This window comes from Mesorhizobium sp. P2_D1 (genome assembly GCF_056404455.1).
The window spans coordinates 1-55,185 of sequence record NZ_JBFUDZ010000027.1 but is presented as its reverse complement, the minus strand read 5'-3'; the positions used below and the strand labels follow the sequence as shown (position 1 = coordinate 55,185).

Here is a 55,185-nt window from a genome sequence, read left to right as displayed (position 1 = left end):
GCCTCTTCCAGCACCAGGCGGAAGACAGCATAGGCGCCGCCCAGAGCCTTGAAGCTACCGAGGCCGAGGCGAAAGCCTTCATCCTTCACATGCAACGAACCGAGACCGAGTTCAGTCGCCAGCGCCGGCAGCGCATGCAGCGGCGTTGTCCGGTGATTGTCGCGATGGGCGAGAAAACGCTCGACCGTGTCGGCCCCGGCGACCCCAAGCGTTTCGGCATCAGCCGCGTCGAGCGGCTGGCGGTGCAAGACATTGTGGTTGGGCAAGAACACTGGCGGCCTCCTTGGCAGTTCAGCGAGAACATATTGCAGGACCGGCGCAAAGTGCGCTGTAATACGACCCTCGAAATGCAAGTTTGTTTCGTCAGGGATGTCTCCATTGCCTGCATCGCCGCCCTCACTCGACAGTTTCGATCTCGCCATCCTCGGCATTCTGCAACGGGACAACACGACTCCGCAGCGGGTGATTGGCGAGGCCGTCAATCTTTCGGCGCCGGCAGTGCAACGCCGCATCAAGCGCATGGAACAGACGGGCGTCATTGCCGGCAATGTTGCCCTGGTCGAGCCGGCGGCGGTCGGCCAGCCCATCACCATCTTCGTCGAGGTGGAGCTCGAGAGCGAACGCACCGAACTCATCGATGCGGCCAAGCGGCAGTTCTCGGGCGCGCCGGAAGTCCAGCAATGCTACTACGTCACCGGCGAGGCCGATTTCATCCTGGTCATCACCGTCGCCGACATGGGCGCCTATGAGGCGCTCACGCGAAAACTGTTCTTCGACAGCAACAATGTGCGGAAGTTCCGCACCTTCGTCGCCATGGACCGCGTCAAGGTCGGGCTGACGGTGCCCTTGCCCGGTTGAGAATTTGCTGGCAGCCAGACCCGGCTGCCATGCTTTTGACATTCTCCGGACGCGAATTTGTTTGGCGGAGGCGCGCTTGGACGACACCACCCCAGTTGCAATCATCGGTGCCGGGCCAGCGGGTCTGGCTGTTGCGGCGTGCCTGCGGCAGGCCGGGGTCGACTTCGTTCTTCTCGAAAAAGAGGCGCAGGCAGCACCCGCGTGGCGAAGCCACTATGAGCGCGTCCACCTGCACACGACCAAACGCTTTTCCTCGCTGCCATTCGTGCCCTTTCCCAAGGACTACCCGCGCTATGTGCCGCGCGATCTCTTCGCCGAATATCTCGATGCCTACGCGCAACGCTTCGAACTACGGCCCCGCTTTGGACAGACAGTGAGGATGATTACCCGGCAAGGCAGAGGCTGGCATGTCGAGGCGACATCCGTCGCCCTGCATGCCTCCCACGTGGTGATCGCGTCGGGCTACAACGCCGAGCCGCTGATGCCCGGATTTGCCGGCGCCGAGGCTTTCAGGGGTCAGAGGCTGCATAGCGCCGACTACCGCAACGCCACGCCTTTTGCCGGCCAGTCGGTGCTGATCGTCGGTATGGGCAACACCGGCGCCGAGATCGCGCTCGATCTGGTGGAAGGCGGTGCGCGGCCGACGATTTCGGTGCGCGGCGGCGTTCATATCGTGCCGCGCGAGTTGCTTGGCGTGCCTATCCAGATGGTCGGCATGGCGGCTCGCCTGATGCCGCAACGCATCAGTGATGCCTTGTTCCCCGTCATCCTCGATCTGGCACTGGGCAGGCTGGAGAAATACGGGCTCAAGCGACCGAGCCAAGGGATGTTGCAGCAGATCGCCGTGGCGTCGCGCATTCCGGTGATCGATGTCGGCACGGTCGGCAAGATCCGCGAAGGCGCGATCAAGGTCGCACCCGACATTGCCGAGATCACCGAGCAAGGTGCCCATTTTGCCGACGGCAAGCATGGCGAGTTCGATTCGATCATCTTCGCCACCGGCTTCCGGCCGGGCTACGCCAGGTTGCTGCAGCCTGGCATCCAGCCGGGCCGCAGCGGCGTCAATGGGAGGGCTTCGGAACTCGGCCTCTATCTCATCGGCTTTCACAATCCGGTCACCGGATTGCTGCGCGAAATCTCGATCGAGGCAGGGCAGATCGCCGACGACATCCGGCTGCGGCGAGACCGAAAGAAGGCGGCCGAAGTCCTGCCGGTATGATTTGGCACGAGAGGAGGAGATCTCTCTTCAGCTTCAGCCTGCCGCTCGCAGCCACACCTTGTTGTCGTGGAAGGCAGCGCCGCCATAGGGTGCCGGCGCATCGGCGCCGGTCAGAACGTTGATGCCTTCGCCGCGCTCATGCGCGCTGTTTGGCCAGATGCCCTCGGCGATGACGACGCCACGCTTGATGCCATCGAACAGTCTTGCGTGCAGCACCACTTCGCCGCGCTGGTTGCCGACCTCGACGCGGTCGCCGTCGGCAAGCCCATGGGCCGCCGCATCGTCGGGATGCAGAAGCAGTTCCGGCCGCACTTCCTTGGCCTTCGACACCGGCGTTTCCGAAAATGTCGAGTTGAGGAAATTGCGCGCCGGCGATGTCGCCAGCCGGAACGGATGCGCCTCATCGGCGACCTCGATCAGGTCGACATGGTCGGGGAATTCCGGCAGCCGCTCCACCGGGCCGAACAGACCCATGCTCTTCGGCGGCCGGTTGGGCGCCGCCTGCCCGGTCCAGTCGGCGCGGAAGCGGAATTTTCCATCCGCATGGCCGAACCCCTTGATGAAATGCGCGGTGTCGAAATCCGGCTGCAGGTCAACCCACTTGTCTTCCTTCAAGCTGTCGAAGCTACCCAGCCCGCGCTTGCCCAGGATGATGTCGATATGCTGCTGTTCTGTCAGGCCGAAGCCTGGACGATCGGCGACGCCGAGGCGCTCAGCCAGTTCCTCGATGACGAAATGGTTGGTGCGTGGCCCTTCCGGCGGGTCGATCAGCTTGGGGCCGAGCGTGATGTGCTGGTTGCCGCCGCCCTTGTAGACGTCGTCATGCTCGAGGAACATTGTCGCCGGCAACACGACATCGGCGAGCTTTGCCGTGTCGGTCATGAACTGCTCGTGCACGCAGGTGAACAGGTCGTCGCGCAGAAAACCCTGCTTCACCAGCCGCTGCTCGGGCGCGACATTAACAGGGTTGGTGTTCTGGATCAGCATCGCCGTCACCGGCGGGCCGCCATAGAGCGCGTCCTTTGCCCCGGTCAGCACCGGGCCGATGCGCGAATGGTCGAGATAGCGGACCGAGGGATCGCGCATCTTCGTACCTTCCAGCACCTCCTGGTTGAGCTTGAAGATGCCGGAATTGGAATGGAAGGCGCCACCGCCCTCATATTGCCAGCAGCCGGTGACGGCGGCGATGGAGGCGGCGGCGTGCATGTTGACCGAGCCGTTGCGCTGGCGCGAAAACCCGTAACCGAGACGGAAATAGGTCTTCTTGGTCGTGCCGACGAGGCGGGCGAAAGCCTCGATCTCGGCGACCGTCAGAGCGGTGATGCTGGCCGCCCATTCCGGCGTGCGCGTCCGCAGATGCTCTTCCAGCCCCTTTGGGTCATCGGTGTATTTTTCGAGATAGGCGCGGTCGGCCATGCCTTCCCTGAACAGCACGTGCATGACCGCGCAGGCCAGTGCTCCGTCGGTGCCGGGCTTCAGCACCAGGCCGAGGTCGGCCTGCCTCATCGTCGCGTTCTCATAGACGTCGATGACGACGATCCTGGCGCCGCGCTCCTTGCGCGCCTTGATGGCGTGGGTCATGACGTTGACCTGCGTGACCACGGCATTGGTGCCCCAGATCACCACGCAATCGGATTTCGCCATCTCGCGCGGATCGGGTCCGCGCAAGGCTCCGGCCCCCATCATCCAGCCGGTCCAGGCCAGATTGGTGCAGATCGAACCGAAAAAGCCGGAATACTTCTTGGCGTGGCGCAGCCGGTCGATGCCGTCGCGCTGCACCAGCCCCATCGTGCCGGCATAGTAATAGGGCCAGACGGTCTCCGAGCCGTATGTCTTCTCGGCCGCGATGAACTTTTCGGCGACGAGGTCGAGCGCGGCCTCCCAGCTGGCGTCTTTCCAGGCGCCGTCGCCCTTGGCGCCGACCCGCACCAGCGGCTTCAGCAGACGGTCGGGATGATGGACGCGGTCGGCATAGCGCGCGACCTTGGCGCAGATGACGCCTGCCGTATAGCTGTTGGCCTTGGCGCCATGGACGCGGCCGATGCGGTTGCCGTCAAGCAGCTCAACCTCGAGCGCGCAGGTCGATGGGCAATCATGCGGACAGGCCGAATGGCCGATGCGAAGCTTGGCGTGCTGGTTCATGGGGGTTGTCTAGCGGCTATCGGATGCGGCGTGTAGGGCCAGATGAGGCCCTTACCTTCTCCCCCCTACTCCGCCGTGCCTTCCTCGTATTCGGCCGACATGGTCAGCCATTTTTCCTCGTGGCCGGCCAGCGTTTGGGCCAGCTGCGAGCGCTCCTTGGCCAGCCGGGTCGCCGTCGAGGGATCCTTCTCGTAGACGGCCGGATTGGACAGTTCGTCCTCGATGCCGTCGATGCGCTTGCGGATGCGGTCCATCAGCGCTTCGGTGGCGCGGATTTCCTTGGCCAGCGGCTCGAAGGCGGCGCGACGCGCTGCTGCATCGCGGCGGCGGTCGGCCTTTGACGCCTTGTCCGCCTCGCGCTTGCCGCGGCGGTCGCCGGAGACACCGGTGACCAGCGTCTTGTAGTCCTCGAGATCGCCGTCATACGGGTTGACCGCGCCGTCCTTGACCAGCCACAGCCGGTCGGCGGTCGCCTCGAGCAGATGGCGATCGTGCGAGATCAGGATCACGGCGCCCGGAAATTCGTTCAGCGCATGGATCAGCGATTCGCGGCTGTCGATGTCGAGATGGTTGGTCGGTTCGTCGAGGATGAACAGGTTCGGTCCCTCGAAGGCCGACAGGCCCATCAGAAGTCGAGCCTTCTCGCCGCCGGACAGATCCTTGGCGGCGGTGTTCATCTTCTCGGTGGTGAGACCGAACTGGGCGACACGGCCGCGCACCTTGGATTCCGGCGCCTCCGGCATCAGCCGGCGGACATGCTCATAAGCGTTCTCCTCAGGCCGGAGATCGTCAAGCTGATGCTGGGCGAAGATGGCCACCTTCAGGCCGGGCGCCACCGTCATGGTGCCGGTCTCCTGCTTCAGCCGACCGGACAGCAATTTGGCGAAGGTCGACTTGCCGTTGCCGTTGGCGCCGAGCAGCGCGATGCGGTCGTCGGCGTCGATGCGCAGCGTCATCTTCCTGAGGATCGGCTGCCCCTCGGTGTAGCCGACATTGACGTTGTTCAGCGCCACGATCGGCGAGGCCACCGTCTTCACCGGCTCGGGAAAGGAGAACGGCCGCACCGAATCGTTGACGATCGCGGCGATCGGCTTCATCTTCTCCAGCGCCTTGATGCGCGACTGCGCCTGTCTCGCCTTGGAAGCCTTGGCACGGAAGCGTTCGACGAAGGATTCCATATGCTTGCGGGCGGCTTCCTGCTTGACCCGGCCCTTCTCCTGCAGTTCCTTCTGCTCGGTATACTGACGTTCGAACTGATCGTAGCCGCCACGCCAGAAGGTCAGCTTCTTCTGGTCGAGATGAACGATAGAATTGACGGCGCGGTTGAGCAGGTCGCGATCATGCGAGATCAGAAGAACGGTGTGCGGATACTTCGACACATAGTTTTCCAGCCACAGCGTGCCTTCGAGGTCGAGATAGTTGGTCGGCTCGTCGAGCAGCAAAAGGTCGGGCTCGGCAAACAGTACGGCCGCAAGCGCCACGCGCATGCGCCAACCGCCCGAAAATGACGAGGCCGGGCGGCGCTGCGCAGCATCGTCGAAGCCGAGACCGGCAAGAATGGTGGCCGCGCGCGACTCGGCCGAGTGCGCGTCGATGTCGGCCAGCCGCATGTGGATGTCGGCGATACGGTGCGGATCGGTGGCGGTCTTTTCCTCTTCAAGGAGTGCCGTCCGCTCCAGATCGGCCTTGAGCACGATCTCGATCAGCGGGTCCTCGGTGCCGGGCGCTTCCTGCGCCACCTGGCCGATGCGCGTGTTTTTGGGCAGGCTGATCGAGCCCGTCTCGGAGGCGAGATCGCCGGTGATGGCCTTGAACAGCGTCGTCTTGCCGGTGCCGTTGCGACCGACAAGACCGGCCTTGGTGCCGGCCGGCAAGGTCAGCGAGGCGTGGTCGAGAAGCAGGCGTCCGGCCATGCGGAGCGAAAGGTCGTTGATGATCAGCATGGCCGCGCTTTTGCACCGGACATCAACGCTTCGCAAGACCTTGCGGACCAGTTGGCCGCACAAGGCCTGAAAACGACGCCCGCAAAGGCGTCGTCAAGGCAGCCGATCAGCCCACCTACCTGGCCAGGAAGCGCTCAGGACGTCGCCTTGCGCTTCGTCGCCTTGGCTGCGACGGCCGGCGCTGCTGCCGGCTTGCGGCCAAGTCCTGTCGACTTTGCCAGCGCCGACCGTGTCGCCGAATAGTTTGGCGCAACCATCGGATAGTCCGGCGGCAAGCTCCATTTGGCCCGGTAGTCGTCCGGGCTCAGGCCATAATCGGTCCTGAGGTGTCGCTTGAGCGACTTGAACTTCTTTCCGTCCTCAAGACAGATGATGTAGTCGGGAAACACCGACTTCTTCGGGTTCACGGCCGGAACCAGGCTTGGGCTTTCCGCGACAGGTGCACCAGCCAGCTTGCGCACCGAAGCGCTGACGCTGGCAATCAACTCAGGCAGACCGGAAGCCGGAAGCGGATTGTTGCCTATGTACGCCGAGACAATATCGGCCGTCAGTTCGATAACGGTCTTATCATCGATATTTGACAATTCTATCACCCTATTTCCGACAAAGTCATCCACCCCAGTGAAGACTTGTGTCTTTGTATCTTTTTAACCGCGCCCCCCAACGGACCGCCAAGTCTCAACAAGGAATCAAGACTCGCAAAAATACTTTTCATGGGAAATCGACGTCGCGCAAATTAGAAAATCTAATACTTGGGACTAGCAGACTTAGCAGCATGACCGTCGGCCAATATCTCTAGAATACGCTTCCAACGGGCGCAACGGCTGAAGTCCTTTTGCTCTATAGCCTTTTCGGCCTTCATGGCGGCATAAAGCGGTGCCTCGGCGCCAAATTCCTTGATCAGCCAATGCGCTTCCTGCCTGGCCAGACGTTCGTTTTCGTCAAACATGGTTCTCGGCCTCCGAACGTTCCACGCCGACCGCGACGCAACTGCCGATGACGAGGACGGCTCCGACAATGGCCGTCATCGTCAGCCTTTCGCCCGACAGCGTCAGCAGCAGCGTCGAGGCGATCGGCGTGAGATAGGCGACGACCGCGACCTTGCCGCTGCCTTCGAGCTTCAAGGCGCGTGACCAGAAGTAGTAGCCCAACCCCATCGGACCGGCGCCGAGATAGAGGCCGAGAGCCAGGTCCGTGCCGACGGGCCAGGCGAAACCGTCGCGAGCGCACCACAAGAACGTCAAGGCGACACCGATCAGCGACGAGGGCAGCAACAGGCGATCAGGCGAGGTGGCGACCCGTCCCACCATGACCGAATAGAAGGCCATGCACAGTGCGGAACCGAATGCGGCGACATAGCCGACGAGATCGCCCTGGAGCCAGGATTGGTTACGCCCTCCCGAAATCACCAGTGCAACGCCGACGAAGCCCACCACCGCGGCGAGGCCCAGCAGCACCGGGCGCCGCGGATTCTGCAGAGCGATGACCGCAGCAGCGACCATCAACGGCCAGGTGTAGGCCACCARATTGGCCTCGATCACCGGCATCGAAGCGAAAGCGATGTATTGCAGCACCATGGTGCCGACCAGACCGATGAAGCCGACCGCGAGAGAGACGACCGCTGGCCCGGCCGAGACCGGCGCGGGCCTTTCCCGGCTCATCAACCGGATGGCGGCGAAGACAAGCGCAGCTCCTGTAAATTGCAGGAACTGCACCTGCGACACCGGATGGCTGGCCAGCAGGGATTTGCCGACCAACGCATTGGTCGACCACAACGCCACCGCGCCCGCAGCAAAGACCAGCGCGGATGCCGAGCCGGATCCATGCCGAAGCAACCGGCGTGGGGCTCTATCTCTGCGTTCGACCATGATCCTGTCCGAAAGCCGGTTCCCACTTTTCGGGATCAAGGCTCATTACCATGATTCCCTGGCTCCGCCCGGAATCGGCGCCTCGGACGACGCCGGAACGGGATGCTCTTGCTCGAACCGGCGATAGGCCGGCAACTGGTTGGTCCAGACGTCTTCGGCCAGCTCGTTGACCCATTCGCGGTCATGGTCGTTGTCGGCGGCGAGATAGAACATGCGGTTATCGTCGACATAGGGCTTGGCCACCGAGCGCTGGTTGAGCACCAGCGTGACGCGCTCGCCGAACCGGATCGGCGCGGTGCGATGCAGGACACCGAGAAACTGCCCAAGCGTGGCGTAGTTCATCTTGTGATCGATGCGCATGACACGGTTGCGCGGAATCTCGCGGCCGGATTCGAGGATGGCGCGGCCGGTTTCGGAGTCGTCGCAGTAGATTTCGAGGTGGCCGCCGACCAGCGGATTGCTGATCGACAGCGGAATGAGCTCGGTGACCGGAACGCCATCGCAATGCCATTCAACCGCGCCGTCCTTGGGATTCATGAAGGTCACCGTCGAGCCGACGATCGACAGCGGATAGGGCTCAAGCTTGGTGCCCATCATGTCGGACAGCCGTTCCAGGCGCAGCTTGTCATGCAGCAACTCCTTGATCTCGGGGATGAAACGGTCGGCGCCGGTGATGAAGGTCAAGTCAAGGTGCTTGTGCACGGCATGGCTGGCCTTGAGCTTCAGAGCAGCTTCTTCAATTGCTGCAAGCAGGGCCGGGTCATAGCCGTGCAGATATTGCGCGACGCCGAAACTCGACACCTTCCAGGCGGTTTCGTGACCGATGATGGCTTCGCGGCTCATCGCATAACGCAGTTCGGGGATGGTATGGGCGTTCATTGTACTTCTCCGGGGCGGGGGCAACACTTGGGAAACAGTCGATTAGATCACCCACCCCTGTAAAATTAGGAATGCTGGTGCTAGTGTAAGCCCAGCTTAAGGTCGAAACCGTGCGTCTGCTCAGTCAGGTCAACCTCAATTCGCTGAAAATCGTGGAGAGTGCTGCGAGGCACGGGAATTTCACGCGCGCCGGCGAAGAACAGTTTATCACCGCTTCAGCGGTCAGCCAGCGCGTCAAAAGCCTTGAGGATCAACTGCGTTTCAAGATTTTCCAGCGCGGCGGCAATGCTGTGTCATTGACGCCGGAGGGCGAGACTTATGTCTCGCGCGTTCGCGAGGCGCTGGAGCGGATCGTCGCCGCCAGCATGGAGGCGACCGGGCAATCGCAGGAGCATGTGTTGAAGATATCGGTGCTGCCGACCTTTGCGGCACGCTGGCTGTTTCCGCGCCTGCCGCTGTTCCAGCGGCAATATCCCGATATTGTCATGCGGGTCTCGACATCCTACGCGACGCATGAATTCACGACTTCCGAGTTCGATCTCGAAATCCGCTATGGCGACGGCCACTTTCACGGGCTGCAGTCGGATCTGCTGTTCCGGGAAGACCTGACGCCGGTGTGCAGCAGGAAACTCTTCCACGAAATCCTGGGCGACAAGCCTCCGTCGAAGGTGAGGCCGGAGGATCTGCGTCACTTCACGCTGCTGCATTCCGACACCTGCACCCAGAACTGGCAATCATGGCTCGACTTCGCCGGCGCCGGCTTCGTGCTCCGGGAGACCAAAAGCATCTATTTCGATTCCTGCATGATGTCCTACGAGGCGGCTAACGCAGGATTGGGATTTGCCGTGGCCAATCGAGCCTATATGGCCAGCGATATCCGGGCCGAAAGGCTGGTGGCCCCATTCAAGGTGCACCAGCCGACTACGGCGGGGTGGTATTTCGTCTGCCCCGACAAGACGCTGCACGCTCGCAAGGTATCGCTGTTCAAGCAGTGGATCGCGGCCGAAGCCGCACTGACGCAGAACCAATTGGACAGCGAGACCGCCGGCTGAACTTCGATCAGCCCCCAACAGGGATCAGGCGAAAGCCCTGCCCTCCTCGGTGCGCTGGAAGAGCATCAGGTCCAGACCCAGGCTTGGCCGTCCCAGGATGGTCAGGATCGTGTGTGCCTGGCCGCGGTGATGTGTCTGGTGGTTGAAGACATGATCCAGCGCCGGGGCCAGCCTCTGCGAGACCGTGCGCATATCCGAGACCGTCATATAGGTGAAGCGGCCCGCCAACGCCTTGTCGCTGAGGCCGCCGACCCAATCGATGATCCTCCTGTCCTCGGCTTCACGCGCCATCCGCAGGCCGGGCAAGGCCCGGTGCAGGACGGCATCCAGCGTCGTCGGCGCGTCGCCCTCGCCGGTGAAGCGCTTCATCCAGATGCGGTCGGCTGTCAGCAGGTGATTGAGCGTGCCCATCATCGAGCCGAAGAAGGCGCCGACATCGCGGTTGAATTCCTCTTCGTCGAGTTCGGCCGCGGCATCGTAGATGCGGTTGTTGGCCCATTGATTATAGGCCGCAAACATCATGAAATGCTGTCTCATGGCTTCCCCTCGGCTCGCATCGATGCGGGGCCTACCTAACCCGCTAGGGGTCCAACGCCAATGACCATTCTGCTCTATGACCTCGTCGGACGCGACGCCAGCCGTCCGTTCAGCCCGCATTGCTGGAAGGTGGCGATGGCGCTTGCGCACAAGGGGCTCGACATTTCGACCGCACCGACGCGCTTTCTCGAGGTGCCGGCTGTCGAGGGCGGCGTTTCGAAAACCGTTCCGGTGATCCGCGACGGCGAGACGGTCGTCGCCGATTCCTTCGCCATCGCGCTCTATCTCGACGAAGCCTATCCGGGTCGGCCGACGCTGTTTGGCGGCGAAGGCGGCAAGGCGATGGCGCGCTTCATCGAACGCTGGTCGCAGTTGACCATCCATCCCTATGTCACCACCGCGGCGATCATCGACCTTCACGCCATGCAGGACGAGGAGAACGCTGCTTATTTCCGCCAGAGCCGCGAGCAACGCCTTGGCAGGAAGCTGGAGGATGTCGTCACCGCGCGCGACGCCGGGCTGGCAACATTCCGCGCCGCATTGGAGCCGCTGCGCTCAATGCTCGGCTACCAGCCCTATATTGGCGGCGCGTCGCCGCTGTTCGCCGACTACATCGTTTTCGGCGCCCTGCAATGGGCGCGCATAGCCTCGCCCTACCAGCTGCTCGACGACAGCGACGTGGTGGCGCAATGGTTCGCCCGCTGCCTCGACCTGCACGGCGGGCTGGCACGAAAGGTGGCGGCGGCGTGACGCCGTCGCGCCTGACCTGGCGCTGGGCAGCCACGCAGGCTGTCAATCCCTTGCGGGGAAGGCCACCTGCGAGATAGCCAAGCCTACTTGGCTGCCGCTTTTTTTGGCGTGCTGGTCTTTGTGGCAGGCTTCGCCACCTTGGGGGCGGCTTTTGCCTTGGGAGCGGCTTTTGCCTTGCCGGCGCCAGCTGCCTTTTTGGCTGCCGACTTCCCCCCGGCATCCTCCTGGTCGATGTCGGCTACCGCCTGGTGCCAATGGCGATCATGCTGCCCGGCCGGTTGTCCCTCTTCCAGCCAGATCTGATGCGCGCGGTTGCGAATGCGTTCCTGACGATCGTCTGCCATGATCATGTTGTCTCCCTTCGGGCCGACTTCAGCGCGGCGCCGACACGCAACTATAGCAAGCAAAGCATCGCATTGCAGCCATCCGATCTCGCCGGCCGGTCCGCCTCATCGGCGCCGGCCTGACACAGAAACGCACAGCTGCTCCGGCCCTTCGCATCGCTGCGGGCGATCATTGCTCGGAATTGGCTTTCTGTCCGCTTCGCGGACCATCCCTCGCCCCTTTGGCCTCACCCCTTGGCAATGGGCCGGGCGGCTTGTATAGAGCCCGCCACTCTCAATTCCATTCTCATCACAAGGACGACCCATGGCGCTCGAACGCACCTTTTCCATGATCAAGCCGGACGCTACCCGGCGCAACCTCACCGGCGCCATCACCAGGATGCTGGAAGAGGCCGGCTTGCGCGTCATCGCCTCGCGCCGGGTCTGGATGAGCCGTCGTGAGGCGGAAGGCTTTTATGCCGTCCACAAGGACCGTCCGTTCTTCGGCGAGCTGGTGGAGTTCATGTCGTCGGCACCGACCATCGTGCAGGTGCTGGAAGGTGAGAACGCCATTGCCAGGAACCGCGAAGTGATGGGCGCCACCAACCCGGCCAATGCCGCCGAAGGCACCATCCGCAAGGTGCATGCGCTGTCGATCGGCGAGAACTCGGTGCACGGCTCCGATGCGCCGGAGACGGCAGCAGAAGAGATCAAGTACTGGTTCTCGGACACCGAGATCGTCGGCTGACACGACAGTCCAGACCTTGGACCCTGTAAAAAGGCCGGCGTCTCGCCGGCCTTTTTCATTGGTGCAACGATCGGCTCTCGCCGCGCCGGGGTGACGCCGGACCGGGCATCAGCTTGCGGCGCTGAAGCGCAGGATCTCACGGCCATCCTTGTCTGATATGACGAGCTTGCCGTCGCCGACGCTGTATGACGCCGCCTTGGTCAATGCATCGAACAGCGCCTTTTCCTCAGCCATCACCTCGGGCGCGCAGGCCTTGTAGGTCGAGCCGATGTCGCTGATCGCGATCGCCTGGCCTTCGACCTTGGCGGTGGCGAAATAGGTGTTGCAGGGACCGCTGCCGCCCGCCTTGCCAGCCTCGCTGATCCTGAACGTGGCTTGCGGCGCGGCGATGGCGCCAATGCCGTCGACATAGTCGACCAGCCAGATCTGACCAATGACAGAAGCCGTCTGCTCGGCGCTCGGCGTGACCATCTTCAGCATGATGGTCTGCGGCACGTCGGTCAGCGGATCGACCTGATGGCGCATATCGGAGATGAACAGGAGCTTGCCGTCGACGGTAATGCGGGCTTGCAAGGCGTAGGTCATCTGCGACCGGATGACGGAGGGATCGAATTTGATCTCGAAGCTGATCGGCACCTGGCCGGCCGGCTTCACGTTCTGCTCGCCGATGATCGTGGCGGGCGCGTCGGCGAGCGAGACATCGGCAAGCTGGACGGAGAGCACAGCACTTGGCGGCAAGGCGATGCGCTCGCGATAGATCACCTCGCCTCGCACGGTATTTTCGGCGGCAACAGACAATTCCGGCACGGCCAATATGCCGACGACCAGAGGCACGAAACCGAAGACGAAGAACTCCGCGATCCTGTCCAGCATGACCATCTCCCTCGCCCGGGCTGCCAATGCCCAAGCTGACCAACCGTGGTCAATTGGCCAAAGGATTGCGGTCAATGCATGGCTGCGACAGGATTTTATTCAGACGGTTTCCAGCGCTGTGCGGCCTTGGCGTCGGCTTCCTTGGCCTCGACCCAGCCGCCATCGGAGCCGTCAGCGCGATGCTCCTTCTTCCAGAACGGCGCGCGCGATTTCAGGTAGTCCATGAGAAAGTTTGCCGCCTCGAACGCCGCCTGGCGATGCGCCGATGCCGCCACCACCAGCACGATGTTGTCGCCGGGCGCGATCTTGCCGTGGCGGTGGATGGCGGTAAGGCCTTGCAGCGGCCAGCGCTGAACCGCTTCGACGGCGATGCGGCTGATCTCGGCCTCCGCCATGCCGGGATAATGCTCGAGTTCGAGGGCCGAGAGCGCACCCTGCTCATCGCGGCAGAGGCCGGAGAAGGTCACCACGGCGCCGATATCCGCGCGACCTTGCGTCAGTCTGGCGATCTCTGCAGCGACGTCGAAATCTTCGCGCTGGATCCGCACCGTCGGCACCACGGCGGCCGACATGGATCAGCCCCCGGTCATCGGCGGGAACAGCGCAATCTCGCGAGCCCCTGATATCTTCTCGCGGTGCTCGACATGTTCCTGATTGATGGCGACGCGGATCACGTCGGGATATTGCAGCGCGTGCTCGTAGCCCTCGCCACGCGATTTCAGCCAGCGCAGGAGGTCGGCGACCGTCTCGATGCCGGCAGGCAAGTCGACGTCTTCCTCGGGCAGGCCGATCCGCTCGCGCACCCAGGCAAAATAGATGAGCCGGGTCGTCATCTCACTCGTCCATGATGTGCTTGAGGCCGGCGCGGAAATAGTCGTAGCCGGTGTAGAGCGTGACCAGCGCGGCGATCCACAGCAGCACCAGCCCAGTCTGGGTGGTCAGCGGAAAGATCTTGTCGCCGGCCGGCCCAGCCAGCAGGAAGGCGATGGCGACCATCTGGATCGCGGTCTTCCATTTTGCCAGTTGCGTCACCGGCACCGAGACCTTGAGCGCCGCCAGATATTCGCGCAGGCCCGAGACGAGGATTTCGCGGCACAAGATGATGATCGCCGCCCACAGCGACCAGCCGGCGATGCCGGCATGGCGATCGGTATCGGCCGCCAGCAGCAACAGGCAGGTGGCGACCAGCAGTTTGTCGGCGATCGGGTCGAGCATCTTGCCGATGTTGGAGGTCTGCTGCCAGGCGCGCGCCAGATAGCCGTCCAGGTAATCCGTAACGCTTGCGAGCAGGAAGATAATCAGCGCCGACCAGCGGGCGAAGTCGCTCGACTTCAGATGTCCCTCGAGAAAAAAGCACAGCACCACCAGCGGCACCGCGACGATGCGGGCGTAGGTGAGCATGTTGGGCAGGTTGAACGCGCGCTTGGCCATATCTTTGGGGAACTCTTTCTGCGTGCCTACTCAAATCAGAAGCCAATGTAGGGGGTCAACAGGCCAAAATCGATTGACCAGCCGAAAACGACCGAATCCCTTAGCTCTCATGAAAATGGTTGTAGACCAGTTTCGCCACCTGTTCGGAAATGCCGTCGACTTTCCTTAGATCCTCGATGGCGGCACGGCTGACCGCCTTGGCGGTGCCGAAATGCATGAGCAGGGCGCGCTTGCGGCCGGGGCCGATGCCGCTGATCTCGTCGAGCGGGCTCTTGACCATCTCCTTCTTGCGGCGCGCACGGTGCGAACCGATGGCGAAACGGTGGACCTCGTCGCGCAGCCGCTGGACAAAGTAGAGGACGGGATCGCGAACCGGGAGCGAAAACGAGTCCTTGCCCCTGACGAAGAAGCGCTCGCGGCCGGCATCGCGGTCCTGGCCCTTGGCGATGCCGATGGCCACGACGCGGTCCTCGATGCCGAGATCCGAGAGGATCTTGCGCACCGTCGTCATCTGACCCTGGCCGCCGTCGATCAGGATGACGTCGGGCCAGGCCGGGAAGCTGCCGGAGATGTCGTCCTCGATATCATCGGCCGCCTCGCCTGCTGGGGCATCGTCGGCCACGACGACATCGCCGTGCTCCTTGAGCAGCCGCGAGAAACGCCGCTCCATCACCTCGCGCATCATGCCGAAATCGTCGCCCGGCGTGATCTCGGTCGAGCGGATGTTGAACTTTCGATACTGGTTCTTGACGAAGCCTTCCGGCCCGGCGACGACCATGGCGCCGACGGCATTGGTGCCCATGATGTGTGAGTTGTCGTAGACTTCGATGCGCACCGGCGGCTTCGGCAAGCCAAAGGTCTCGGCAAAACCGGCGAGCAACCGGCCTTGCGTCGAGGTTTCGGCCAGCCGGCGGCCGAGCGCCTCGCGGGCGTTCTGCAGGGCGTTGTCGGTCAGGTCCTTCTTCTCGCCGCGTTGCGGCACCGAGATTGCGACCTTGCGGCCGGCGCGGGTGGACAGCGCCTCGGCCAACAGCTCCTGGTCCTCGATGGGGCGCGACAGAAGTACGGTGCGAGGCGTCGGCTTGTCGTCATAGAATTGCGCCAGGAACGAGCCCAGCACTTCCGATCCCTCCAGCGCCGGGTCGGCCTTGGGGAAATAGGCGCGGTTGCCCCAATTCTGGCCGGTGCGGAAGAAGAACACCTGGATGCAGACCTGGCCGCCTTCCTGATGGATRGCGAAGACATCGGCTTCGTCGACGGTCGCCGGGTTGATGCCCTGGTGGCTCTGCACATGCGACAGCGCCGCCAGCCGGTCGCGATAGATGGCGGCGCGCTCGAAATCGAGGTCTTCCGAGGCCTGCTGCATGGCGGCCGAGATTTCCGTCTTCACTTTCTGGCTGCGGCCAGACAAGAAGTCCTTCGCCTCGCCGACCAACTCGGCATAGCCCTCGTGCGAAACCTCTCCGGTGCAGGGGCCGGCGCACCGCTTGATCTGGTAGAGCAGGCACGGCCGCGTCCGGTTCTCGTAAAAGGAGTTGGTGCAACTGCGCAGCAGGAAGGCGCGCTGCAGCGAATTGATGGTGCGGCCGACCGCACCGGCGGAGGCAAAGGGGCCGAAATAGTCGCCCTTGCGCGACCGCGCGCCGCGGTGCTTGTAGATGCCGGGCGAGACATGGTCGCCGGTCAGGAGAATATAGGGAAACGACTTGTCGTCGCGCATCAGCACATTGAATCGCGGCCGCAAGCGCTTGATAAGATTGGCTTCGAGCAGCAGCGCTTCGATCTCGGTGCGGGTGACGACGAACTCCATCGTCGACGTCTCGCGAACCATGCGGCCGATGCGGCTGGTGTGGAACCTGCCCTGTGCGTAGTTGGTGACGCGCTTCTTCAGGCTGCGCGCCTTGCCGACATAAAGCACGTCGCCGGCGGCGTTCATCATGCGGTAGACGCCAGGCGCGTTGGGCAGCCGCTTGACCAGCGTCTGGATCACCTCGGCGCCCACCATGCCTTCGGCGTCGCCGGCATGCGGCGTCCAGTCGATGGCGGTGAAGGCTATGTCGGGCCCGGCGGGTTCGACGATCTCCTCCACCGCCTCGTCCTCAAGGTCGAGTTCGACTTCGGGAGGCATGTCGTCGGCGCCAATGCGTGGCTTGCTTTTCTGATCTACGGGACTCATTCCGCCATGCCTGTCACATCGGGCGTCTGCCATGCAAGATGCTGGCCGCCATCGAGCGCGATCATCTGGCCGGTGACAGAGCGCGCTTCCCAGAGATAGCGGATGGTGGCCCCGAATTCCGGCAATTCCGGGCCGCGCTTGAGAATCAGACCTTCGACCTGCGCGGCAAAATCGCTGTCGTCCTGGCTGGCATTCTTCAGGGTCGGCCCCGGGCCAATGGCATTGACGCGGATACGGGGACCGAGCGCTTGCGCCATCATCTGCGTGGCCGTCCACAGCGTCGACTTGGATAGCGCATAAGAGAAATAGCGCGGTGTCGGCCGCCAGACGCGCTGATCGATGATGTTGACGATCAGGCCTTCTTGTCCCTGCGGCAACGCCCGGGCGAAGGTCTGCGCCAGCAGCGCCGGCGTCTTCACATGCACGGCAAAGTGCCGGTCCCAGGCCCGCCAGTCGAAGTCCAGAACCGAATCGTCCTCGAACAGCGACGCATTGTTGACCAGCAGGGACAGCGGCCCGAGCGCTGCTTCCGCCTGGCCTACGAGGTCACCGGCGGCGTCCATGTCGGTCAAGTCGGCGGCGACCACGGCGGCGCGGCCACCGCTCCGGTTGATCAGCCCGGCCATTGCATCCGCTTCGTCGCGCGACCGATTGCAGTGGATGGCGACGGCAAAACCATGGGCGGTGAGATCCTCGACGATCGCCCTGCCGATCCGTTTCGCCCCGCCCGTCACCAGCGCCGTGGCAATGGCTATGCTCATAGGGTGTCAATCCTCAATTTCGGCCCGAAAACACGATGCCGGCGAAATATGGCCTAGTAGGCGTTAAATGGCGTTCGCACCTTGGGCAGCATTGTGGCGAACCCACCGATTGGGTACTCCGACTCGTCCTGGACCAGGAGCCGTCCGACCGCAATATAGGACGCTGGACTCCTTGCACCAAGCGGTGTGCAGTGCAGCACGACACTGCTCCTGCCATTTCGCTGTTGCGAAGATGCAACGTCAAGTTTCAGCCTCATTCGCGCCGGGGAATGACCCAAGTTCAGGTTCGCTTCAGCCGCATTTTGACACGACATTTGGAACCGACGAACGCCAGATCCGTTTCACCCCCCGGACGGGTCGATGGCGATCGTGAGAAACAAGCCTGTGTCCTGTGGCTTAAGGAGTAAAGAACAATGCAAGCCAATCTCAAATTCGCACGGCCGCTGGCCGTGGCGCTCGGGCTCTTCGCCCTCAGCGGAACTGCCTATGCCGCCGACGTCGTCCAGGAAGAGCCACCGGCACCCGCCCCGGTTGCTGAATTGCCTGTCGCGTCCTGGGCCGGCCCCTATGCCGGTATCAATCTCGGTTATGGCTTCAGCGGTCGTACCAAGGAAAGGGATTTCGGCGTTGAAACCGATACCAAGGGTTTCGTCGGCAGTGCCTTCGGCGGCTACCAGTGGCAGCAGGAGAACTTCGTCTACGGTGCTGAAGCCGAACTCGGCTACAATGGCGTCAAGGGCGACGATAACGGCATCGACTCCAAGGCCGGCTTCGAAGGCTCGCTGCGTGCCCGTCTTGGCTATGCAGTGACCCCTGAAATCCTGCTCTACGGCACCGGCGGTCTCGCCGGCAGAAGCCTGAAGGTGGAAGATACTGTCCTTGGCACCAGCGATAGCGCTACCATGCTCGGTTGGACCGCCGGTCTTGGCACCGACATCAAGCTGACCGACAATGTCTTCGGCCGCGTCGAGTATCGCTACACCGACTTCGGCAGCAAGGACTTCGGTGGTGGCATCGGCAACGTCAAGGCCACCGACAACCGCGTCACTTTCGGCGTCGGTATGAAGTTCTAAGTCGTTCAAGCCACGACACGAAAAAGCCGGGTCTCGCGCCCGGCTTTTTTTGTATTCAATGGATCACATCACCCGGGGATGCAGCCTTTCAACTCGGGAAATTTCTCATCGAAGCGCGCTGCCCAGCGCGTCAGCCGGGCGCGGCCCTTTTCCCACTTTCCGGCAAAGCGCAGGGCGAGATAGCCAAGGCAGGCGCGCAACGCGATCTGCCCGGCGGTGATCTTCTTCGGCAGCTTTGGCGGGTTGGCGTTGAGCAGATCGAGTGCTGCCGTGATCTTCGCCCACTGCCGGTCGAGCCAGGGCTGATAGACCATTTCTTCAGGGCGCGTGCGTCGTTCATAGACCATCGACAGCGCGCAGTCGCAAATGCCGTCTGCCAACGCCTCCAGCACCTCCGCCTCGAGACGCTTGTCGGGGTTGCGCGGAAACAGTGCGTTCTTCGAAACACGGTTGAGGTGCTGGGTAATGGCGCGGCTGTCATGGATCGAGCGACCGTCGTCGAGCACCAACACCGGAATCTTGCCGAGCGGGTTGGCCTCGATCAGCACCGCCGGTTTGTCCTCGGTCTTGACCGGCACCGCATCGATGGCGATGCCGGCATAGGCCGCAGCCATTCGCACCTTGGAGCTGTAGGGAGAAGTGGAAGCGTAGAGCAGTCTGGGCATGATCGGGTTCCTGTTTGCCGGCCGGCACTTTTCACCGGGAGCGGCTGCCCGGCAATGGCCAGGCAACAAAAAACCAACTGCCAGAAAACCGGTGATGGTTTCCTGCCATGACCATCGTGACTTGGCTACAGACGGATACGCGATCCACATCGAGCAAGAAGACTACCGCAGAGCGGAACATCCGATCTGCTTCTAATCCTCCGCAACCCCGGCTTCGCGGCGGGGCATTCGTTTCATGGCCAGGTGTGAAAGAAGACCAAACCGCGCGAGCAAGCGAGGCAGCCTGTCCTGCGCCTCGCTTTGCTGCCCTGGCCCCCTTCACCGACCGCCTTGCGCACGGCCCGAAAACCAGTTGCGGTTTCCGGAATAATCGTGCGTCGATCGCAAGTGTCAAAGCGTTCTCCGCGCATCCAGCAGGACACACAGCGCTCCAACTAGACCTGGCCTACTTCTTGGCTGGCGCCTTCGCCTTTGCCGGCGCTGCCTTGGCCTTGGGGGCCGCGGCTTTCTTCACGGCGGGCTTTGTCGCTGCCGCTGCCGCTTTCTTGGCCGGTGCTGCCTTGGCGGCGGGCTTGGCCGCGGCCTTCGCGGGCGCTGCCTTCTTGGCTACGGGTTTCGCCGCCGGCTTGGCCGCCGGCTTCTTGGCCGGTGCTGCCTTGGCGGCCGGCTTTGCCGCGGCCTTCGCCGGCGCTGCCTTTTTCACTGCCGGTTTGGCCACGGCCTTGGCCGCTGCCGGCTTCTTGGCCGGTGCTGCTTTTGCCTTTGCCGGTGCTGCCTTCGGCTTGGCCGCGGGTGCTGCTTTCTTCACTGCTGCCGCGACCTTCGCCGTTGCTGCTTTCACAGGTGCTTTCTTTGCCGGTGTCTTGGATGCCGGCGCCTTAGACGACTGCTTCGCCATGTCATGCCCCTTGCGTTACGCCGACGGCCGTGAATGACCTCGACGGGCAATGCATATCTGACTCGCGGCTCTCTAGCCAGCGAAGCAATAGACTGAATTTCGCAGCTTAAATTTTGGTTACCGATGGCTCACGATCATGCTGATCATCACAAAAATCCGCTGCTGATCTTCAATCATTGCCAGCAGTTCACCGCCGACATTCTGCGCACCCCGCTAGACCGATCGCGCCGCGAAGCTCTGAAGGTCAGCGAGCGGCTTTGTGCATTGATCCTCGGCCGCGAACATCAACACCTGCTGCTTGTTTGGAGTGATCATCTCGTGCCGGCGGACGATCTACACAGATCACGAGAGCAATGCGATGACCGATCGCAGCATCACCTTGTCAAGCATGATCCCGCCACCCTTGCAAATGAATTGACAGACGACTCTGGCGCGCAGAGTATTCTGCATGAGACGAAAGATTGCTTCGATGTCGATCACACAAGAGCAGGTGGCGCGATCCGGAATCGTCGAGACGGCGCGCCATGGGAGTGGCCGCGTCGACGACAGTGTCTGGCTTGGCCGCACCGGAGCCGCTCGATGAGCGCCGACGAAATCATCCACCAGAGCACGCGACTCAGGATCATGGCCACCCTGAACACGCTGGAAAGGCGCGAGATGCTGGAGTTCACCCGGCTGAAGGCCATCGTTGGCGCCACCGACGGCAATCTTGGCGCGCATCTCGATACGCTGGCCAGGGCCGGTTATGTCGATATCGAAAAGCTGTTCGTCGGCCGCCGGCCGCAGACGCGCGTCAAGGCAACGACGAGCGGGCGGCGCGCGTTCCGCGGTCACGTCACTTTCCTGCGCAAGATCATCGACCAGGCCGAGGCGACGCAGCGCAGAAAATAGCGCCGCTATTGCGCGACCCCTCTGTATCTCTTGTTTTGACGCAATTCCCTGAGGGAAAGCGCTATGCGCTTTTCCCGGGAAAACCGTTTCACACTTTTCCTGGAATTGCTCTAACGCGTGGCGACCACGGCGAAGCCGGCGCCGATCATCACACCGCCCGCCGCGCGGTTGACCCGGCGCACGATCTTGGGCGTGCGCAGCAGGCTGCGAGCGCGGCCCGCCAGGACGACATGGCCGCCGATCACCACGACCTCGACAGCCAGGATCACCATCGTCAACACACCGAGATGACCAGCGTCGAGCGACGTGCCAACCACGTTCGGCAGCAGTGCCACGTAGAACAGCGGCATTTTCGGATTGCCGAGGTTCAGCGCGATACCCGTCGCGAAGATCGCCAGCAGCCCGCGCCGTCCAGAGATGGGTTGCAGGTCCGGCACCACGGGCACGGCGGTCCACAAGCTGATGCCCATCCAAATCAGATAGATCGCTCCGCCATAACGAAGCACCGACATGGCGATCGCCATCTTGGCGGCGATGAAAGACAGGCCGAAGACGGCGAGGACCAGGAAGATGAGGATGCCGACCACAGTGCCTGCGCCATAGGCAATACCCGATGCGGCACCGCTGGAAATCGTGCGGGCGACGATCGTCATGTTGTCCGGACCGGGACTGGCCGCGAACACGAAGAAGGCAGCCGTGAAGGCAAGGATGGTGGCAAGGTCCATGAGGACTCCCGAAAGTGATCTGTTGCTCTCGGGCGTTCAGACTAGCCGATTTGCCTGTCGGCAACATCAGGAATTATCGGGCTCCGCACGACGCGCATTTTGGTCATTGATAGCCGAGGCAGATGGCGCCGAGGGCGACGATGGCGCAGGCGCCGATCCGCCTCGGCGTCAGCATCTCGCCGAGGAACAGGCGTCCGATGAAGGCGGCGAAGACGACGCTGGTTTCGCGGATCGCGGTGATGGGAGCGGCCGGCCCGAGCGCGAAGGCCGCGACCACGACACCATAGGCCAGAAGCGCGAACAGGCCGCCCGCCAGCGCCTTCCAGGTTTCCGGCGCCCACAGGTCGACAATGAGCCGGCCACGGCAGGCAAGGAAGGTCGCCGGCAGCAATGCGCCATAGATCACGAGAACCCAGGCGGTGTAGGCGCCGGCATTTCCCGCCGCGCGGACGCCGATCGCATCGACCATCGCATAGGCGGCGATGATCGCTCCCGTTGCCAGTGCATAGAGTATCGATGTCGTGGCGGCCCGGCCTCTGCCGAGCGAAAGGCCCATGATGCCGCCGGCGACCAACGCAACACCGACGGTCTGCGGCTGGGTGAGCTGCTGGTTGGCCAGGAGGAATCCACCGAGCGCGACAAGCAGCGGCACGCTGCCGCGAACGATCGGATAGACCTGTCCCAGTTCGCCATATCGGTAGGCGGCCACCAGGAACACGCTGTAGCCGACCTGCAGGCAGGCCGAGAGCACGACATAGGGCCAGGCCGGCGCGGCCGGAAGGGTGAGGAAGATGGCGAAGGGAATGGCGAGCGCCGTACTGGAGAAACTCATGACGGTGACGGTCCACAACCTGTCGCCCCCGGTTCGCAGGAAGGCGTTCCAGGTGGCGTGCAGGATCGCGGCAAACAGCGCGAGCCCGATGACCAGCGGGCTCATCGCGGCCTGCACGAAGCGGCGATGATGTCCAGGGCCGTCTTGCGGGCGGCGCGAATGGCGGTGTCCGCCTGCCCCATCTGCGCCAGCAGCGTCGCACCTTCGATCAGCATCAGCAGGACCGCAGCCACGCTTTCGGCGCGACCGCGCGGCATCTCTTCTTCGAGGATTGACTGCATGCGCTTCTTGAGGCCGTTCTTCTGCCTGGCGACAGCCTTGAACACCGGATGTTCCGGATCGCCGAACTCGGCCAGCGCATGCGCGAACAGGCAGCCATGGAAATCCGGGCTGCGGAACCAGCGATCGTGCCAGTCGAAGATCTTTGCAATTTTCTTCCCGGGCGTCGCGACCTCCTCGGCGAGGCGGTCGAGTTGGCGATCAAAACGCCTGGCGCGATAGTCGAGCACCTCGACGATCAGTTCGTCCTTGCTGGGAAAGTGACGGTACATCGTCATCTTGGCCACATCGGCCTCGGCGATGATCCGGTCGATGCCGGTGGCATGGAAACCGGCGCGCTTGAACAGCCCGTAGGCCGTTTCAACGACGTGCTGGCGTTTGTCGGAAGCAGGCGACGATGTCATGGCGCTTACCAGTGATGAGACAGGTCTGTCTCATGTTTATGCGACGGATGGCCTCTTCTGTCAATACAGCACAAAAAGAGCGCCTGCAGCGGGTAGAGCCGCAGGCGCGAAAAGGAATCGGAACGGAGATCCGCGCTCTAGCGCAGGATGCGGCAGCGGCCGTTGTAGACCATCCAGCGGTCGAAGCCCGAGACGCAGAATTCGACATTGTCGCCGATCGAGGCGAAGCCCTGGCCTTCCTCGATCAGGTACCAGATGGTGCGATCGCGGCCGTCGGACAGGCTGACGGTGGCGCCGCAATAGCGGCGGCCGATCGGCCAGGTCTCGTTGGCCGCCAGATACAGATGCTGGTGGATGCGCCGGAAATCGGTGATCTGCACGTTGGGCAGATGCGGCACGTGATGCACCTGATGGGAAAAGCGGCTGGTGATCTTGTTCAACACCCAGGCCTCGCCGCAGACGCCGCCATCGTCGTCGGAATAGACGCCAAGGTYGGCCGCCTGCACGGCCTGGGTAAGGCCGAGAGGCACGGCAAGCGGAGTGCAGAGCGAAATCAGGGCAGCAAGTGCGGATTTGGCGAAGCGAGTCATGGCAGCCTCTCAAGGTCGATTGCGCGCACTCTGCGGATTCGCTTGGCGGCGGTCAAGCGGTTGCGGAAACAATGGTTTCCCAGTTCGGAACGACGTTGGCCAAAGCCGAACCCCGCATGGAAACCGGAACGGCTCCGGCACATGGAGACCCGGACGGAAAAGAGAGCTCGAGCCCCCGCGCCTCTCTACTCGCCGGCCAGCCATTCCAGCGACCAGTGCGCCGGCTTTTCCACGGCGAGCACCCTGTGCAAGGCAGGCATCAATGTCCGCAGTTCGCCCTCCAGCGTGAAAGGCGGGTTGACCACCAGCAGGCCGCTGCCGTCGAGACTGGGTTGCGAAGAGGCGGGCCTGATCTCGAATTCTATGTCGAGCAGCTTCGGGATGCCGGATTGCTTCAGCGCCTTGCGGAAAGCGATGATCGCCTTGCGGTCCTTGATCGGATACCACAGCGCGTAGATGCCGCCAGGCCAGCGCTTGTGCGCCCTTATGAGCCCGTCGACGAGGCGCTCGAACTCACCAGCTTCCTCGAATGGCGGATCGATCAGCACCAGGCCGCGCTTTTCCTTCGGCGGCAGATGCGCGCCGAGCGCCAGCCAGCCATCGAGCTCGATGACACGGGTCTGGAAATCGCCGGCAAAGAGGGTTCTCAGCTTCGCGACATCCTTGGGATGCAGCTCGATCGCCGACAGCCGGTCCTGCTTGCGCAGGAGATGGCGCGCAATCATCGGTGAGCCCGGATATTTCTGGATGCCGCCCTCGGGATTGAGCGACCGCACGGTCTCCAGATAGGGCGCGAGCAGTGCCGTCACCGGCGCGGCGAACGAGGCATCGATCAGCCGGCCGATGCCGCCCTGCCACTCGCCGGTCTTTTGCGCTTCGACCGAGGACAGATCGTAGCGGCCGATGCCGGCGTGGGTGTCGATGACGCGAAACGCCTTGTCCTTCTGCTTCAGATAGTCGAGCAACCGCGTCAGCACGACATGCTTGACGACATCGGCGAAATTTCCGGCGTGATAGGCGTGGCGGTAGTTCACTTGGAGCCCCTGCCCCAGCGCGGCGGTGGCGGCTGCGAATTCGGATTTTCCGGCCGGCCGCCACGACTGCGCAGGGAGAACAAAAACCCGATCAGGCCGACCGCCATCAGCGCGTAGCCGACCGGCCGCGCGCGGCCGTCGATCTCGCCAGCACCGGAGCGCAGGATCAGGTCGACCGCGCGCATCGGAATGTCATCGGCATCACCCGGGCCGACGGTGAAGAGGTACGGACCCGGGCTGACGCTCGCGATCACGCCGGCCTCATCGCGAAAAATCTTGTCGGGCAATTGCGGGCTGGCCTGGCGTGGGTTGTCCGAATGGTTGAACTGCAGCGTCGAGGCAAGCACCGTTCGGCCATTGGTGGCCGATGTCAGCGTCAACACCGTGCGCTGCTGCGAGACGATGCGCTCGGCCCTCGCGGTCAGATCCACCAGCACCCGCACCGGTGCGTCGCGGCTGCCGAGCGGCACCGTCAGCGGCTTGAAGCGGCCCTGCTCGTAGACACGCCATGTGCCGATCTCGTGGCCGGAGAAATTGCTCATCGCCCAGGGATAGATGAAACCGGTGCCGATGCCGGCGAGCAAGATCAGGACAAACAGAAAGCGCATTCAGACAGCCACCTTGTAATTGTACCTTGCCGGACAACTAGCTCGCATTGGTGCTGTCGCGCAGGCGTTCCATTTCATCCAGCAGCATCTCAAGGCCGAGCTCGAATGTCTTGTCGAAACCGGCCCTACCAAAATAGGCCCCGGCTGTCATGACGCTGGGAAAATCCCGCGCCAGCTGCTCGTCGCTGACCGTGGTCACCGCCGAAGGACCCTTGGCGTAACCCGCGGTCTCGTCGAGAATCGCACCCATAAGGTAGTAGCTCGCGGCGCGGAACAGTCGTGCGCTCAGCTCAGGACCGAAGCCGCCAGCTTCGAACAGGCCGATGACACTATCCAGCTTGGCAAGACATGGCGGCGAATTCATGCGGTAGACGACAACGAACGGGGCGAAGGCCGGATGTTCGGTCGCGACGCGACGGTATTCCTGCATACCGATGCGGATCCTTTCGCGCCAGGGCACGCTGGCGTCGGGAATAACAATCGCGCTGATCTGCCGGTCGACCAGTGCCTCGTAGAGATGCGCCTGCGAGGGGAAGTGATGATAGATGCTCATCGCCTCGCAGCCGAGCGCGGCCGCCAGCTTGCGCATCGAAAAGCCGGCAAGCCCCTCACGCTCGATCACCTGGAAGGCCGCGTCCTCGATCATCTCGCGAGACAGCCGACCGCGCACTCTCTTTTTCTTGATCGATGAGTCCATGGCGTCGCTTGACAACTTACACTGTAAGGTTCATTTTCGACATTACCTTACACAGTAAGGCTAACAAAGACCAGAGGAGAAAACCATGTCGAACCGTCGCATTTCCAAATCCGTGCAGTCGTCCATCCGCCGTGCGTTACTGCTCACCGCCGCCGCCTGCATCCTGTCGCTCGGCGCGGCTCCAGCCCATGCCGATGAATACGATGCAACCATCAAGGACATCCAGTCGACCATGGGCGGTGTGCCCAGCTTTGTGAAGCAGTTCCCCAAAGCCGGCCTGCCTGGCGCCTGGGCCGAGGTCAAGGCCATCCAACTCAGCGACAAGACAGCGCTGCCACCAAAGGTCAAGTCGCTGATCTCGCTGGCAGTGGCGGCGCAGATACCTTGCAACTACTGCATCTGGTCGGACACCCAGGACGCCAAACGCGCCGGCGCCACCGACGAAGAGATCCAGGAAGCCGTGACAATGGCTGCGCTGACCCGCCACTGGAGCACCATCTTCAACGGAATGCAGGTCGATTTCGACACGTTCAAGAAGGAAATGGGCGGGGAGTAGCATATCCCGACCCTCGAAACGGGCAGCGATTCCGGACCGATCCGAGATAGCGTGGTCGCCTTGGTTCGTCGCTTATTCCTGATTGTGATGGCCCGCGGATGCGGCCATCACGGTCCCTTCGCACAGTCGCACCCGGCTGCCGTTCCGCCCACTGCCCGATCGAGGGAACCGTGGAAGACGACACTCTACCTATGCGCTCAAAAGCCATGCTAAAATGACCGATACTCCCCTGCGAAATGTATACCTATGCGCGCATTGCCACAAAATGAGACCATTGCCACGGCCTTGGCGAAGAGGTGGCTTGATGCACGAGTATTACAAGCAACACCGGGAAATGCGTGAGAGCCAACTTCATCGCCGTTCAGCAATTTTTTATCGCCTTTCGGCTTTTGTTTAATTTATGCAATATCATTCTGTGACGCGCCAGCTTTTTCTCAAGCTGCATTGATGAAATATGGACATCAGAATCTTTATATTTGTAGCCCGAGCGGTTTTGGGCAACAATCCCATTGCACGCTGAAGGTCTGACGATCGCTCCAGATCGCTTAAGTCTATTTTCAGTTGTATTTTCCAGGACTATACGCTGAATTGGACCATGGGTCCCGATCCCGGCATTTCCTCGCCGTCAGGGCTTCGACATCGCCTGGAAACAGCTTGCCAGGCCTGTCGACGGATTTTTCGGAAGCCAACCAATACATTGATTCACAACGAGGATCCGCTTCCGGAACAGCGCGGGTGCGACCGGCTCATGATTAACCATTCGCGAACAGACACGGTTAAGGTTTCGCTAATTTAGTTGACTAGGATTTCCACAGGTATATTTTCAATGCGTTGGGATGTGCAATTTGGGCGAGCAATCGACGATGATGACACTGGGCGTGTGATCGCGATTTCGGGGCGCAGAGAAATGCTGAACAGCAGCATACAGATCGTGTAGCAGCACAAGCTCCGCGGCCCAAGAACATTAGCGCACATCAATGATGGCGGTTCCGCAGATGCGGAGGTTTGCCACGTTCTGAAGGACGTGGCCGGGCAATGCTTTTGTCCCGGCCCGGGCGGTAGCGTGCGCGGTGCGTGAGAGGAAAGCATGAGTAAGCTCATCAAGGTTCTGAAACTGGAGTCCGGGAGCGGTCAAAGGGGCGCCAACCAAAACCGAAGCCGCGCCCTGGTCGCCGGAGGTGCGGGATTTTTGGGATCGCATCTGTGTGAACGTCTTTTGCGGGACGGATATGACGTTGTCGCGCTGGACAATTTTCACACCGGCAAGAGATACAATCTCAATGCCCTTCTGCGTAATCCGAGATTCACGTGCATCGAGCACGACATCGTCAATACTCTCCCTTTGGGTCTTCAGTTCGATGAGATCTATAATCTCGCCTGCCCAGCCTCTCCGCCGCATTACCAGGAAGACCCGATCCATACCTTCAAGACAAGCGTGCTTGGTTCACTGAACCTTCTGGAACTGGCGCGACAGAACAACGCCAAGATATTCCAGGCCTCGACGTCCGAAGTCTATGGCGACCCTTTCGTGCACCCACAGCCTGAGAGCTACTTCGGCAACGTCAATACGCACGGACCGCGGTCCTGCTATGACGAGGGCAAGCGCTCGGCCGAAACCCTGTTCTTCGACTATTCGAGAACATATGGCCTCGATATCCGCGTCGCCCGCATTTTCAACACCTATGGCCGCCGCATGCAGCCCGATGACGGGCGCGTGGTTTCGAACTTCATCGTCCAGGCGCTGCGCGGCCAAGACCTGACCGTCTATGGCAGCGGCATGCAGACGCGTTCCTTCTGCTATGCCGACGACCTGATCGAGGGCTTCGTCCGGCTGATGAATGCGCCGAGTGCGCCCGCGCATCCGGTCAACCTCGGCAATCCCGGCGAATTCACCATCACGGAACTGGCGACGCTGGTCATCAGCTATACCAACTCGCGATCGAAGATCGTGCATCGGCCTCTGCCGGTCGACGATCCCAGACAGCGCAAGCCGGACATTTCCTTTGCCAGGGCCAATCTCGGTTGGGAGCCGAAAATCGGCCTGAGCCAGGGGCTCGCGCAGACCGTCGACTATTTTGAGACCCTGCTCTACGGAAGCAAACTGGTCAAAGGAGCCGCGGCGTCATGACTCGCCCGGCAATCCTGGTGACGGGCGGGGCCGGCTTCATCGGCAGCCACACCTGCAAGCAGTTGGCCGGCGCCGGCTATTTGCCTGTTGTTTTCGACAATCTGAGCCGCGGCAACGAGAAATCCGTGGCCTGGGGCCCGCTTGTCGTCGGCGATATCCGGGACCGGGATGCGTTGCAGCGGGCGATGACGACGTACCGGCCGACAGCGGTCATCCACTTTGCGGCGCTGGCCTATGTCGGCGAGTCCGTTCAAGAGCCGGCTGATTACTATTCGACCAATGTAGCGGGCACCATCGCGGTGCTCGATGCGGCGCGTGCGAACGCCATCGACAACATCATCTTCTCCAGCAGCTGCGCAACCTACGGCGTGCCGGAAGCGTTGCCTGTTCGCGAGACGTCCTCACAAAATCCGATCAGCCCTTACGGGCGCACCAAGCTGATGGGCGAACAGATCATCGGCGACTATGCGTCCGCATACGGAATGAAATTTGCCATCCTGCGCTATTTCAACGCTTGCGGCGCCGACCCGGACGGCGAGCTTGGTGAGTGGCATTCGCCCGAGACGCACCTGATTCCCAGAGTGCTCATGGCCGCATCAGGCATCATCGACGAGATCGAGGTTTTCGGCACGGACTACGACACGTCGGACGGCACGTGCGTACGGGACTATATCCACGTAAGCGATCTGGCCCGCGCCCATCTGAAAGCTCTCATGCATCTCGAGGGCGGCGGACAAAGCCTGGCGGTCAACCTCGGCACTGGCCGGGGCGTATCCATCAAGGAGRTTGTCCAGGCGGTCAGCCGAATGACGGCAAGACCGGTTCCGGCCGTCTTCAGGACCCGGCGCCCGGGAGACCCGGCGGAGCTCTACGCCGATCCGGGAAGCGCACGCGAACGTCTCGGCTTCGTGCCGGAGCTTTCCGACATCGACACGATTGTCAGGACGGCTGCCCCCTTCTTTGGCCTGAAGGCGAAACCGACGAGACTGCCGCCTACCAAGACGGCAGCGCCTGTCGCCGCTCGGTGGCTCAGGAATAGCGGGGGCGGCAGCTCGCGCGCTGGCCAAATCCGCTAKGGCTGCAGATATACGGCGAGTTCCCCAGGAACGTGCCGCCATTGCCCGGATTGTAAGAGGCCTTCACCGGCGCCGGAGTACGCACCTTGATCCGCGGCGGCGATGCAAAAGCGTAGGCTCTTTCAATGGTCCGCACCGCGCTCGTCATATAGACAAGAGGCTCGCTTCTGGACGAATGAGCGATGAACGTGGCGCGGACTGGCTGGACCGCGGGTTTGCTGCCAAGCGAGTGGACCACAGGCTTGACCGAATTGGTCTTGGTTGCATCGACGCTCTGGCAACCCGAAACCATCGCGATCGCCACCGCAGCCACAATCATGAATGCGCTGTTCTTGCCCGAGCGAAACGCGCCCATTGCGGAATTTTTCATTAGATGTCCCCTGCCAAAGGCGCGTTGCGACATACTTTGCTTTCGTCGCTTTCACGCCGCGTAAGCGACTGCTCGCTACCACATACGCAGGAACATTAGACTTCACTTATTAAAATTCATGAAAACCGAATGGTGAGCTTACCGTCTGGTCGTTCCGTCGGATTTTATTAAAATGCGATCAATCTGCAATCGGCCCGCCGACGGCACTGGCCGGACTGCTTGACGCTTGACGATAAGCGATTCGGCAACGCCTTGACAGGCACCGACAGGAGCATCCTGGCTCGACACAGAGACGGATCTGGATTGTTTCTCGACCGGTCAGGATGGGTGCCGGCGCGGGGTTGCGAAAATCACTGGGTGTGTCATGGCTCGTGCGAGGTGGCAGTTCCGCTCAACCGCCGCTTTTGACCGGCGCTGGCTTCTGATCAGGGCTGATCATCTGACGCATCTTGTCGAAAGTCGCAGCGGTCGTGTCGCCGGATTTGAACTTGTGGTACTCCTGCCCGGGCTGCGCCGGCGACGCCTGGAAAACGTACCAGGAACCGCTCGGATCCTTCATCTGGTATATCGTGCCGCCCAATCGGTGATGGCTGAAGCAGGTTCGCCCCTGCGAGCTACCGGCAAGTGTCGTCCATTTTGCATCCATGCATAATTTGCCATTCTCGGTGATCAACCACCTGCCCTGGCCGATCGACGCGTTCGCGCCGCCGGTCCAGGCGCGAAGTTGGCGCCCATCCTTGGCAAAATAGGCTGCACCGTTTTCCCAGACCCATGTGCGGCCAGCATAAAGGGGAAACAGTTCCGCCGGAGTGAGCGGCGCTGCCGCGGCGACCGCCGACAAATCAACCTCTTCGGCTGTCGCGGCGTTTGGGCCGCTGACCAACAGCGGCTGCGCAACAATCATCGTCAACAGAAAGCAGCGGATCGACAGGATACCAACCACAGAAGTGATCCTCCAAATGACAACCGGCTGAGGGTGAGACAGGGCGCGCCAGCGTACCATCTGTCGCTTCTGTCTGTCACCGCTTCTCGTTCCAGCCAGGATCGAAGTAGAAGTTGCGGTCGCCGGTCTCGCCGCGGCCAGCGCCGGAAACCACATAGGCGATCCTGACGATGCGAACGCTACCGGCGCCCTGCTGCAGCCCATAGATGCCTTCCAGTCCGCGGTCGTAAAATCCCGCCGCCGGAACCGAGAGCGCAACACAGGCGAGCGATGCCTGCCAGGCGAGTTTCACGCCATTGGCTCGCAGCGAAATCCTGTTCTCGACGAGGTGCCTGGTGACGATCACAATCACAAGCAGACCGTAGATCAGCGCATTGAATGCGGCGAACCAGTAGAAGCCGGTGGAATTCGAAGGATGATCCACCAGAAGAACCGGCAAGGACGCACCAATCGCAAGCACCACATAAGGAACGATGACGCGCGCCGGCAGAAGGTCCTTGGGGCCGCTGCCCTTGGGAGTAACGCGGAAATCGACGAAGGATTTGGTCAGATAGTCGCGGATCGACGACAGCGTTCCGGCGAGCACCCATGGCCAACGCGCGAAGAACAGGAACAGCGTGCCTTCCCAACTGAGCGTCTTGGCGGTGATCGGGCGCGAAAGCCCGAACGCCTTCAACATCATCACGAGGACGATGAGGGCAATCGAGTTCGGCGCGTAGTAGAACAGGAAGTCGGCATACATCACGTTGGCGAAGTTCTGGCCCGAACAGAGCGCGTATATGGGCATGACGTACATCAGAAGCGCAAATGTGGCGAACAGCGGATACCAGAGCTGGCAAAACAGGAACTGAAATTTCAAGCGCGGCGGAAGCTTGGAAAGGTAGCTGGGCGAGTATTCGAGCAAGATCGTCATCAGGCTCCGCGACCACTGGAATTCCTGCGTGACAAGATCAGCAAAGGTCTGCGGGCCATCGCCATGCGCGATCGCGTCGATCGCATGCACGCCGCGCCATCCGGCCGCATTGATCAGCATCGACGTCGAATGGTCCTCGGCCAGTTCCGGGCCGAGACCACCCGCTTGCCTCAGCGCGACAGTTCGCACGGCATAGTGCGAACCGATGCAGAGCGGAGCTCCGCCGCCCGTGTGGCCGGACTGCAAGGGGCCGTGGAACATCCCTTCCGGAAACAGCCTGCCGCGCGCCGACCAGCTCTCTGCGGCATTGTTGTCGCAAATGCTCGGCGCCGAGACATAGCCAACCGCGGGATCGGCGAAGGGAAACAGGATTTCCCTCAGATAGGTTGGCGTCGGCACGTGGTCCGCATCCAACTGAGCGACGAAATCATAGCGCTCATAGCCATAATGATCGTAGAAAAATGCCAGGTTCCCCTCTTTGCAGCGCGTCCGGCGGGGCCACACCTTACGATGATAATCTTCCCGGCCGCGGCGGGTCGAAATCATGACGTTGTGGGCCTCGCACCAGGCGATCGTCTCCTCGGAAGGGTCCTCGTCTGCCAGCCAGGTATCGTGCGGATAATCCTGCACCAGCATCGCTTCCAGCGTGCGTGCGACCACGGCAAAAGGCTCGGACGGCGCCTTGGTGACCACCATCGCGACCCGCGAATGCTCAGGGATTGCGTGAAGTTTCGACGGCTTTTTCGACGCATGCACATTCAGGAGGAAGTACAACGGCATGAGCGTGAGCCATACCAGAATGAGCGTCGCGAATGCGTAAGGCCCGACATGCCCGACATGCTCGGGCTTCAGCCACCAGAACCAGAAGAATCCGAGCGTGACGAACCAGAAGGCCAGGGCCAGTCTCAAGACCCATTGCTGGGTGGCCGACAGCACGGGCACCAGAAAAGGGCCCTTCCGCGCAGTGGCGAGAGCCGTCTCAGGTCGCCGTGCCCACCTGCTTGCATGGTCGACAATGCCTGCCTGAACGGAAGCACTCATACACTTACCCGCCGCCACTTTGGGCTCTCCGCCGATAGATGGCTGAAAGCTCTCAAATCCCGGCGACAGAATCAGTCCGCGCTTTGTTAGAGTCAACTAAATTAAGCGTTCGTTAACCATGGTTCTTGAGATCTGGTTAACCTAACACCTTGAATCGGGAGGGGAATAACCGCGACCGACGCAGCCCAGCATGACGAGCCGGCAAAGTTTTCTTGTGTCGGAAGTTCGCTGTGGGGCCGAGGCTTTCCGGTCGCGATCAGGCTCGAGAGCAGCGTTAACCATGTTGTGAAAGACAGGGTTAAGCAACCGTTAATTGCGCTTGACTCTTGGTCACCGCCGGCTCTTAATTTAGCTTGGGATGATATATCGGGATATTGGCGCGAATTTGTGAGTATCGCGGCGAACCTTCTCTCTATAGCGCAGTCTATGTCGGCGCCCTGAGAGATAGATAATCGTTTGGTGGGCTGGGTGCGAAGGTTCGCACACCCGCCTATGGTCGCTCAGAAATCCCGCGGATTCCACCAGTATTGCCGATCGGTTGGGTAGTCGTGTCGATCAAGCCTCGGCGCGCACGGGCGAGGCTTCAACTTCCGCAGGATGTTGAAGCTATGGGAGTATAAAACATGAAACACACCACAGCAAACGCACTTGCGATCGCGCTTGTATTGGGCGCAAGCGCCGCGTTCCCCACTGCGGGAGGCGCCGGCTCAGTGGCCACGACCGACCCCGTTCAGACGAGCAGCGCCGCGTCGGCGTTCGGATCCTATGATCCCTACGGAGACTTCAGCGCCGACAAGAGCGCCAGCATCGAAGAGTTGTTCCTGCCCTGGGAAGACGTCGACCTGGCGAGCCTTCCCCTGGCCGACGCCTATGCCCTTCAGCGAAACCGGTCGCTGTTGATCACCATCGAGCCGTGGACCTGGTCGAAGGACTGGCGCATCACTCCGACCGAACTGCGCAACGGCATATTGAGCGGCAAGTATGACGCCAACATGCAGGCAATCTGCAATTTGGTGGGAGCCATGAAGAGCCCGGTAACCATTCGCTGGGCGCAGGAAATGGAGGACAAGAACGGCCGCTTCACCTGGGCCAACTGGGCTCCCAAGGACTGGATCGCCGCTTACAAGCGCGAGGTCGATATCTGCCGCAAGGCTGCCCCCGCCGCCAAATATATGTGGTCACCGAAGGGCGAAGAGGGTCTGGAAAAATATTATCCCGGCGACGACTACGTCGACGTTATCGGCCTCTCGGTGTTCGGGCTGCAGAAAAAGGACAATAACGAGACCGGACACGACCGTACGTTCGCCGAGGCGCTGAAGCCCGGCTATGACCGCGTCGCGGGCTTCAACAAGCCGGTCGTGGTGGCGGAGCTCGGCTATGTCGGGAAGCAGGAATATGTCTCGCAATGGGAAATCGATTCCCGCAAGTCCTATTCTGAATTTCCGGCCCTGACCTCGGTCGTCTACTTCAACCAGAAGGAAGTGTGGCCGTGGCTGGGTGGCTATGGACTGCCCGATTGGAGGGTTACCCAGCATATCTTGCCCTAGGGGGTGCTGTACCGTGTGTGGTGCAAAACTGGGCGTGGCGTAAAATAGTGGGGTAGGGTCGTGAAACGAGTATTGGGGAATTGTATCGGAACGGCGCTTGCCTGTTCCATCGGTGTCTTTGCCTTCCAGCTTCCCGCGGCAGCGACGACAGCGGCGCAGGTCGCCGAAATGGCCAGCCAAGCGGAGGCGGTGCCCGATGCGGGTATCTACCAGATGTACCAGAACCGTTCGTGGCTCTGGGGTCAAAACGGTGCCGGATTTTTTGCCGTGCAGCGCCGTCAATTCAGCGCCTGGACCTCGGACAAGGGCAAACTGGGCTACGGCGACGGCATCTGGTTCCTCCCCGGAGGAGGCAAGCTGTGCTTCCGCGCAAAATGGCATGGAGCAGGAGGCGACGCCGACGCCCTCACCTGTTTCGAGCATCGCCAGGCCGGCAGGGTGGTTTACCAGCGCAAGATTCCGGATGGCGACTGGTACGTTTTCAGGAGCTCGGATCGCAACATGGCGGACGAGTTCATGAAAGTAAAATACGGCGACTACGCCACCTGGAAACAGAATCGGATCAAGGCAAAGCCGTAGATAGGGTCATGCGCGACCAGCCATTGGCCTACGCCTTGCGCTCCCAGCTGCGGTCCGGCGTCTGCTGCCAGTAGGTGACGGCGTGGCCGGCGTCCTTCATCGTCTTCCAGTGCCTCCGGGCCGCCTCGACCTGGGCGGCATCGTGGCCGTCGAACAGGAACACCGCGCGCTCGTAACCGCCGAGTTCGGGCGGCATGGCGCCATCGACCAGGAAGCGGATTTTTGCCTCGTTGAGATTGCCGTCGCCGGTGGTCAACAGGATCGGCTGTTCACCGGGATAGGCCTCACGATCGGTTGCATGGGCGAGGAACGAATCGTCGCGAAAAGTCCAAAGATGCTGGTCGAGCGCATCGCGGCGTTCCTCGGTGCCGGTCTGCACCACGGCGCGCCAGCCACGGTCGATGCTGCGCTCCAGGAGGCCGGGCAGTGCATCCTCCAGCGTCGATTCGGTCAGGTGGTAGAACAGGACGTCGGCCATCGCCTCAGCCTATACCGGATGAACCCGCTTACTGTTCATAATTGTCTCGCACCAGCCGATCGAGCAGCCTGACGCCGAAACCGGAACCCCAGGACTGGTTGATCTCGTTCGACGGTGAGCCCATCGCGGTGCCGGCAATGTCGAGATGCGCCCATGGGGTCTCCTTGACGAAGCGCTGCAGGAATTGCGCGGCGATGATGGCACCGCCATAGCGGCCGCCAATGTTCTTCATGTCGGCATTCTTGGAATCGATCAGCTTGTCATATTCGGCGCCGAGCGGCATGCGCCACAGCCGCTCCTGCGTCGCCTGCCCCGCCGCCGTCAGCCTTTGCGCCAATTCGTCGTTGTTGGAAAACAGGCCGGCATGGTGCTGGCCAAGCGCCACCATGATGGCGCCGGTCAGCGTCGCCAGATTGACCATGAATTTCGGCTGGAAACGGTCGTTGCAGTACCACAGCGCGTCGGCCAGCACGAGGCGGCCTTCGGCGTCGGTGTTGAGCACCTCGATGGTCTGCCCCGACATCGAAGTGACGATGTCGCCGGGGCGCTGGGCATGGCCGTCGACGGCGTTCTCGACCAGGCCGATGACGCCGACGACATTGGCCTTCGCCTTGCGCGCGGCCAGCGCATGCATCAGGCCGGTGACGGCGGCGGCACCACCCATGTCGCCCTTCATGTCCTCCATGCCGGAGGCCGGCTTCATCGAATTGCCGCCAGTGTCGAACGTGACGCCCTTGCCGACGAACGCAACCGGGCTGTCCTTTGGCTTGCCGCCGTTCCACTGCATGATCGCCATGCGGGCGCCGCGCGGCGAGCCCTGCGCGACACCGAGCAGCGAGCCCATGCCGAGCTTCTTCATCTCCTTCTCGGCCAGGATCTCGACCTTGACGCCGAGCGCCTCGAGTTCCTTGGCGCGGGCGGCGAACTCAACCGGCCCAAGCACGTTTGCCGGTTCGTTGACCAGGTCGCGCGCCAGAAGCACGCCGTCCATCACCGCCTCGGCGTCAGCGAAGGCCTTCTTCGCAGCGGCCGGAGCGGCGGTGTGGATGGTGACCTTGACCGGCTTTTTCGGCTCGGCCTCGTCCTTGTCCTTCCTGGTCTTGTACTTGTCGAAGGCATAGCTGCGCAGAAGAATGCCTGCCGCGAGGCTTGCCGCCTCCTTGCCGCTCGGCGAGGCGCCGACCATTTCGAGCACCACGGCCACGTCGGTCGCCTTGCGCAGCGACCCGGCAATGGTGCCGCCAAGCTTCAGCCACGCATATTCGTCGAGCCCCGACACCTTGCCGGCGCCGATCGCCACCAGCCTGTCGAGCGACGCTCCTTCGGGCGCCAGAACTTCGACGGTGCTGGCGAACTTGCCGGTGAATTCGGCGACCGGAAAGGCCCGCTCCAATGTCTTGCCCGGATCGCAAGCCTTGGCGGCGTCGCTCAGGCCGCCCTCATCCGCCGACAGCACGAAGACCGTGCCATTCTTGGGCGCGGAAAATTTGGCGAAGGCGATCGACGGTCTTTGGCTCATCATGTCCTGCTTTCGGAAAATGCGTAGCTTTTGGGGAAGTGGTTCGAAGCGATGCGCGACATTTGGTCGTTTTCCCGCATTTGGCAAGACTTTGCCAAATTCGCACCCCATATGACCAACGGAATCGATGGTGATTCTTCGCGGCACGGCCCCGCTTTTTGCCGCAACTTGTTGTTAACCATCGATGTTTTCCCTTTCTTATCCATTGCCGCCGACACTCCGACCGCCGGGGCGCGCGCAATGTGGGACGGAACCGGATCGACCATCCATGGAGCCAGTTGTGCAGGCGCCGCCGGACAGCTACCTTGTGCGGTGGCATGATGCCGTTCGAGAAAATCGAGAAAAGCCTTCATGAAGGTCATTGAACGCTACATCATGCGCCGCGCTTTCGTGGTCTTCCTGGCTGCGCTGGTGTGGACGCTGGCCATCGTCTGGACCACGCAAGTGCTGGCCAAGATCGACCTGGTCACCGACAGCGGCCAGTCGTCGCTGACCTTCTTCGAGGTGGCCGCTCTCATCCTTCCCTCCATCATCCCGATCGTCGTCCCCTTTGCCGTGGTGGTGGCGGTGGCACAGACACTTAGTGTCATGAATTCGGATTCCGAGCTCGCCGTCGTCAACGCCGCGGGCGCCTCGCGCTGGACGATCGTGCGGCCGATCATGCTTCTGGCACTCGCGGCCAGCGTCTTTTCCTTTGCCGTCGACAATGGCATCGACCCTTATGCTCGGCAGAAGAACCGGGCGCTGGTGGCGGCGTCGCACGCGGACCTGCTGTCGCTGATCATCCAGGAAGGCACCTTCCGCAAGATCGAGGATGGGCTGTTCCTGCAGATCGGCGAGCGGCTTCCCGACAATCGGTTGGGCGGTATCTTCGTCGCGGATTCGCGCGAGGAAGGGGTCAACCTCGTGTACTACGCCAAGACCGGCAGCATCATCGAACGCGGCGGCGAAAAAGTGCTGATGATGAATGACGGCGTCATTCATCGCAAAACACTGACCGGCGACCTGTCGGTCATCCGGTTTACATCCTATGCCTTCGACATGTCGGCCTTCATGGCGGCCGCCTCGGAGGTGACGCTGCTGCCGAAGGACCAGACGACGCAGTACCTGCTCAATCCAAACCCCAACGACAAGAACTACCAGCAAATCCCGCTTGAATACCGGGCCGAGCTCAACCAGCGGTTTTCGGAATGGACCTATTCCATCGTCTTCGCACTGATCGCGCTCGCGGTCGCCGGGGACGCGCGCTCGCACCGCGAGGCACGCGTCAATCCGCTGATCACGGCGATTTCGGTATCGTTGTTCGTGCGCTGGCTGGGCTTCTTTGCCGCCAGCAAGGCCGATGAGGTCCCGCAATATGCCTATATGGTCTACGGCGTGCCCATCGTGGCATCGGCGGTGGCGATCTGGTTCATCGTATCCAACCGGACCTTGGAACTGCCGGTAGCCTGGGCGGACTGGATGACCAGTTTCGCCAGCCGCATCGGTGACAGCTGGAACGCGCTGAAGCTGCGTTTGTCCGGCACTTCAGGGCAAGGGGTCAGCTGATGGGCTGGACGCTGGGCCGCTATTTCTTCTTCCGCTACGTGACCATCACCTTCTGGTTCTTCATCGGCCTCCTGGCGCTGGTGTTCCTGATCGATTTCACCGAGCTTTCCGGCCGCACCACCGGCCTGCCCGGCTTCACTTACGGGACGGCGGTGGCCATTTCCGGGCTGCGGATGCCGATGATCATGCTGCAGACGGTGCCGTTTGTCGGCCTGTTCTCGGCGATGGCGACGCTGGTGTCGCTCAACCGGCGCTACGAGCTGGTCATCGCGCGTTCCGCCGGCGTTTCGGCCTGGCAATTCCTGTTGCCGTGCTGCATCGGAGCGTTGCTGTTCGGCGTCCTGTCGGTTGGCGTCATCAATCCACTCGCCGCGCACGCCTTTTCCTGGTCCGAGCAGATCGAAACCGAGCTGCGCTCCGGCAAATCGAACACGGTTTCGGCTGATGCCGCACCCTGGATCCGGCAGAAAACCAGCTCCGGGGACACCATCATCGGTGCGCGTGCCATCCTCAACCAAGGCCTCGAGATGGCCGATGTCGTCTTTTTCGTTCTCGACCCGCAAGGCAACATCGTCGAGCGCAAGGATGCCGCGCGCGCCTTCCTGCGCGACGGCTATTGGGAATTGCAGGACGTCAGGACGTTCCAGAACGGCACGATCCAGACAGCGACAAACGATCGCGTGCCGACCAATCTGAAGCCCGAATTCGTGCAGGAGCGGCTGGCGCGCCCCGAAACCATTCCGTTTTATGATCTGCCCGGAAAAATCGAGGTTGCCCGCTCCTTCGGCCTCAAGGCAAATGCCTTTGCCATGCAGTTTGATTCGCTGGTGGCGTTGCCGTTCCTTCTCGTCGCCATGACGCTGATTGCGGCAACGGTATCAATGCGATTTGCTAGGATGGGACAGTCAGCGACGATGATTCTGGGTGGCATCGTCGCCGGCTTTCTGCTTTATGTCGTTTCGGTTCTGGTGAAGGCATTCGGCGTGGCGGGATTTGTGCCGACTGTCGTAGCCGCCTGGGTCCCGGTCGTGGTGGCTATGTTCTTCGGGGTGACTTTCCTGCTATACAAGGAAGACGGCTAGTGAGGGAGGCGTTTTTGCCCAGCAACAGGCAGGCCGGTTTGGCGCGCCTCTATGCGGCTAGCGCCTTGGCGTGCCTGCTTGCCTGCGCCGTGCCGATGCCCGCTCTTGCGCAGGACGTCAGCGACATGGCGGCCACGGTTCCGTCCGGCTCGCAGATGCTGCTGGCGGCCGACACGCTGGTCTACAACAACGACAACCAGACGGTGACCGCCGTCGGTGGCGTGCAGATCGACTACGGCGGCAATCGCCTTGTCGCCCAGCGGGTCGAATACAACCGCAACACCAAGCGGATGGTCGCTAGCGGCAATGTCGAGGTCGTCAACAGCGACGGCACCAAGATCAATTCGGAACATATCGACATCACCGATGATTTCGCCGACGGCTTCGTCAACGCTTTGCGCGTCGAAACCATCGACAAGGCCTATTTTGCCGCCGAAAGCGCCGAGCGCATGGGCGGCGTGCTGACCACGTTCCACAATGGCGTCTACACCGCCTGCGAACCGTGCGAGGACAAGCCCAACAAGGCGCCGACATGGCGCGTCAAGGCCAGGAAAATCATCTGGAACGGCGAGAAGAAGACGGTTCGCTTCGAGAACGCGAATTTCGAGTTTTTCGGCTTCCCGCTTGCCTACCTGCCGGCGTTTGAGATTGCCGACCCGACAGTGAAGCGCAAGAGCGGCTTCCTGATCCCCAGCATCGTCTACAAGAGCGATCTCGGCGTCGGCGTAAAGGTTCCCTATTATTTCGCCTTGTCACCGACCTACGACCTGACCGTCACCGGCACCGGCTACACCAAGCAAGGCTTCCTCGGTGAGGCCGAGTGGCGCCAGCGCTTCAACAATGGTCAGTACAGTTTGAAGATTGCCGGGATTCAGCAGCGGGATCCTGATGCCTTCCTGGACACGGATGCATTCCCAGCCACTGCTGGCCACAACATCAATTCGGGTGAAGTTGGCGATCCGAACAAATTCCGCGGCATGATGGGCACCCAGGGGCAGTTCGCCATCAATCCGCGCTGGAATTTCGGCTGGGATGTGCTGCTGCAGACCGACAAGAACTTCTCGAACACCTACGGCATCGACAAGTACGGCAGCAGCGTCCACCAGTCGTCGGTCTACCTGACGGGTCTCAACGGCCGCAACTATTTCGACCTGCGCGCCATGCACTTCGAGGTGCAGGAAGATACGCCCAACAGCAATATCTCCGCACGCAGCAACCAGCAGCCCTGGGTGCTGCCGACGCTCGACTACGCCTATATTCCCGACATGTCGGTGGCCGGCGGTCAGTTGTCACTCAATGCCAACGCGCGCGTCATCCGCCGCGACGATCTTGATCAGACCTACTTCACCCCCTACACACCGGCGTCGGGCGTCCAACGTGTCCGCGGCATCGAAGGTGAATCCGGACGTCTCACCACCGAGGCCGAGTGGAAGCGGTCCTTCGTCACCGATAATGGGCTGGTGCTGACGCCATTGCTCGCGCTGCAAAGCGATGTCGACTACGTCAACGCGTCATCGGCTTCGCTTGCCGCCGTCAACCAGATGGCAACGAATTTGGGCCAGCAGGACGATATGCGTTCCTCGTTTGCCCGTTTCATGGCCACCGCCGGGCTCGAAATGCGTTGGCCGGTGCTGTTTTCGGCTGCCAATTCCAGCCATGTGGTCGAGCCGATGGCACAGGTCTTCATGCGCCCGAACGAGCAATATGTCGGCGGGCTTGCGGTTCCCAATGAAGACGCCCAAAGCATGGTCTTCGACGCGACCACGTTGTTCGAACGCGACAAGTTTTCCGGCTACGACCGTGTCGAAGGCGGTTCGCGCGCCAATGTCGGCCTGCGCTATTCCGGCTCCTACAACAATGGCTGGGGCACCAATGCCATTTTCGGCCAGTCGTATCAGATTGGCGGCGAGAATTCCTTCGCCGCGCCGGATCTGGTGAATGTCGGCGCCTTCTCGGGCCTCGACAACACCAAGTCGGACTATGTCGGCCTGTTTGGCGTCAACAGCCCCAATGGCTTTGCCGCCTCGGTTAGCGGCCGGTTCGACGAACAGAGCTTTGAAATGCGCCGCGGCGAGCTAAAGGCCGCCTATACCGGCCTGCCGGTATCGCTGACCGCCAAATACGCCTTCATCCAGGCACAGCCGCTTTACGGTTTCACGACCGACCGCCACGAAGTCACGCTTGGTGCGTCGACGCATCTCGCTGAGAACTGGCGCGTCTTCGGGACCGGAACCTATGATTTGCAGGAAAGCCTGCTGGTCAGCGACGGCGTCGGCTTCGCCTACAACGATTCCTGCTTCACCTATCTGATGACGTACTCGCAGTCGCGCGACCTGAACACTCGGGAGGTGTCGCAGACCATCGGCTTCAACCTGTCGTTCCGTACCCTCGGCGATTTCGGCTCGTCGAGCAGTGCCATCGACACGATCCAGTAACAGTCGGCGACATCGTTTCGCCGCATAGGGCTGGCACGGATTTCGTGCACCCGGAACGCATGAATTGGGCGGGACCGGGATAGAATTAGGATGCCAACGATGAGGAAATATCTGTTTTCAGCAGGGTTCGCGCTGCTTTTGGCGGCGACGTCCGTGTCGGTCACCGTGATGACGCCGCCGGCTTTCGCCAGCGAGATCAAATACGTCGTCAACGACGTTCCGGTCACCTCCGGTGACATCGCGCATCGCGCCGCCTTCTTGAAGCTGCAGCGCAAGAAGGGCGATGCCGCCCAGGAAATGATCGACCAGACGCTGCGACTGGCCGAGGCCAAGCGGCTTGGTATCCGCATCAGCGATGCGCAGGTCGAGGCTGCCTACCAGCGCTTTGCCTCGAACAACAAGATGCAGCTCAGCCAACTCGACGGCGTCATGGAGAAATCAGGCGTCACCAAGGCCCACTTCAAGGAATTCATCCGCGCCCAGATGGCCTGGAACCAGGCCTTGAGCGCGCGTTATCGTTCCGGCGATGGCACCGGCGCCGTCAGCGAGCAAGACCTTGTCAGGAAGATGCTCGAAAAAGGCGGCTCCAAGCCGAGCGCTACCGAGTACATGCTACAGCAGGTCATCTTCGTGGTACCAGCCGCCGAGCGCAGCGCGACGCTGGCCAAGCGCAAGCGTGAGGCTGACGCCATGCGCGCCCGCTTCAACGGCTGCGGCACGACGCATGAGTTCGCCAAGGGCCTGATCGACGTCACCGTTCGTGACCTGGGCCGGGTGCTGGCGCCGCAACTGCCGTCGGACTGGGCCGAGCAGATCAAGGCGACCAAGGTCGGTGGCGCAACCGTCACGCGCGAGACCGAACGCGGCGTCGAATTCATCGGCATCTGCTCGTCGCGCGAAGTCTCGGACGATAAGGTTGCCCAGATGGTGTTCCAGAGCGAAGGCTCAGGTGGTGACAAGAACGCCGATGAACTCAGCAAGAAATATGTCGACGAGTTGAAGGCGAAAGCCCGCATCGTCAAGCGCTGACGTGGGCAGCACAGTGATTGCGCTCGCCTTGAGCGCCGGCGATCCGTCCGGCATCGGGCCGGAGATCGCGATTGCCGCGTTCATGGCGCGCGAGGCCGCAGCCTTGCCTCCCTTCTATCTGCTCGCCGATCCGGGGCTGATCGCCTCCCGGGCCCGCCTCCTCGGTATTTCGCTGCCGGTCGTTGAAACGACACCCGCGAAAGCGGCGCAAGTGTTTGGCCGCGCCCTGCCGATCGTTCCGCTCGCTGCTCGCTGCATCGACAGCCCCGGCCGGCCGGACCCGGCCAATGCGGCCGCCACCATCGAAGCCATCGACCGCGCCGTCGCCGACTGCCTTGCCGGCGACGCCGCCGCTGTCGTCACCTGCCCGATCGCCAAGAAGCCCCTCTACGATGCTGGCTTTGGCTTTCCCGGCCACACTGAATATCTGGCGCATCTGTCGGCCCGACACACTGGCGTCGAGGCGATGCCGGTGATGATGCTGGCCGGCCCCGAGTTGCGCACCGTCCCCGTCACCATACACATCGCGCTGGCGGCGGTGCCCAAGGCGCTGACCACCGAATTGATCGTCGCGACCGCCCGCATCACCGCTGCCGACCTCATCGGCCGCTTCGGCATCGCCAGGCCGCGGCTGGCCATTGCCGGGCTCAATCCGCATGCGGGTGAAGGCGGTGCCATGGGCCTCGAGGACGAGCGCATCGTGCGCCCGGCGGTCGACATCCTGCGAGCCGAAGGCATCGACGCTTTCGGCCCCCTGCCCGCCGATACATTGTTCCACGCCCGGGCCCGGGCCGGCTACGACGCGGCCCTATGCATGTATCACGACCAGGCGCTGATTCCGGCCAAGGCACTGGCCTTCGACGAGGCGGTCAATGTCACGCTGGGCCTGCCCTTCATTCGCACCTCGCCCGACCACGGTACGGCCTTCGACATCGCCGGCAAGGGCGTGGCGAGGCCCGACAGCCTGATGGCGGCGCTGAAGCTCGCCAGGCGATTGGCCGACAGCGGCACGAGGGCCGCCGCAGTATGAGCGCTTCCTGCCTGAGCCTGCGCGCATGAGCATCGATGGGCTGCCGCCGCTGCGCGAGGTGATCGAGCGTCATGGGCTGCAGGCAAGGAAGGCGCTCGGCCAAAATTTCCTGTTCGACCTCAACCTCACCGGCAAGATCGCCCGCACTGCCGGCGACTTGTCCAATGCAACCGTGATCGAGGTCGGTCCCGGCCCTGGCGGGCTGACCCGCGCATTGCTCGCCAACGGGGCGCGCCAGGTCATTGCGATCGAGCGCGACGAACGCTGCCTCGCGGCGCTCGCCGAAATATCGGATCATTATCCCGGCCGGCTGGAGGTTGTATCCGGCGATGCGCTGAAGACGGACTTCGCAGCCCTTGCCGATGGGGGAGCCGGCGGCCCGGTCAAGATCATCGCCAACCTGCCGTACAATATCGGCACAGAGCTGCTGGTGCGCTGGTTGACGGTCGGCGAATGGCCGCCCTTCTATGCATCGATGACGCTGATGTTCCAGCGCGAGGTGGCCCAACGCATCGTCGCCACACCCGGCAGCGATGCCTATGGCAGGCTTGGCGTGCTGGCAGGCTGGCGCACGCAGGCCAGGATCGCGTTCGACGTGCCGCCACAGGCGTTCACACCGCCGCCCAAAGTCACCTCTTCAGTGGTGCATCTGGAGCCGCGCGCGACACCCCTGCCCGCCGATGTGAAAAAACTCGGCCGCGTCACCGAAGCCGCCTTCGGGCAACGCCGCAAGATGCTGCGGCAGAGCGTGAAAAGCCTCGGCGGCGAAGCCTTGCTCGAGCGCGCCGGCATCGATCCGACACGCCGCGCCGAAACACTCAGCGTCGAAGAATTCGTACGCCTGACCAACACGGTGTAGCTTTCTTCTCCCTATTCACAGGGAAGGAAGAAGCATCAGCCGGTCTTCTCGTCCAACAGTCCCGAGACGAAATCGAACAGGCCGGGCCGGCGATCGCGTCTCAGCCGCTCGGCGACGACGATGCCGCGCACTTCGGCGAAGGCGCGGTCGAGGTCGTCATTGACGATGACGAAATCATATTCCTTCCAGTGCTCGATCTCGTTGCGGGCGTTTTTCAGCCGCGTCTCGATCACCGCCTCCTGGTCTTCGGCGCGACGCTTCAGCCGCGCCTTCAATTCCTTCATCGACGGCGGCAGGATAAAGATCGAGACGATGTCGGCGCGCATCTTCTCCTTGAGCTGCTGTGCGCCTTGCCAGTCGATGTCGAACAGCATGTCGCGCCCTTCAGCCAGCGCTAGTTCAGCCGGCTCGCGCGGTGTCGCGTAGCAATTGCCGTGCACTTCGGCCCATTCCAGCAGGGCGTCGGAATCGCGCAGCCGCTCGAAATCGCGCATCGTCCGGAAATGGTAGTGAACACCTTCGATCTCGCTGCCGCGGCGTGGTCTGGTGGTGACCGAGACCGACAGTTCGAGGCTGGAATCGCTTTCCAGAAGGTTGCGCGCGATCGTCGACTTGCCGGCGCCGGATGGCGACGACAGGACGAGCATCAGGCCCCGGCGGCGAATGCGGGACCCTAAATCCTTGGCAACCATCGGCTACTCCAGATTCTGGATCTGTTCACGAAACTGGTCGACCACGGCCTTCAGTTCCAGCCCGATCGCGGTGACCGTAGCGGCGTTCGACTTCGAGCACAGCGTATTCGATTCGCGGTTAAATTCCTGTGCCAGAAAATCGAGCTTGCGGCCGACCGCGCCGCCGCCCTCAAGCAGTGCCCGACCAGATGCGACATGCGTTTTCAGGCGGTCGATCTCTTCACGAATATCGGCTTTGGTGGCCAGGAACGCCGCCTCCATGTGAAGCCGGCTGGCGTCCAGATTGGCGGACGCGTCCATCAGCAGCCTGACCTGCTCGGCGAGGCGTTCGCGGATCGCCGCCGTCTCGCGAGACGGATCGGCCTCTGCCCGCAACGTCAACGCCTCGATTGCGTCGATATGGCCCGCCAGCAGCAGGGCCAGTGCGGCACCTTCGCCCTGTCGCGCCTGTTCCAGTCCTTTGAGGGCCACCTCGAGCGCGGCCGTGATCGCGATGTCGAGCGCGGCGCGCACCTCTTCGGTTTCGACAGTCTCGGGAATATCGAGCACGCCGCGCAGCGAAAGCAATCCGTCTGATGTCGCGGGGGCGACACCGAACTGCTCCTGCAACCGCTTGGCGAGCCCCGCAAGGTCCTTCAGAAAGACTTCGTTGACGACGGGCTGCGCCTGCGCGCCGGCGGCACGGCCAATGGTCAGCGTCGCCTGGAAATTACCCCGCGCAAAGCGCTTCTGAAGCGTCTGCCTGACAGCCGGTTCCAGCCGTTCGAAACCTTGCGGCAATCGCAGCCTCACCTCGACGCTCTTGCCGTTGACGGACTTGACCTCCCAGGCGATTGCGGTGCCTTCATGCTCGGCGACGGCACGTGCAAAACCGGTCATGCTCTGCAAATTCATATCCACAAGTCCCTGGCACATCGCTCCGAAACCGGTTTTCCGGAGGGGAGCACGTGCGGCTTAAAAATGACTGCGCCGCAGGCACGCCGAAATCGGACGCGCCGCGCTGCTCCAAATGTCAGGGGCGCCGCGTTGTGGCAACGCCCTTCTTCGTCCTACTGGGCAGCGCCCGCATCGCCGCCGCCGCTGTCGTCGCCTGCGTCAGCCGGCTTGTCAGCATTGCTGTCAGCCGGCTTGTCGGCATTGCCGTCGGCCGGCTTGTCGGCATTGCTGTCGCCGGCGCCGGTGGTGTTGGCGCCTTTGGCGGCGTCGTCGGCCTGCTTCTTCTGCAACGCGCGATAGCGGGCGACGTTCTCATTGTGCTCTTCGAGCGTCGCGGCAAAGACATGGCCGCCGGTACCATCGGCGACGAAGTAAAGATCGTCGGTCTTCGACGGATTGGCCACAGCCTCCAGCGCCGCCCGACCCGGATTGGCGATCGGCGTCGGTGGCAGGCCGTTGATCACATAGGTGTTGTAGGGCGTCTGCTTCTGGATGTCCGACTGGTAGATCGGCCGGTCCGCCGGCTTGCCCTTGCCGCCGAACAGACCGTAGATGATGGTTGGGTCGGATTGCAGGCGCATGCCCTTGGCCAGCCGGTTCAGGAAGACCGCGGCAACCCGTGAGCGCTCGTCACCCTTGCCCGTTTCCTTCTCGACGATCGAGGCCAGCGTAACGAACTCTTCGACATTGGCCAGCGGCAGGTCCGGCGCGCGCCGCTGCCAGACTTCGTCGACCAGCTTCTTCTGATCTCCCAGCAGCTTGTCGATCATCTGCTGGCGTGTCGCGCCGCGCGTGAAGCGCAGCGTGTCGGTGGCGAGGCTGCCTTCGGCAGGAGTGTTCGCCGGCATATCGCCGCTCAAGGCCGGCTCATCGGCGATGCGCTGCAGCGCCTGCTCGACCGTCAACCCTTCTGGAACGGTCAGTGAATACATCACCGACTTCCCGCTCTTCAAAAGCTCCATGATGTCGCGCATGGAAGCCTTGGGCTTGATCTCGTACTCGCCGGCCTTCAGCGCCGAGTCATTGCCGTAGGCGCGCACGCCAAGGCGGAAGATCCGGGCGTCGCTGATCAGTCCGCGGCGTTCGAGCTGGTCGGCAATATCCTGGACGCCGGTATTCGGCTTGACCAGGAACGTGTCGCCATTGGCCGAGGGGCCAGCTTCGGTGAATTCCTGCTTGCCGAAGTAGACCGCGGCGCCCGCCGCCAGAACCAACAGCATCACCACGGAGATGACGAAGTTCATGAACACGACGACCTGGCTGCGCGAAGCACGCGAGCGCTTCGGCGGCGGTGTGCCGGCCTCCGGCCGCAAGGCCTCGCTCGCCGTCTTCGGCATGATCGGCCCCGATGCTGGACGCTGTCCGAATTCTCCGTTGCCCGCCGGATTTGTGTTCATTTTGCCCTACCGTTTGATCGCTCAACGAATCCCCTGCGGCAGAGTAGGGGCGAATATGGCAAAATTGACGGCATGCCGAAGCATCGCCGGGCAGTTGGACGATCAGCCATTATAGCGCTGGAAGACAAGCGAAGCGTTGGTGCCGCCAAAGCCGAAGGAATTGGACAGTGCAACGTCGATCTGGCGAGCGCGCGGCTTGTTGGGCACCAGGTCGATCGCGGTCTCGCGCTCCGGGTTGTCGAGGTTGATGGTCGCCGGCGCGACATTGTCGCGAATGGCGAGGATCGAAAAGATCGCTTCGGCAGCACCGGCCGCCCCCAGCAGATGGCCGATCGACGACTTGGTCGACGACATCGAAATCTTCGATGCGGCATTGCCGACAAGCCGCTCGACGGCGCCGAGTTCAATCGTATCGGCCATGGTCGAGGTGCCGTGCGCGTTGATGTAGTCGACATCGGCGGGCGTCAGCTTGGCCCGGTTCAACGCCGCCGTCATGCAGCGGAAGGCGCCGTCGCCGTCTTCGGCTGGCGCGGTGATGTGATGGGCATCACCGGTGAGGCCGTAGCCGGTCACCTCGGCGTAAATCTTGGCGCCGCGCGCCTTGGCATGTTCGAGCTCTTCAAGCACGACGACGCCGGCGCCCTCGCCCATGACGAAGCCGTCGCGGTCGCGGTCATAGGGGCGCGACGCCGTTTGCGGCGCATCGTTGCGATCGGTCGACAGCGCCCGGCACGCGGCGAAGCCGGCGATCGACAGCCGCGTCACCGGCGCTTCGGCGCCACCGGCGACCATCACGTCGGCATCGCCCCACATGATCAGCCGGGCAGCGTCGCCAATGGCGTGCGCACCGGTCGAACACGCGGTGACGACGGCGTGGTTCGGGCCTTTCAGCCCGTGCCTGATCGAGACCTGCCCGGAGACGAGATTGATGATCTGGCCGGGGATGAAGAACGGGCTGATGCGGCGTGGACCGCGTTCCTTGAGGATCATCGCGTTCTCGGCGATGCCTTCGATGCCGCCGATGCCGGAGCCGATCAGCACGCCGGTGGCGCACTGCTCGGCATGGGTTTTTGGCTCCCAGCCGGAATCCTTCAGCGCCTCGTCGGCGGCAGCAATCCCGTACAGGATGAAGTCGCCGATCTTGCGCAATTCCTTCGGCTCGAGCACGGCCTCGGGATTGAAGGTGGCATTGCTGCCATCGCCACGCGGAATGACGTGGGCGATCTTGCAGGCAAGATCCTCCACCTCAAACTCGGTTATGCGTTTGGCTGCGCTGCGGCCGGTCAGAAGTTCCTTCCAGCTGTGCTCGAAGCCCATGCCGAACGGCGACAACAACCCAAGGCCCGTGACGACGACACGCCTCATCGCAGGTCCTCCCCCGGTGATGACTGCGGAAAGCGTCAGGCGGATGCCTTGTCGATATACTTCACCGCGTCGCCGACGGTCAGGATGGTCTCGGCCGCATCGTCGGGAATCTCGACGCCGAATTCTTCTTCGAACGCCATGACGAGTTCGACCGTGTCGAGGCTGTCGGCGCCCAGATCATCGATGAAGCTCGCCTGCTCCGTCACTTTGTCGGCATCGACACCAAGGTGCTCGATGACGATCTTTTTGACGCGCTCTGCGGTGTCACTCATTTGGGGCATCCTCGTCTTTTGTTTGTCTGTCTTCGTTAGCGGGCAGAATGCCGCTAATCAAGCTGAAAGATGGTCCTGCCGGAAACGCAACGGCCACGGACCGGTTTTTGCCCGAACCGCCGGGTTGCGGGCCGCATTACACGAAAAATAGCCGAGGTCCAAGCCGAAATGGTCTCTTTTCACAAGCCGGCAACAACTCCGCCGGACCTCGTTCAGATCATCGCCATGCCACCATTCACATGGATGGTCTGGCCGGTGACGTAGGCGGCTTCGTTGGAGGCGAGATAGGCCACGGCGGATGCGACTTCAGCGCCGGTGCCCATGCGGCGCGTCGGGATCGCCGCCATGATCGCCTCCTTCTGCTTGTCGTTGAGCTTGTCGGTCATCGCCGATTCGATGAAGCCAGGGGCGACGCAGTTGACTGTGATGTTGCGGGTGGCGATCTCCTGCGCCAGCGATTTCGAGAAGCCGATCATGCCGGCCTTGGAGGCGCAGTAGTTGGCCTGGCCGGGATTGCCGGTGACACCGACAACCGAGGTGATGTTGATGATACGGCCGTGACGGCGGCGCATCATTGGATGGGTGAGTTCGCGGGTCAGCCTGAAGACAGCGGTCAGGTTGACCTCGAGTACGGTGTCCCAGTCGGCGTCCGACATGCGCACGAACAGCCCGTCCTTGGTGATGCCGGCATTGTTGACCAGGATGTCGACGCCTTCGAGGTCGGCCTCCGCCTTCTGGCCGAGCGCCTTGACCTCGTCACGGTTCGACAGGTTGGCCGGGAACAGCTTGACCCGATCGCCAAGCTCGGCGGCCAGCGTCTCCAGTTTCTCGACCCGTGTGCCATGCAGGCCGACGATGGCGCCTTGCGCATGCAGCACCCTGGCGATCGCCTCGCCAATGCCTCCCGATGCGCCGGTGACGAGTGCCTTGCGGCCAGTCAATTCGAACATTTTTGTCTCCTGATTGAGAAGAGAACACCCTTTGCACGGGCAGGGTCAAAAGGCACTAGATTAAGCAAGCGTCGTCAGCGCCGCCTCGACATCAGCCGCGGAGCCGACCGACGCGGTGGCGATGTCGCGGTTGATGCGCCGCGCCAGGCCCGAAAGCACCTTTCCGGCGCCGATCTCGTAAAGCGTGGCGATGCCGTTTGCGCCGAACCATTCCACCGTCTCGCGCCAGCGCACGCGGGCAACCACCTGCTCGACCAGACGCCGCGCGATCTCGTCCGGATCATTGGTCGGGGTGACGGTGACGTTGGAGACGATGGGAACCACCGGGGCGGCCTTCGCCACGCTGGCCAGAGCCTCGCGCATGATCTCGGCCGCTGGCGTCATCAGCGCGGAGTGGAAAGGCGCCGAAACCTGCAGCATCAGCGCCCGCTTGGCGCCCTTTTCCGTGCAAAGTTTCGCCGCCAGCTCCACTGCGCCCTTTGTGCCTGAAATGACCAGCTGGCCGCCGCCATTGTCGTTCGCCACCTGGCAGACGGAGCCAGCCCTTTGGGCAGCCTCGGTGCAGGCGGCTTCTACATCCGCCTGTTCCAGCCCGATGATAGCCGCCATGGCGCCCTCGCCGGCCGGCACCGCCGCCTGCATGGCATTGCCCCGGATGCGCAGCAGCCTGGCGGCATCGGCAACCGAAACGAAGCCGGCGGCCGCGAGCGCCGAATATTCGCCCAGCGAATGGCCGGCGACATAGGCGACCTTGTCCTTCAGCGAGAAGCCGCGCGATTCCAGCGCCCTGATCGCGGCCAGCGAGACCGCCATCAGCGCCGGCTGGGCATTGGCGGTCAGCATCAACGTCTCCTCCGGCCCTTCCCAGATCAGCTTCGACAGGTTTTCGCCAAGCGCGTCGTCAACCTCCTGGAAGATCCTGCGCGCCTCGGGAAAGGCATCGGCGAGATCCTTGCCCATGCCGACAGCCTGGCTGCCTTGTCCAGGAAAGGTGAATGCAACGGCCATGCGAGAGCTCCCAAGGGCTGGTTTTGCTTACCTGATAGTCGGGTTTTTCTTGCCTGTGACGCAAGGCAGGCCGCCAAGTCAAGCCCAGTTCGACCCTGCCCGACGGCACCATCGCCGGCCGAGTGCCTGTTCCGAAAGGCTTTTTGGCGATCACTCCTGATGAAAACCGCTCACGAATCGTTTGCTGGCTCTTCTTATTTCCGCCACAGGCGCTAGCTTTGCGTGACAATTATATGACAATCGAGTGACGAGTTTGTCGCTGGGTGGGGAAGTTAAAGTGGCAAAGAGTTCTAAACGCGTCGGCAAAGCCGCGCCACAGTTCCTGGAAGACGACCCGTCCACCGGCTATCTGCCGGGCAGGACATGGCCGGTCGTGCGCTATGGGCTGGTCAGCCTGGCGATCGCTGCGGTCATGGTGTTTGCGATCGAATTGATCGTGCGCGGCGACTTTGCCGGCACGGTCGCCTTCTTCCTGCAGCCGCTCAAGCCGGGCTGGACCACCATCGTCGTGTTCGCGCTGATCCTGATCGGCCTCGATGCCGTGCTTGGCCGCAGCCACCAGAGCCTGATGATCGTCGCGCCGCTGACCCTTTCCCTTGCCTTCGTCGGCCACCAGAAGTCGCATTATCTCGGCGATCCGCTCTATCCCACCGATTTCCTCTACGCCCGCCAGATCTTCGCGCTGCTGCCGCTCCTGGTGCGCGACCGGCCGATGACCGCGCTCGCCATGGTGGTCGGCATCGTCGCCGGCCTGTCGCTGCTCGTCTATGGCTGGCGGCTATGGCGCCGCAAGGTTCCGGCGCTCAGCCGCAAGGGCCGCCTTGCCCGGCTGACGCTGGCGGTGCCGCTGCTCGCTTTCTTCGTTTCGATCATGGACTACGCCACCTTCTCCTGGACCAGGGACCGGCTGCAGATCATCCCGATCATGTGGGACCAGAAGGAAAACTATGCTTCCAACGGCTTTGCCCTGGCCTTTGCCCTCAACGTGCCGATGGCCCATGTCTCGGCGCCGCCAGGCTATTCAGACAAGGCAATCGCGGCGATCGACAGGACCGATGTGACCGCCTCGATGCCGGCGGAAAAGCCCGACATCATCATCGTCATGAGCGAATCCTTCTGGGATCCGACTAAGCTGCCCGGCGTCACCATCACGCCCGACCCGATCCCCAACGTGCGCGCGTTGCGTTCGGGCTCGATGTTCTCGCCCGAATTCGGCGGCATGACCGCCAACATCGAGTTCGAGGCGCTGACCGGCTTTTCCAACGCCTTCCTGCCGGCCGGCAGCATCCCCTATCAGCAATATGTGCGCACGCCGACGCCTTCGCTCGCAACGTTCCTCAAGAGCCAGGGCTACCGGGCGCGCGCCATCCATCCCGGCACCAACTGGTTCTGGAACCGTGGCGCGGTCTACGCTGATTTCGGCTTCAACGATTTCAAATCAGAAGAGACGCTGCCGCCCTTGCAAAAGCGCGGGCCGCTGGCGTCCGATGCGGCGATGACCGACGAGATCATCAGCGAGGCCGACGCCAGCGATGAGCCGGTGTTTTTCTTTGCGGTCAGCCTGCAAAACCACGGCCCCTACGAGCCGAACCGCTATTACAATCCGACCCACACGGTGCAGGCACCGATCAGCCAATGGGCACGCGAATCGCTGCTCAGCTACGCCGAGGGGTCAGCCGACGCCGATCGTGGCCTTGAACGCCTTGTCGAATGGGCGAAGAAACGCTCCCGTCCCACCGTGATCGCCTTCTTCGGCGACCATCTGCCGCCGCTGGGGCCGGTCTATGTCGAAACCGGGTTCCTGAAAGACAATGTCGCGCCGCGCAAGGAACCGACGCCGCAAGCCGCACTTGAACATCACCAGACGCCGCTGATCATCTGGTCGAACCACTCCGGTCCGGTCGAGAACCTGGGCGCGGTGAGCCCGGCGTTCCTGCCCTATCACATCCTCACCACTGCCGGCATCACCCACCCCTACTACACCGGCTTCCTGGGTGAGATGCGCGAACGCTACCGCGTCGTCGACCGCAATTTGTTGCTGACGCCGACGGGCGAAGCCACGCCAGATTGGTCACGGCAGAAGGAAATCGATCCGACGATCCGCGATTTCCGCCTGCTGCAGTACGACATGATGTTCGGCAAACGCCTCGCGGCGCCGGACTTCTTCCCCGAAACGGTCGACAAAATTGTCGCCCATACGAGTTGAGCCAAACGATCCCGCGAGGATCGGGCCTGGCGACCCTTCACACGTTCAATCCGTCAACTGCAGCTTCGAGAACTTGTTGGCGATCTGCTGGAATACGTCCGGCAGTTTGGTCGGATCGTTGACGGCATAGTAGCCGCTCGGATCCGTGGCGCACGCGCTGTAAAGCGAGCGGTTGGCGGCGGTGTCGGATTGCAGCACCATGGTGTAGATTTGCACGCCCTCGTTCTTCAACTGCGTGCAAACGCTTTTGGTCCAACCGTCGACATTGCGCGCCGCGGTCGCCTGGCTGTCCGATCCAAAACGGCCACCTGCGAGATAGCCATAGGATGTGTAGTCGGACTTCGTCGGCTGTTCGCTGGCGCCATAGACGACGTTCTCGCCGTCGGTGAGCAACAGCACGATCTTGCTGACGCCGGGCGTCTTCCACGCCGCTCCGTCCGTGTAGGGCGCGGCGGGCGACAGCACCCGCATGCCCCACGACAGGCCCTCGGAGACATTGGTGCCTGAACCGTTCCACTCGGTCATCTGGCTTGCTGCCTTGCGCAGCTTGTCGAAATCGTCGGTCAGCGGGACAACGGGTGTGGGGCAAGCGCGGTTCGGGCCAACGGTGACGGGGGTGCCCGTCTCGGTGATGAACTCCTTGGCCGGCGCAACATATTTGGCGACCTTTTCCTTGGCGCTCGTACCGGGCGACAACAAATCGCCGAGCAGATCGTTGAGATCGATCCCGAGAAGGTTGCCCTTCTGCTTGGCGAGCTTGGTCTTGTCGCTGACGTCGTCGAGATAGGAATTGTTGTAGTATTTATCCGAATTGCCATAGGAGGCAGACGGCTTCTGGGCAACTTCGGGGTCGTCTGGCGCAAAATACGGAACAAACAGCGTGTCGGGCTCGTCCGGGTCGGGTGGGGTATCGGAAATGTTGTAGGCGCCCGGCCGCGCCTCGACACAGCCCTTCCATCCGGTGTTGTTC

General features: G+C 62.3%; 56 protein-coding genes and 2 pseudogenes (1 of these 58 only partly in view). 21 read left to right on the top strand and 37 right to left on the bottom strand.

Translation table 11 applies throughout. The features are described 5' to 3' along the window. Positions 1–272, bottom strand: the 5' portion of a protein-coding gene (locus AC1D0I_RS19800) for a diaminopropionate ammonia-lyase (protein ID WP_477397149.1). The gene continues 937 nt to the left of window position 1, outside the view; the window shows 272 of its 1,209 coding nt (coding positions 1–272); the start codon lies at positions 270–272; the stop codon falls past the left edge of the window. Between the two features lie 106 nt (positions 273–378). Here AC1D0I_RS19800 and AC1D0I_RS19795 point away from each other — a divergent pair, with 106 nt between their 5' ends. Together AC1D0I_RS19795 and AC1D0I_RS19790 are read left to right on the top strand one after the other, a co-directional pair. Continuing rightward, positions 379–858, top strand: coding sequence for an Lrp/AsnC family transcriptional regulator (locus tag AC1D0I_RS19795; protein ID WP_477397147.1), 480 nt, complete (start codon positions 379–381; stop codon positions 856–858). Between the two features lie 76 nt (positions 859–934). Beyond that, positions 935–2,077, top strand: coding sequence for a flavin-containing monooxygenase (locus AC1D0I_RS19790; RefSeq protein ID WP_477397145.1), 1,143 nt, complete (start codon positions 935–937; stop codon positions 2,075–2,077). 33 nt (positions 2,078–2,110) lie between these two features. On the opposite strand, the gene AC1D0I_RS19785 is transcribed toward AC1D0I_RS19790, so the two are convergent. From AC1D0I_RS19785 to AC1D0I_RS19760, 6 genes are all read right to left on the bottom strand, one after another. Further along, positions 2,111–4,219 (bottom strand): molybdopterin-containing oxidoreductase family protein, encoded by a 2,109-nt coding sequence (locus AC1D0I_RS19785; protein WP_477397143.1) that lies wholly within the window; start codon positions 4,217–4,219, stop codon positions 2,111–2,113. A gap of 65 nt (positions 4,220–4,284) precedes the next feature. Beyond that, a complete protein-coding gene (locus AC1D0I_RS19780; protein WP_477397141.1) occupies positions 4,285–6,162 on the bottom strand; it encodes an ABC-F family ATP-binding cassette domain-containing protein in 1,878 nt (625 codons plus the stop codon). Between the two features lie 134 nt (positions 6,163–6,296). Beyond that, positions 6,297–6,746: a Ros/MucR family transcriptional regulator gene (locus AC1D0I_RS19775; RefSeq protein WP_095086277.1), complete on the bottom strand. Its 450-nt coding sequence runs from the start codon at positions 6,744–6,746 to the stop codon at positions 6,297–6,299. Between the two features lie 161 nt (positions 6,747–6,907). Beyond that, positions 6,908–7,111, bottom strand: coding sequence for a hypothetical protein (locus AC1D0I_RS19770; protein WP_095086282.1), 204 nt, complete (start codon positions 7,109–7,111; stop codon positions 6,908–6,910). Further along, entirely contained in the window at positions 7,104–8,030 is a 927-nt protein-coding gene (locus tag AC1D0I_RS19765; RefSeq protein WP_477397140.1) for a DMT family transporter, read from the bottom strand. Before AC1D0I_RS19765 ends, AC1D0I_RS19770 begins: the two co-directional genes overlap by 8 nt. Positions 8,031–8,075: 45 nt before the next feature. Beyond that, positions 8,076–8,909 carry a hypothetical protein gene (locus tag AC1D0I_RS19760; protein ID WP_457151393.1) on the bottom strand — a complete coding sequence of 278 codons (834 nt, stop codon included), beginning with the start codon at positions 8,907–8,909 and terminating at the stop codon, positions 8,076–8,078. A 110-nt stretch (positions 8,910–9,019) separates the two neighbouring features. Between AC1D0I_RS19760 and AC1D0I_RS19755 the strand changes: the two genes are divergently transcribed. Further along, a complete protein-coding gene (locus AC1D0I_RS19755; RefSeq protein ID WP_477397138.1) occupies positions 9,020–9,961 on the top strand; it encodes a LysR substrate-binding domain-containing protein in 942 nt (313 codons plus the stop codon). 24 nt (positions 9,962–9,985) lie between these two features. Here the strand turns inward: AC1D0I_RS19755 and AC1D0I_RS19750 are convergent, their stop codons facing one another. After that, entirely contained in the window at positions 9,986–10,498 is a 513-nt protein-coding gene (locus tag AC1D0I_RS19750) for a DinB family protein (RefSeq protein ID WP_477305863.1), read from the bottom strand. Between the two features lie 60 nt (positions 10,499–10,558). On the opposite strand from AC1D0I_RS19750, the gene AC1D0I_RS19745 reads away from it, so the two are divergent. Next, positions 10,559–11,248, top strand: a complete 690-nt coding sequence (locus AC1D0I_RS19745) for a glutathione S-transferase family protein (protein ID WP_477305861.1) — start codon at positions 10,559–10,561, stop codon at positions 11,246–11,248. An 83-nt stretch (positions 11,249–11,331) separates the two neighbouring features. On the opposite strand, the gene AC1D0I_RS19740 is transcribed toward AC1D0I_RS19745, so the two are convergent. After that, positions 11,332–11,592: a DUF2934 domain-containing protein gene (locus AC1D0I_RS19740; RefSeq protein WP_167392177.1), complete on the bottom strand. Its 261-nt coding sequence runs from the start codon at positions 11,590–11,592 to the stop codon at positions 11,332–11,334. Between the two features lie 304 nt (positions 11,593–11,896). Between AC1D0I_RS19740 and ndk the strand changes: the two genes are divergently transcribed. Next, complete coding sequence (ndk, locus tag AC1D0I_RS19735) at positions 11,897–12,319, top strand: nucleoside-diphosphate kinase (protein WP_027048827.1); 423 nt, start codon at positions 11,897–11,899, stop codon at positions 12,317–12,319. Positions 12,320–12,427: 108 nt separating this feature from the next. Here the strand turns inward: ndk and AC1D0I_RS19730 are convergent, their stop codons facing one another. The 6 genes from AC1D0I_RS19730 to AC1D0I_RS19705 form a co-directional block, all read right to left on the bottom strand. Beyond that, complete coding sequence (locus AC1D0I_RS19730; protein WP_477397136.1) at positions 12,428–13,192, bottom strand: YbaY family lipoprotein; 765 nt, start codon at positions 13,190–13,192, stop codon at positions 12,428–12,430. Positions 13,193–13,287: 95 nt separating this feature from the next. Further along, positions 13,288–13,764 carry a molybdenum cofactor biosynthesis protein MoaE gene (locus AC1D0I_RS19725; RefSeq protein ID WP_477397134.1) on the bottom strand — a complete coding sequence of 159 codons (477 nt, stop codon included), beginning with the start codon at positions 13,762–13,764 and terminating at the stop codon, positions 13,288–13,290. Between the two features lie 3 nt (positions 13,765–13,767). After that, positions 13,768–14,025: a molybdopterin converting factor subunit 1 gene (moaD, locus tag AC1D0I_RS19720; protein WP_095086303.1), complete on the bottom strand. Its 258-nt coding sequence runs from the start codon at positions 14,023–14,025 to the stop codon at positions 13,768–13,770. Position 14,026: 1 nt separating this feature from the next. Next, complete coding sequence (pgsA, locus tag AC1D0I_RS19715; RefSeq protein ID WP_027034531.1) at positions 14,027–14,623, bottom strand: CDP-diacylglycerol--glycerol-3-phosphate 3-phosphatidyltransferase; 597 nt, start codon at positions 14,621–14,623, stop codon at positions 14,027–14,029. A 100-nt stretch (positions 14,624–14,723) separates the two neighbouring features. Then, positions 14,724–16,799, bottom strand: coding sequence for an excinuclease ABC subunit UvrC (gene uvrC, locus AC1D0I_RS19710; protein ID WP_477397132.1), 2,076 nt, complete (start codon positions 16,797–16,799; stop codon positions 14,724–14,726). Beyond that, a complete protein-coding gene (locus tag AC1D0I_RS19705; protein WP_477397131.1) occupies positions 16,796–17,560 on the bottom strand; it encodes an SDR family oxidoreductase in 765 nt (254 codons plus the stop codon). The genes uvrC and AC1D0I_RS19705 overlap by 4 nt, the downstream gene beginning before the upstream one ends. Positions 17,561–17,973: 413 nt before the next feature. On the opposite strand from AC1D0I_RS19705, the gene AC1D0I_RS19700 reads away from it, so the two are divergent. Then, on the top strand, positions 17,974–18,633 hold the full coding sequence (locus AC1D0I_RS19700) for an outer membrane protein (protein WP_477305852.1): 660 nt from the start codon (positions 17,974–17,976) through the stop codon (positions 18,631–18,633). Positions 18,634–18,701: 68 nt separating this feature from the next. On the opposite strand, the gene AC1D0I_RS19695 is transcribed toward AC1D0I_RS19700, so the two are convergent. Beyond that, complete coding sequence (locus AC1D0I_RS19695; protein ID WP_477226297.1) at positions 18,702–19,298, bottom strand: glutathione S-transferase family protein; 597 nt, start codon at positions 19,296–19,298, stop codon at positions 18,702–18,704. Between AC1D0I_RS19695 and AC1D0I_RS19690 the strand changes: the two genes are divergently transcribed. Continuing rightward, the gene (locus tag AC1D0I_RS19690; protein ID WP_477397129.1) at positions 19,297–19,494 is read left to right on the top strand and encodes a hypothetical protein; all 198 of its coding nucleotides are present in this window, start codon (positions 19,297–19,299) and stop codon (positions 19,492–19,494) included. The genes AC1D0I_RS19695 and AC1D0I_RS19690 overlap by 2 nt on opposite strands. 249 nt (positions 19,495–19,743) lie before the next feature. On the opposite strand, the gene AC1D0I_RS19685 is transcribed toward AC1D0I_RS19690, so the two are convergent. Beyond that, on the bottom strand, positions 19,744–20,196 hold the full coding sequence (locus tag AC1D0I_RS19685; RefSeq protein WP_095086321.1) for a histone: 453 nt from the start codon (positions 20,194–20,196) through the stop codon (positions 19,744–19,746). A 579-nt stretch (positions 20,197–20,775) separates the two neighbouring features. On the opposite strand from AC1D0I_RS19685, the gene AC1D0I_RS19680 reads away from it, so the two are divergent. Continuing rightward, positions 20,776–21,087 (top strand): transcriptional regulator, encoded by a 312-nt coding sequence (locus AC1D0I_RS19680; RefSeq protein WP_095086327.1) that lies wholly within the window; start codon positions 20,776–20,778, stop codon positions 21,085–21,087. Positions 21,088–21,197: 110 nt separating this feature from the next. Here AC1D0I_RS19680 and AC1D0I_RS19675 read toward each other — a convergent pair whose 3' ends face one another. From AC1D0I_RS19675 to AC1D0I_RS19645, 7 genes are all read right to left on the bottom strand, one after another. After that, entirely contained in the window at positions 21,198–21,812 is a 615-nt protein-coding gene (locus AC1D0I_RS19675; RefSeq protein ID WP_477397127.1) for a LysE family translocator, read from the bottom strand. A 103-nt stretch (positions 21,813–21,915) separates the two neighbouring features. After that, entirely contained in the window at positions 21,916–22,749 is an 834-nt protein-coding gene (locus tag AC1D0I_RS19670; RefSeq protein ID WP_477397125.1) for an EamA family transporter, read from the bottom strand. Then, positions 22,746–23,327: a TetR/AcrR family transcriptional regulator gene (locus tag AC1D0I_RS19665; protein WP_477397123.1), complete on the bottom strand. Its 582-nt coding sequence runs from the start codon at positions 23,325–23,327 to the stop codon at positions 22,746–22,748. The genes AC1D0I_RS19670 and AC1D0I_RS19665 overlap by 4 nt, the downstream gene beginning before the upstream one ends. A gap of 137 nt (positions 23,328–23,464) precedes the next feature. Beyond that, positions 23,465–23,917 carry a hypothetical protein gene (locus AC1D0I_RS19660; protein WP_477397121.1) on the bottom strand — a complete coding sequence of 151 codons (453 nt, stop codon included), beginning with the start codon at positions 23,915–23,917 and terminating at the stop codon, positions 23,465–23,467. 185 nt (positions 23,918–24,102) lie between these two features. After that, positions 24,103–24,951, bottom strand: a complete 849-nt coding sequence (locus tag AC1D0I_RS19655) for a 23S rRNA (adenine(2030)-N(6))-methyltransferase RlmJ (protein WP_477226292.1) — start codon at positions 24,949–24,951, stop codon at positions 24,103–24,105. Further along, positions 24,948–25,559 (bottom strand): hypothetical protein, encoded by a 612-nt coding sequence (locus tag AC1D0I_RS19650; RefSeq protein WP_477397120.1) that lies wholly within the window; start codon positions 25,557–25,559, stop codon positions 24,948–24,950. The genes AC1D0I_RS19655 and AC1D0I_RS19650 overlap by 4 nt, the downstream gene beginning before the upstream one ends. Positions 25,560–25,596: 37 nt before the next feature. Beyond that, complete coding sequence (locus AC1D0I_RS19645; protein ID WP_477397118.1) at positions 25,597–26,256, bottom strand: TetR/AcrR family transcriptional regulator; 660 nt, start codon at positions 26,254–26,256, stop codon at positions 25,597–25,599. A gap of 85 nt (positions 26,257–26,341) precedes the next feature. On the opposite strand from AC1D0I_RS19645, the gene AC1D0I_RS19640 reads away from it, so the two are divergent. The 3 genes and pseudogenes from AC1D0I_RS19640 to galE form a co-directional block, all read left to right on the top strand. Then, entirely contained in the window at positions 26,342–26,812 is a 471-nt protein-coding gene (locus tag AC1D0I_RS19640; RefSeq protein WP_477397116.1) for a carboxymuconolactone decarboxylase family protein, read from the top strand. A 1,087-nt stretch (positions 26,813–27,899) separates the two neighbouring features. Then, positions 27,900–28,940, top strand: coding sequence for a UDP-glucuronic acid decarboxylase family protein (locus tag AC1D0I_RS19635; protein ID WP_477397114.1), 1,041 nt, complete (start codon positions 27,900–27,902; stop codon positions 28,938–28,940). Then, positions 28,937–29,962 (top strand): annotated as a pseudogene (galE, locus tag AC1D0I_RS19630) (UDP-glucose 4-epimerase GalE); the annotation flags it as partial. The gene AC1D0I_RS19635 and the pseudogene galE, both read left to right, overlap by 4 nt. A gap of 815 nt (positions 29,963–30,777) precedes the next feature. Here the strand turns inward: galE and AC1D0I_RS19625 are convergent. After that, positions 30,778–31,389: a DUF995 domain-containing protein gene (locus tag AC1D0I_RS19625; protein WP_477397113.1), complete on the bottom strand. Its 612-nt coding sequence runs from the start codon at positions 31,387–31,389 to the stop codon at positions 30,778–30,780. Between the two features lie 16 nt (positions 31,390–31,405). Then, positions 31,406–33,283: a glycosyltransferase family 2 protein gene (locus AC1D0I_RS19620; RefSeq protein WP_477397111.1), complete on the bottom strand. Its 1,878-nt coding sequence runs from the start codon at positions 33,281–33,283 to the stop codon at positions 31,406–31,408. 623 nt (positions 33,284–33,906) lie between these two features. Here AC1D0I_RS19620 and AC1D0I_RS19615 point away from each other — a divergent pair. Together AC1D0I_RS19615 and AC1D0I_RS19610 are read left to right on the top strand one after the other, a co-directional pair. Next, on the top strand, positions 33,907–34,830 hold the full coding sequence (locus tag AC1D0I_RS19615) for a glycoside hydrolase family 26 protein (protein ID WP_477397109.1): 924 nt from the start codon (positions 33,907–33,909) through the stop codon (positions 34,828–34,830). A gap of 168 nt (positions 34,831–34,998) precedes the next feature. After that, on the top strand, positions 34,999–35,409 hold the full coding sequence (locus AC1D0I_RS19610) for a DUF995 domain-containing protein (protein WP_477397107.1): 411 nt from the start codon (positions 34,999–35,001) through the stop codon (positions 35,407–35,409). 28 nt (positions 35,410–35,437) lie between these two features. Here AC1D0I_RS19610 and AC1D0I_RS19605 read toward each other — a convergent pair whose 3' ends face one another. Genes AC1D0I_RS19605 through AC1D0I_RS19595 form a run of 3 tightly spaced genes read right to left on the bottom strand, consistent with a single transcriptional unit; the run spans position 35,438 to position 37,768 of the window. Then, complete coding sequence (locus AC1D0I_RS19605; RefSeq protein WP_477397105.1) at positions 35,438–35,887, bottom strand: DNA polymerase III subunit chi; 450 nt, start codon at positions 35,885–35,887, stop codon at positions 35,438–35,440. A 28-nt stretch (positions 35,888–35,915) separates the two neighbouring features. Further along, entirely contained in the window at positions 35,916–37,406 is a 1,491-nt protein-coding gene (locus AC1D0I_RS19600) for a leucyl aminopeptidase (protein WP_457153614.1), read from the bottom strand. After that, complete coding sequence (locus AC1D0I_RS19595; RefSeq protein WP_143748785.1) at positions 37,406–37,768, bottom strand: hypothetical protein; 363 nt, start codon at positions 37,766–37,768, stop codon at positions 37,406–37,408. The genes AC1D0I_RS19600 and AC1D0I_RS19595 overlap by 1 nt, the downstream gene beginning before the upstream one ends. Between AC1D0I_RS19595 and lptF the strand changes: the two genes are divergently transcribed. From lptF to rsmA, 6 genes are all read left to right on the top strand, one after another. Further along, entirely contained in the window at positions 37,758–38,954 is a 1,197-nt protein-coding gene (gene lptF, locus AC1D0I_RS19590) for an LPS export ABC transporter permease LptF (RefSeq protein ID WP_477397103.1), read from the top strand. The two genes, AC1D0I_RS19595 and lptF, sit on opposite strands and share 11 nt — an antisense overlap. Next, the gene (gene lptG, locus AC1D0I_RS19585) at positions 38,951–40,036 is read left to right on the top strand and encodes an LPS export ABC transporter permease LptG (RefSeq protein WP_477306082.1); all 1,086 of its coding nucleotides are present in this window, start codon (positions 38,951–38,953) and stop codon (positions 40,034–40,036) included. Before lptF ends, lptG begins: the two co-directional genes overlap by 4 nt. Next, on the top strand, positions 40,036–42,471 hold the full coding sequence (locus AC1D0I_RS19580) for an LPS-assembly protein LptD (protein WP_477397102.1): 2,436 nt from the start codon (positions 40,036–40,038) through the stop codon (positions 42,469–42,471). Before lptG ends, AC1D0I_RS19580 begins: the two co-directional genes overlap by 1 nt. A gap of 90 nt (positions 42,472–42,561) precedes the next feature. Beyond that, positions 42,562–43,500, top strand: a complete 939-nt coding sequence (locus tag AC1D0I_RS19575; protein WP_477397100.1) for a SurA N-terminal domain-containing protein — start codon at positions 42,562–42,564, stop codon at positions 43,498–43,500. A gap of 1 nt (position 43,501) precedes the next feature. Beyond that, positions 43,502–44,530 (top strand): 4-hydroxythreonine-4-phosphate dehydrogenase PdxA, encoded by a 1,029-nt coding sequence (gene pdxA, locus AC1D0I_RS19570; RefSeq protein WP_477397098.1) that lies wholly within the window; start codon positions 43,502–43,504, stop codon positions 44,528–44,530. Between the two features lie 25 nt (positions 44,531–44,555). Further along, positions 44,556–45,389 (top strand): 16S rRNA (adenine(1518)-N(6)/adenine(1519)-N(6))-dimethyltransferase RsmA, encoded by an 834-nt coding sequence (rsmA, locus tag AC1D0I_RS19565; protein ID WP_477397096.1) that lies wholly within the window; start codon positions 44,556–44,558, stop codon positions 45,387–45,389. A 35-nt stretch (positions 45,390–45,424) separates the two neighbouring features. Here the strand turns inward: rsmA and gmk are convergent, their stop codons facing one another. From gmk to mltG, 3 genes are all read right to left on the bottom strand, one after another. Then, positions 45,425–46,081, bottom strand: a complete 657-nt coding sequence (gene gmk / locus AC1D0I_RS19560) for a guanylate kinase (protein ID WP_095086392.1) — start codon at positions 46,079–46,081, stop codon at positions 45,425–45,427. 3 nt (positions 46,082–46,084) lie between these two features. Beyond that, a complete protein-coding gene (locus AC1D0I_RS19555; RefSeq protein WP_457151711.1) occupies positions 46,085–46,975 on the bottom strand; it encodes a YicC/YloC family endoribonuclease in 891 nt (296 codons plus the stop codon). A 155-nt stretch (positions 46,976–47,130) separates the two neighbouring features. Further along, a complete protein-coding gene (gene mltG, locus AC1D0I_RS19550; protein ID WP_477397094.1) occupies positions 47,131–48,354 on the bottom strand; it encodes an endolytic transglycosylase MltG in 1,224 nt (407 codons plus the stop codon). Between mltG and AC1D0I_RS19545 the strand changes: the two genes are divergently transcribed. Beyond that, positions 48,260–48,529 carry a hypothetical protein gene (locus AC1D0I_RS19545; protein ID WP_477226447.1) on the top strand — a complete coding sequence of 90 codons (270 nt, stop codon included), beginning with the start codon at positions 48,260–48,262 and terminating at the stop codon, positions 48,527–48,529. The two genes, mltG and AC1D0I_RS19545, sit on opposite strands and share 95 nt — an antisense overlap. Here the strand turns inward: AC1D0I_RS19545 and fabF are convergent. The 4 genes from fabF to fabD form a co-directional block, all read right to left on the bottom strand. Further along, positions 48,517–49,779 carry a beta-ketoacyl-ACP synthase II gene (gene fabF / locus AC1D0I_RS19540; RefSeq protein ID WP_095086397.1) on the bottom strand — a complete coding sequence of 421 codons (1,263 nt, stop codon included), beginning with the start codon at positions 49,777–49,779 and terminating at the stop codon, positions 48,517–48,519. The genes AC1D0I_RS19545 and fabF overlap by 13 nt on opposite strands. Before the next feature lie 35 nt (positions 49,780–49,814). Then, a complete protein-coding gene (locus AC1D0I_RS19535; RefSeq protein ID WP_006203723.1) occupies positions 49,815–50,051 on the bottom strand; it encodes an acyl carrier protein in 237 nt (78 codons plus the stop codon). A gap of 212 nt (positions 50,052–50,263) precedes the next feature. After that, positions 50,264–51,001 (bottom strand): 3-oxoacyl-[acyl-carrier-protein] reductase, encoded by a 738-nt coding sequence (gene fabG / locus AC1D0I_RS19530; RefSeq protein ID WP_095086399.1) that lies wholly within the window; start codon positions 50,999–51,001, stop codon positions 50,264–50,266. Positions 51,002–51,061: 60 nt separating this feature from the next. Next, on the bottom strand, positions 51,062–52,009 hold the full coding sequence (gene fabD, locus AC1D0I_RS19525) for an ACP S-malonyltransferase (protein ID WP_477397092.1): 948 nt from the start codon (positions 52,007–52,009) through the stop codon (positions 51,062–51,064). 253 nt (positions 52,010–52,262) lie between these two features. On the opposite strand from fabD, the gene AC1D0I_RS19520 reads away from it, so the two are divergent. Beyond that, on the top strand, positions 52,263–54,215 hold the full coding sequence (locus AC1D0I_RS19520; RefSeq protein ID WP_095086404.1) for an LTA synthase family protein: 1,953 nt from the start codon (positions 52,263–52,265) through the stop codon (positions 54,213–54,215). Between the two features lie 45 nt (positions 54,216–54,260). Here the strand turns inward: AC1D0I_RS19520 and AC1D0I_RS19515 are convergent. Continuing rightward, positions 54,261–55,185, bottom strand: a pseudogene (locus AC1D0I_RS19515) (pilus assembly protein); the annotation flags it as partial.

What these genes read in the sequence shown, in the direction of transcription:
- AC1D0I_RS19785 (WP_477397143.1), bottom strand. Translation starts at nt 4,219, where the DNA reads ATGAACCAGCACGCCAAGCTTCGCATCGGCCATTCGGCCTGTCCGCAT.
- AC1D0I_RS19780 (WP_477397141.1), bottom strand. Translation starts at nt 6,162, where the DNA reads ATGCTGATCATCAACGACCTTTCGCTCCGCATGGCCGGACGCCTGCTT.
- AC1D0I_RS19770 (WP_095086282.1), bottom strand. Translation starts at nt 7,111, where the DNA reads ATGTTTGACGAAAACGAACGTCTGGCCAGGCAGGAAGCGCATTGGCTG.
- AC1D0I_RS19760 (WP_457151393.1), bottom strand. Translation starts at nt 8,909, where the DNA reads ATGAACGCCCATACCATCCCCGAACTGCGTTATGCGATGAGCCGCGAA.
- AC1D0I_RS19750 (WP_477305863.1), bottom strand. Translation starts at nt 10,498, where the DNA reads ATGAGACAGCATTTCATGATGTTTGCGGCCTATAATCAATGGGCCAAC.
- AC1D0I_RS19745 (WP_477305861.1), top strand. Translation starts at nt 10,559, where the DNA reads ATGACCATTCTGCTCTATGACCTCGTCGGACGCGACGCCAGCCGTCCG.
- AC1D0I_RS19740 (WP_167392177.1), bottom strand. Translation starts at nt 11,592, where the DNA reads ATGGCAGACGATCGTCAGGAACGCATTCGCAACCGCGCGCATCAGATC.
- ndk (WP_027048827.1), top strand. Translation starts at nt 11,897, where the DNA reads ATGGCGCTCGAACGCACCTTTTCCATGATCAAGCCGGACGCTACCCGG.
- AC1D0I_RS19730 (WP_477397136.1), bottom strand. Translation starts at nt 13,192, where the DNA reads ATGCTGGACAGGATCGCGGAGTTCTTCGTCTTCGGTTTCGTGCCTCTG.
- AC1D0I_RS19725 (WP_477397134.1), bottom strand. Translation starts at nt 13,764, where the DNA reads ATGTCGGCCGCCGTGGTGCCGACGGTGCGGATCCAGCGCGAAGATTTC.
- moaD (WP_095086303.1), bottom strand. Translation starts at nt 14,025, where the DNA reads ATGACGACCCGGCTCATCTATTTTGCCTGGGTGCGCGAGCGGATCGGC.
- pgsA (WP_027034531.1), bottom strand. Translation starts at nt 14,623, where the DNA reads ATGGCCAAGCGCGCGTTCAACCTGCCCAACATGCTCACCTACGCCCGC.
- AC1D0I_RS19705 (WP_477397131.1), bottom strand. Translation starts at nt 17,560, where the DNA reads ATGAGCATAGCCATTGCCACGGCGCTGGTGACGGGCGGGGCGAAACGG.
- AC1D0I_RS19700 (WP_477305852.1), top strand. Translation starts at nt 17,974, where the DNA reads ATGCAAGCCAATCTCAAATTCGCACGGCCGCTGGCCGTGGCGCTCGGG.
- AC1D0I_RS19690 (WP_477397129.1), top strand. Translation starts at nt 19,297, where the DNA reads ATGATCGGGTTCCTGTTTGCCGGCCGGCACTTTTCACCGGGAGCGGCT.
- AC1D0I_RS19695 (WP_477226297.1), bottom strand. Translation starts at nt 19,298, where the DNA reads ATGCCCAGACTGCTCTACGCTTCCACTTCTCCCTACAGCTCCAAGGTG.
- AC1D0I_RS19685 (WP_095086321.1), bottom strand. Translation starts at nt 20,196, where the DNA reads ATGGCGAAGCAGTCGTCTAAGGCGCCGGCATCCAAGACACCGGCAAAG.
- AC1D0I_RS19680 (WP_095086327.1), top strand. Translation starts at nt 20,776, where the DNA reads ATGAGCGCCGACGAAATCATCCACCAGAGCACGCGACTCAGGATCATG.
- AC1D0I_RS19675 (WP_477397127.1), bottom strand. Translation starts at nt 21,812, where the DNA reads ATGGACCTTGCCACCATCCTTGCCTTCACGGCTGCCTTCTTCGTGTTC.
- AC1D0I_RS19670 (WP_477397125.1), bottom strand. Translation starts at nt 22,749, where the DNA reads ATGAGCCCGCTGGTCATCGGGCTCGCGCTGTTTGCCGCGATCCTGCAC.
- AC1D0I_RS19665 (WP_477397123.1), bottom strand. Translation starts at nt 23,327, where the DNA reads ATGACATCGTCGCCTGCTTCCGACAAACGCCAGCACGTCGTTGAAACG.
- AC1D0I_RS19650 (WP_477397120.1), bottom strand. Translation starts at nt 25,559, where the DNA reads ATGCGCTTTCTGTTTGTCCTGATCTTGCTCGCCGGCATCGGCACCGGT.
- AC1D0I_RS19645 (WP_477397118.1), bottom strand. Translation starts at nt 26,256, where the DNA reads ATGGACTCATCGATCAAGAAAAAGAGAGTGCGCGGTCGGCTGTCTCGC.
- AC1D0I_RS19640 (WP_477397116.1), top strand. Translation starts at nt 26,342, where the DNA reads ATGTCGAACCGTCGCATTTCCAAATCCGTGCAGTCGTCCATCCGCCGT.
- AC1D0I_RS19635 (WP_477397114.1), top strand. Translation starts at nt 27,900, where the DNA reads ATGAGTAAGCTCATCAAGGTTCTGAAACTGGAGTCCGGGAGCGGTCAA.
- AC1D0I_RS19625 (WP_477397113.1), bottom strand. Translation starts at nt 31,389, where the DNA reads ATGGTACGCTGGCGCGCCCTGTCTCACCCTCAGCCGGTTGTCATTTGG.
- AC1D0I_RS19620 (WP_477397111.1), bottom strand. Translation starts at nt 33,283, where the DNA reads ATGAGTGCTTCCGTTCAGGCAGGCATTGTCGACCATGCAAGCAGGTGG.
- AC1D0I_RS19615 (WP_477397109.1), top strand. Translation starts at nt 33,907, where the DNA reads ATGAAACACACCACAGCAAACGCACTTGCGATCGCGCTTGTATTGGGC.
- AC1D0I_RS19610 (WP_477397107.1), top strand. Translation starts at nt 34,999, where the DNA reads ATGGCCAGCCAAGCGGAGGCGGTGCCCGATGCGGGTATCTACCAGATG.
- AC1D0I_RS19605 (WP_477397105.1), bottom strand. Translation starts at nt 35,887, where the DNA reads ATGGCCGACGTCCTGTTCTACCACCTGACCGAATCGACGCTGGAGGAT.
- AC1D0I_RS19600 (WP_457153614.1), bottom strand. Translation starts at nt 37,406, where the DNA reads ATGAGCCAAAGACCGTCGATCGCCTTCGCCAAATTTTCCGCGCCCAAG.
- lptF (WP_477397103.1), top strand. Translation starts at nt 37,758, where the DNA reads ATGAAGGTCATTGAACGCTACATCATGCGCCGCGCTTTCGTGGTCTTC.
- AC1D0I_RS19595 (WP_143748785.1), bottom strand. Translation starts at nt 37,768, where the DNA reads ATGACCTTCATGAAGGCTTTTCTCGATTTTCTCGAACGGCATCATGCC.
- AC1D0I_RS19575 (WP_477397100.1), top strand. Translation starts at nt 42,562, where the DNA reads ATGCCAACGATGAGGAAATATCTGTTTTCAGCAGGGTTCGCGCTGCTT.
- rsmA (WP_477397096.1), top strand. Translation starts at nt 44,556, where the DNA reads ATGAGCATCGATGGGCTGCCGCCGCTGCGCGAGGTGATCGAGCGTCAT.
- gmk (WP_095086392.1), bottom strand. Translation starts at nt 46,081, where the DNA reads ATGGTTGCCAAGGATTTAGGGTCCCGCATTCGCCGCCGGGGCCTGATG.
- AC1D0I_RS19555 (WP_457151711.1), bottom strand. Translation starts at nt 46,975, where the DNA reads ATGAATTTGCAGAGCATGACCGGTTTTGCACGTGCCGTCGCCGAGCAT.
- AC1D0I_RS19545 (WP_477226447.1), top strand. Translation starts at nt 48,260, where the DNA reads ATGAACACGACGACCTGGCTGCGCGAAGCACGCGAGCGCTTCGGCGGC.
- mltG (WP_477397094.1), bottom strand. Translation starts at nt 48,354, where the DNA reads ATGCCGAAGACGGCGAGCGAGGCCTTGCGGCCGGAGGCCGGCACACCG.
- fabF (WP_095086397.1), bottom strand. Translation starts at nt 49,779, where the DNA reads ATGAGGCGTGTCGTCGTCACGGGCCTTGGGTTGTTGTCGCCGTTCGGC.
- AC1D0I_RS19535 (WP_006203723.1), bottom strand. Translation starts at nt 50,051, where the DNA reads ATGAGTGACACCGCAGAGCGCGTCAAAAAGATCGTCATCGAGCACCTT.
- fabG (WP_095086399.1), bottom strand. Translation starts at nt 51,001, where the DNA reads ATGTTCGAATTGACTGGCCGCAAGGCACTCGTCACCGGCGCATCGGGA.
- fabD (WP_477397092.1), bottom strand. Translation starts at nt 52,009, where the DNA reads ATGGCCGTTGCATTCACCTTTCCTGGACAAGGCAGCCAGGCTGTCGGC.